Annotated in this window: 56 protein-coding genes, 1 tRNA gene and 1 pseudogene (2 of these 58 only partly in view); 23 read left to right on the top strand and 35 right to left on the bottom strand. The window is 62.7% G+C overall.

The window, feature by feature from the left end; translation table 11 throughout:
• A protein-coding gene (locus ACCO56_RS06440; protein WP_433638801.1) for an ABC transporter ATP-binding protein crosses the window boundary here: on the bottom strand, positions 1-376 show its 5' end (the start). It extends 692 nt beyond the left edge of the window; the window shows 376 of its 1,068 coding nt (coding positions 1-376); its start codon is at positions 374-376; the stop codon falls past the left edge of the window.
• A gap of 197 nt (positions 377-573) precedes the next feature.
• Here ACCO56_RS06440 and ACCO56_RS06435 point away from each other — a divergent pair, with 197 nt between their 5' ends.
• The 8 genes from ACCO56_RS06435 (at position 574) to ACCO56_RS06400 (ending at position 7,647) form a co-directional block, all read left to right on the top strand.
• Complete coding sequence (locus tag ACCO56_RS06435) at positions 574-1,539, top strand: LysR substrate-binding domain-containing protein (RefSeq protein ID WP_433638799.1); 966 nt, start codon at positions 574-576, stop codon at positions 1,537-1,539.
• Positions 1,540-2,097: 558 nt separating this feature from the next.
• Positions 2,098-2,952: a choline ABC transporter permease subunit gene (choW, locus tag ACCO56_RS06430; RefSeq protein WP_433638796.1), complete on the top strand. Its 855-nt coding sequence runs from the start codon at positions 2,098-2,100 to the stop codon at positions 2,950-2,952.
• Positions 2,949-4,130, top strand: coding sequence for a choline ABC transporter ATP-binding protein (choV, locus tag ACCO56_RS06425; protein WP_433638794.1), 1,182 nt, complete (start codon positions 2,949-2,951; stop codon positions 4,128-4,130). Before choW ends, choV begins: the two co-directional genes overlap by 4 nt.
• Before the next feature lie 69 nt (positions 4,131-4,199).
• Positions 4,200-4,505, top strand: a complete 306-nt coding sequence (gene clpS, locus ACCO56_RS06420; RefSeq protein WP_433638791.1) for an ATP-dependent Clp protease adapter ClpS — start codon at positions 4,200-4,202, stop codon at positions 4,503-4,505.
• An 89-nt stretch (positions 4,506-4,594) separates the two neighbouring features.
• Entirely contained in the window at positions 4,595-5,356 is a 762-nt protein-coding gene (locus ACCO56_RS06415) for a 3-hydroxyacyl-CoA dehydrogenase (RefSeq protein ID WP_433638789.1), read from the top strand.
• 94 nt (positions 5,357-5,450) lie between these two features.
• The gene (locus ACCO56_RS06410; protein WP_433638786.1) at positions 5,451-6,221 is read left to right on the top strand and encodes a HugZ family protein; all 771 of its coding nucleotides are present in this window, start codon (positions 5,451-5,453) and stop codon (positions 6,219-6,221) included.
• 193 nt (positions 6,222-6,414) lie between these two features.
• A complete protein-coding gene (locus tag ACCO56_RS06405; RefSeq protein WP_433638783.1) occupies positions 6,415-6,750 on the top strand; it encodes an ArsR/SmtB family transcription factor in 336 nt (111 codons plus the stop codon).
• Between the two features lie 45 nt (positions 6,751-6,795).
• Positions 6,796-7,647, top strand: coding sequence for a TrmH family RNA methyltransferase (locus ACCO56_RS06400; RefSeq protein ID WP_433638780.1), 852 nt, complete (start codon positions 6,796-6,798; stop codon positions 7,645-7,647).
• A gap of 131 nt (positions 7,648-7,778) precedes the next feature.
• Here ACCO56_RS06400 and ACCO56_RS06395 read toward each other — a convergent pair whose 3' ends face one another.
• Entirely contained in the window at positions 7,779-8,945 is a 1,167-nt protein-coding gene (locus ACCO56_RS06395) for a hypothetical protein (RefSeq protein WP_433638778.1), read from the bottom strand.
• 75 nt (positions 8,946-9,020) lie between these two features.
• The gene (locus ACCO56_RS06390) at positions 9,021-9,602 is read right to left on the bottom strand and encodes a DUF1134 domain-containing protein (RefSeq protein WP_433638776.1); all 582 of its coding nucleotides are present in this window, start codon (positions 9,600-9,602) and stop codon (positions 9,021-9,023) included.
• Between the two features lie 326 nt (positions 9,603-9,928).
• Between ACCO56_RS06390 and chpT the strand changes: the two genes are divergently transcribed.
• Positions 9,929-10,558, top strand: a complete 630-nt coding sequence (gene chpT / locus ACCO56_RS06385) for a histidine phosphotransferase ChpT (protein WP_433638775.1) — start codon at positions 9,929-9,931, stop codon at positions 10,556-10,558.
• A gap of 189 nt (positions 10,559-10,747) precedes the next feature.
• Positions 10,748-11,116 (top strand): response regulator, encoded by a 369-nt coding sequence (locus ACCO56_RS06380; protein ID WP_433638772.1) that lies wholly within the window; start codon positions 10,748-10,750, stop codon positions 11,114-11,116.
• Positions 11,117-11,350: 234 nt separating this feature from the next.
• Here the strand turns inward: ACCO56_RS06380 and ctrA are convergent, their stop codons facing one another.
• Entirely contained in the window at positions 11,351-12,046 is a 696-nt protein-coding gene (gene ctrA / locus ACCO56_RS06375; protein WP_433638770.1) for a response regulator transcription factor CtrA, read from the bottom strand.
• A gap of 445 nt (positions 12,047-12,491) precedes the next feature.
• Here ctrA and ACCO56_RS06370 point away from each other — a divergent pair, with 445 nt between their 5' ends.
• Positions 12,492-12,866, top strand: coding sequence for a flagellar export protein FliJ (locus ACCO56_RS06370; RefSeq protein WP_433638769.1), 375 nt, complete (start codon positions 12,492-12,494; stop codon positions 12,864-12,866).
• Positions 12,867-13,062: 196 nt separating this feature from the next.
• Entirely contained in the window at positions 13,063-13,989 is a 927-nt protein-coding gene (locus ACCO56_RS06365) for an NADP-dependent oxidoreductase (RefSeq protein WP_433638768.1), read from the top strand.
• Between the two features lie 69 nt (positions 13,990-14,058).
• On the opposite strand, the gene ACCO56_RS06360 is transcribed toward ACCO56_RS06365, so the two are convergent.
• A complete protein-coding gene (locus ACCO56_RS06360) occupies positions 14,059-14,334 on the bottom strand; it encodes a DUF1153 domain-containing protein (RefSeq protein WP_019173843.1) in 276 nt (91 codons plus the stop codon).
• A gap of 248 nt (positions 14,335-14,582) precedes the next feature.
• Between ACCO56_RS06360 and mnmA the strand changes: the two genes are divergently transcribed.
• On the top strand, positions 14,583-15,773 hold the full coding sequence (gene mnmA / locus ACCO56_RS06355) for a tRNA 2-thiouridine(34) synthase MnmA (RefSeq protein ID WP_433638765.1): 1,191 nt from the start codon (positions 14,583-14,585) through the stop codon (positions 15,771-15,773).
• Between the two features lie 163 nt (positions 15,774-15,936).
• On the opposite strand, the gene ACCO56_RS06350 is transcribed toward mnmA, so the two are convergent.
• The gene (locus ACCO56_RS06350; RefSeq protein WP_433638763.1) at positions 15,937-16,890 is read right to left on the bottom strand and encodes a Gfo/Idh/MocA family protein; all 954 of its coding nucleotides are present in this window, start codon (positions 16,888-16,890) and stop codon (positions 15,937-15,939) included.
• 231 nt (positions 16,891-17,121) lie between these two features.
• Here ACCO56_RS06350 and ACCO56_RS06345 point away from each other — a divergent pair.
• Positions 17,122-17,198: transfer RNA gene (locus ACCO56_RS06345), tRNA-Met, on the top strand.
• Positions 17,199-18,052: 854 nt separating this feature from the next.
• Complete coding sequence (locus ACCO56_RS06340) at positions 18,053-18,562, top strand: hypothetical protein (RefSeq protein ID WP_433638762.1); 510 nt, start codon at positions 18,053-18,055, stop codon at positions 18,560-18,562.
• A gap of 1,420 nt (positions 18,563-19,982) precedes the next feature.
• Here ACCO56_RS06340 and argE read toward each other — a convergent pair.
• The 4 genes from argE to ACCO56_RS06320 all read right to left on the bottom strand — a co-directional run bounded on the left by argE (position 19,983) and on the right by ACCO56_RS06320 (position 23,993).
• On the bottom strand, positions 19,983-21,146 hold the full coding sequence (argE, locus tag ACCO56_RS06335; protein ID WP_433638760.1) for an acetylornithine deacetylase: 1,164 nt from the start codon (positions 21,144-21,146) through the stop codon (positions 19,983-19,985).
• A gap of 277 nt (positions 21,147-21,423) precedes the next feature.
• Entirely contained in the window at positions 21,424-22,071 is a 648-nt protein-coding gene (locus ACCO56_RS06330) for a Vgb family protein (RefSeq protein ID WP_433638759.1), read from the bottom strand.
• A 31-nt stretch (positions 22,072-22,102) separates the two neighbouring features.
• Entirely contained in the window at positions 22,103-23,323 is a 1,221-nt protein-coding gene (locus ACCO56_RS06325) for a helix-turn-helix domain-containing protein (protein ID WP_433638758.1), read from the bottom strand.
• A 169-nt stretch (positions 23,324-23,492) separates the two neighbouring features.
• Positions 23,493-23,993 carry a methyltransferase family protein gene (locus ACCO56_RS06320; protein WP_433638755.1) on the bottom strand — a complete coding sequence of 167 codons (501 nt, stop codon included), beginning with the start codon at positions 23,991-23,993 and terminating at the stop codon, positions 23,493-23,495.
• A 273-nt stretch (positions 23,994-24,266) separates the two neighbouring features.
• On the opposite strand from ACCO56_RS06320, the gene ACCO56_RS06315 reads away from it, so the two are divergent.
• Positions 24,267-24,719: a MarR family winged helix-turn-helix transcriptional regulator gene (locus ACCO56_RS06315; protein WP_433638753.1), complete on the top strand. Its 453-nt coding sequence runs from the start codon at positions 24,267-24,269 to the stop codon at positions 24,717-24,719.
• Between the two features lie 284 nt (positions 24,720-25,003).
• Here the strand turns inward: ACCO56_RS06315 and ACCO56_RS06310 are convergent, their stop codons facing one another.
• Positions 25,004-25,198, bottom strand: a complete 195-nt coding sequence (locus tag ACCO56_RS06310) for a Flp family type IVb pilin (RefSeq protein ID WP_433638751.1) — start codon at positions 25,196-25,198, stop codon at positions 25,004-25,006.
• Positions 25,199-25,439: 241 nt separating this feature from the next.
• On the bottom strand, positions 25,440-26,423 hold the full coding sequence (locus ACCO56_RS06305) for a zinc-dependent alcohol dehydrogenase family protein (RefSeq protein WP_433639780.1): 984 nt from the start codon (positions 26,421-26,423) through the stop codon (positions 25,440-25,442).
• Between the two features lie 134 nt (positions 26,424-26,557).
• Here ACCO56_RS06305 and ACCO56_RS06300 point away from each other — a divergent pair.
• Positions 26,558-27,994, top strand: a pseudogene (locus tag ACCO56_RS06300) (coniferyl aldehyde dehydrogenase); the annotation flags it as partial.
• A gap of 15 nt (positions 27,995-28,009) precedes the next feature.
• Here the strand turns inward: ACCO56_RS06300 and ACCO56_RS06295 are convergent.
• The gene (locus ACCO56_RS06295) at positions 28,010-28,486 is read right to left on the bottom strand and encodes a hypothetical protein (RefSeq protein WP_433638749.1); all 477 of its coding nucleotides are present in this window, start codon (positions 28,484-28,486) and stop codon (positions 28,010-28,012) included.
• Between the two features lie 309 nt (positions 28,487-28,795).
• Here ACCO56_RS06295 and ACCO56_RS06290 point away from each other — a divergent pair, with 309 nt between their 5' ends.
• Positions 28,796-30,022, top strand: coding sequence for an amidohydrolase family protein (locus tag ACCO56_RS06290; RefSeq protein ID WP_433638747.1), 1,227 nt, complete (start codon positions 28,796-28,798; stop codon positions 30,020-30,022).
• Here the strand turns inward: ACCO56_RS06290 and ACCO56_RS06285 are convergent.
• Positions 30,003-30,761: a GntR family transcriptional regulator gene (locus ACCO56_RS06285; RefSeq protein WP_433638745.1), complete on the bottom strand. Its 759-nt coding sequence runs from the start codon at positions 30,759-30,761 to the stop codon at positions 30,003-30,005. The two genes, ACCO56_RS06290 and ACCO56_RS06285, sit on opposite strands and share 20 nt — an antisense overlap.
• A 169-nt stretch (positions 30,762-30,930) precedes the next feature.
• Here ACCO56_RS06285 and ACCO56_RS06280 point away from each other — a divergent pair, with 169 nt between their 5' ends.
• The 4 genes from ACCO56_RS06280 to kynU all read left to right on the top strand — a co-directional run bounded on the left by ACCO56_RS06280 (position 30,931) and on the right by kynU (position 35,024).
• A complete protein-coding gene (locus ACCO56_RS06280; RefSeq protein WP_433638743.1) occupies positions 30,931-31,917 on the top strand; it encodes an ABC transporter substrate-binding protein in 987 nt (328 codons plus the stop codon).
• 133 nt (positions 31,918-32,050) lie between these two features.
• Positions 32,051-32,830 (top strand): ABC transporter ATP-binding protein, encoded by a 780-nt coding sequence (locus tag ACCO56_RS06275; RefSeq protein ID WP_433638740.1) that lies wholly within the window; start codon positions 32,051-32,053, stop codon positions 32,828-32,830.
• 13 nt (positions 32,831-32,843) lie between these two features.
• Complete coding sequence (locus ACCO56_RS06270; RefSeq protein ID WP_433638738.1) at positions 32,844-33,767, top strand: ABC transporter permease; 924 nt, start codon at positions 32,844-32,846, stop codon at positions 33,765-33,767.
• A gap of 9 nt (positions 33,768-33,776) precedes the next feature.
• Complete coding sequence (gene kynU, locus ACCO56_RS06265) at positions 33,777-35,024, top strand: kynureninase (RefSeq protein ID WP_433638736.1); 1,248 nt, start codon at positions 33,777-33,779, stop codon at positions 35,022-35,024.
• A gap of 541 nt (positions 35,025-35,565) precedes the next feature.
• Here kynU and ACCO56_RS06260 read toward each other — a convergent pair.
• The 7 genes from ACCO56_RS06260 to ACCO56_RS06230 all read right to left on the bottom strand — a co-directional run bounded on the left by ACCO56_RS06260 (position 35,566) and on the right by ACCO56_RS06230 (position 42,655).
• Positions 35,566-36,252, bottom strand: coding sequence for an ABC transporter ATP-binding protein (locus ACCO56_RS06260; RefSeq protein ID WP_433638734.1), 687 nt, complete (start codon positions 36,250-36,252; stop codon positions 35,566-35,568).
• A complete protein-coding gene (locus tag ACCO56_RS06255) occupies positions 36,249-36,998 on the bottom strand; it encodes an ABC transporter ATP-binding protein (RefSeq protein WP_433638732.1) in 750 nt (249 codons plus the stop codon). Before ACCO56_RS06255 ends, ACCO56_RS06260 begins: the two co-directional genes overlap by 4 nt.
• Positions 36,991-37,965, bottom strand: a complete 975-nt coding sequence (locus ACCO56_RS06250) for a branched-chain amino acid ABC transporter permease (RefSeq protein ID WP_433638729.1) — start codon at positions 37,963-37,965, stop codon at positions 36,991-36,993. Before ACCO56_RS06250 ends, ACCO56_RS06255 begins: the two co-directional genes overlap by 8 nt.
• Positions 37,962-38,882 carry a branched-chain amino acid ABC transporter permease gene (locus tag ACCO56_RS06245; protein WP_433638726.1) on the bottom strand — a complete coding sequence of 307 codons (921 nt, stop codon included), beginning with the start codon at positions 38,880-38,882 and terminating at the stop codon, positions 37,962-37,964. Before ACCO56_RS06245 ends, ACCO56_RS06250 begins: the two co-directional genes overlap by 4 nt.
• 103 nt (positions 38,883-38,985) lie before the next feature.
• Positions 38,986-40,125, bottom strand: a complete 1,140-nt coding sequence (locus ACCO56_RS06240) for an ABC transporter substrate-binding protein (RefSeq protein ID WP_433638723.1) — start codon at positions 40,123-40,125, stop codon at positions 38,986-38,988.
• 71 nt (positions 40,126-40,196) lie between these two features.
• On the bottom strand, positions 40,197-41,033 hold the full coding sequence (gene kynA / locus ACCO56_RS06235; protein WP_433638721.1) for a tryptophan 2,3-dioxygenase: 837 nt from the start codon (positions 41,031-41,033) through the stop codon (positions 40,197-40,199).
• The gene (locus ACCO56_RS06230; protein ID WP_433638719.1) at positions 41,030-42,655 is read right to left on the bottom strand and encodes an AMP-binding protein; all 1,626 of its coding nucleotides are present in this window, start codon (positions 42,653-42,655) and stop codon (positions 41,030-41,032) included. The genes kynA and ACCO56_RS06230 overlap by 4 nt, the downstream gene beginning before the upstream one ends.
• Before the next feature lie 279 nt (positions 42,656-42,934).
• Between ACCO56_RS06230 and ACCO56_RS06225 the strand changes: the two genes are divergently transcribed.
• Entirely contained in the window at positions 42,935-43,768 is an 834-nt protein-coding gene (locus tag ACCO56_RS06225; RefSeq protein ID WP_433638718.1) for an alpha/beta hydrolase, read from the top strand.
• A 184-nt stretch (positions 43,769-43,952) separates the two neighbouring features.
• On the opposite strand, the gene ACCO56_RS06220 is transcribed toward ACCO56_RS06225, so the two are convergent.
• On the bottom strand, positions 43,953-44,894 hold the full coding sequence (locus ACCO56_RS06220; protein ID WP_433638716.1) for a threonine ammonia-lyase: 942 nt from the start codon (positions 44,892-44,894) through the stop codon (positions 43,953-43,955).
• Positions 44,891-45,937, bottom strand: coding sequence for a succinylglutamate desuccinylase/aspartoacylase family protein (locus ACCO56_RS06215; RefSeq protein WP_433638713.1), 1,047 nt, complete (start codon positions 45,935-45,937; stop codon positions 44,891-44,893). The genes ACCO56_RS06220 and ACCO56_RS06215 overlap by 4 nt, the downstream gene beginning before the upstream one ends.
• Positions 45,938-46,022: 85 nt before the next feature.
• Positions 46,023-46,379 carry a RidA family protein gene (locus tag ACCO56_RS06210; protein ID WP_433638710.1) on the bottom strand — a complete coding sequence of 119 codons (357 nt, stop codon included), beginning with the start codon at positions 46,377-46,379 and terminating at the stop codon, positions 46,023-46,025.
• 52 nt (positions 46,380-46,431) lie between these two features.
• Positions 46,432-47,925 (bottom strand): xylulokinase, encoded by a 1,494-nt coding sequence (locus ACCO56_RS06205; RefSeq protein ID WP_433638709.1) that lies wholly within the window; start codon positions 47,923-47,925, stop codon positions 46,432-46,434.
• A 5-nt stretch (positions 47,926-47,930) separates the two neighbouring features.
• Positions 47,931-48,857, bottom strand: a complete 927-nt coding sequence (locus tag ACCO56_RS06200; RefSeq protein ID WP_433638707.1) for a phosphotriesterase family protein — start codon at positions 48,855-48,857, stop codon at positions 47,931-47,933.
• Positions 48,858-48,859: 2 nt separating this feature from the next.
• A complete protein-coding gene (locus ACCO56_RS06195) occupies positions 48,860-49,615 on the bottom strand; it encodes a creatininase family protein (protein WP_433638706.1) in 756 nt (251 codons plus the stop codon).
• On the bottom strand, positions 49,612-50,340 hold the full coding sequence (locus ACCO56_RS06190) for an SDR family NAD(P)-dependent oxidoreductase (protein WP_433638705.1): 729 nt from the start codon (positions 50,338-50,340) through the stop codon (positions 49,612-49,614). Before ACCO56_RS06190 ends, ACCO56_RS06195 begins: the two co-directional genes overlap by 4 nt.
• Positions 50,337-51,167, bottom strand: a complete 831-nt coding sequence (locus tag ACCO56_RS06185) for a carbohydrate ABC transporter permease (RefSeq protein WP_433638704.1) — start codon at positions 51,165-51,167, stop codon at positions 50,337-50,339. The genes ACCO56_RS06190 and ACCO56_RS06185 overlap by 4 nt, the downstream gene beginning before the upstream one ends.
• On the bottom strand, positions 51,167-52,018 hold the full coding sequence (locus ACCO56_RS06180; RefSeq protein ID WP_433638702.1) for a carbohydrate ABC transporter permease: 852 nt from the start codon (positions 52,016-52,018) through the stop codon (positions 51,167-51,169). Before ACCO56_RS06180 ends, ACCO56_RS06185 begins: the two co-directional genes overlap by 1 nt.
• A 60-nt stretch (positions 52,019-52,078) precedes the next feature.
• Entirely contained in the window at positions 52,079-53,452 is a 1,374-nt protein-coding gene (locus ACCO56_RS06175) for an extracellular solute-binding protein (protein WP_433638701.1), read from the bottom strand.
• A gap of 51 nt (positions 53,453-53,503) precedes the next feature.
• Entirely contained in the window at positions 53,504-54,595 is a 1,092-nt protein-coding gene (locus ACCO56_RS06170) for an ABC transporter ATP-binding protein (protein WP_433638700.1), read from the bottom strand.
• A 105-nt stretch (positions 54,596-54,700) separates the two neighbouring features.
• Positions 54,701-55,726: a LacI family DNA-binding transcriptional regulator gene (locus ACCO56_RS06165; RefSeq protein WP_433638698.1), complete on the bottom strand. Its 1,026-nt coding sequence runs from the start codon at positions 55,724-55,726 to the stop codon at positions 54,701-54,703.
• 78 nt (positions 55,727-55,804) lie between these two features.
• Positions 55,805-56,242 carry a RidA family protein gene (locus ACCO56_RS06160; RefSeq protein ID WP_433638697.1) on the bottom strand — a complete coding sequence of 146 codons (438 nt, stop codon included), beginning with the start codon at positions 56,240-56,242 and terminating at the stop codon, positions 55,805-55,807.
• Positions 56,229-56,242: the 3' portion of an acyl-CoA dehydrogenase family protein gene (locus tag ACCO56_RS06155; RefSeq protein WP_433638696.1), read on the bottom strand. 1,210 nt of this gene lie beyond the right edge of the window; 14 of the gene's 1,224 nt are visible here — the last part of the coding sequence; the start codon falls outside the window, past its right edge; it ends in the stop codon at positions 56,229-56,231. Before ACCO56_RS06155 ends, ACCO56_RS06160 begins: the two co-directional genes overlap by 14 nt.

Raw genomic sequence — 56,242 nt, 5'->3', positions numbered from 1 at the left:
GCCTGTCGAAATCGGCTAAGCCGAGCATAGCGAGCGCTTGCGATACTTCACGCCGGATCTTGTCCTGCGCGACTTTGCGGGCCTTCAGCCCGTAGGCGACGTTTTCCCCGACCGACAGATGCGGAAAGAGCGCGAGATTCTGAAACACCATGCCGATTGGTCGATCATAGGGCGCCGCCTCGTTCATGCGCTTTCCGCCGATGAGAATCTCGCCGGAAGTGGGCCGTTCAAAACCCGCGATCATGCGCAGGAGGGTTGTCTTGCCGCAGCCGCTGGGTCCCAGGAGCGTCAGGAACTCTCCCTCCTCTATGCTCAAGGAGACGTGGTTGACTGCAACGAATGACCCGAAACGCTTCATCACGGAAGTTGCTGTCAAAATGGCTTCGGAAGTTATGTTCTTTCTCTGCAACATCGCATCCCCTGGGTGGCTGGGAGGCACACCGTTTTTGGCTATTTTTGAGGTGTACCTACCTTCCGGGTATACCGAACCACACGGCAACAACGTGGTCAAATATCAAGTTCTTCCAAAAACATAACTGGATGTTATGTTCTGTGGGAAAGAGAGGAGGTCCCATGGCGCTCACGCACCGGCAGTTGGAAGCATTCCATGTGTTTATGGAGACGGGCACGGTGACGGGGGCCGCCGACAGGCTGCGGATTTCTCAGCCGGCGGTGAGCAAGATCCTGGCCGCGCTGGAATACGATCTGAAGCTCAAGCTGTTCAAGCGTGTCCGTAAGCGGCTGGTGCCGACCAACGAGGCGCATATGCTTTATGTGGAGGTCCATCGCCTGATGACGTCGATGGGCGACATCGAGGAGTTCGCCAGGGATCTGGCTCAGCTGCGCAGCGGCGAGTTAAGGGTTGCCGCCGCGGCTTCGATCGGCCACACGCTGCTCGCCGACACCATCGCCGCCTTCGCCCGCAAGCACGACAAAGCCCGGATCAATTTCAATGTCAGCACGTCGATCAGCCAGCTTGTCGTCAGCCAGCAGGTCGATCTGGGCTTTACCCTGCTACAACTTCAACATCCCGCGCTGGTGACCGAACCGTTGTTTCACGCGCGCGCCGTCTGCATCGTTCCCGTGGATCACCGCCTCGCTGGACAGTCGACGATCTCCGTTGGCGACCTGGAGGGCGAACAGCTCATCTCCTTTATGCGCGAGAGCCGAATGCGCCACCTGATTGACGCCAAGTTCGAGCAGCACCGCGTGTCCCGCCTCTCCCAGTACGAGGTCTTTACCTCGGTCGAGGCCTGCGGGCTTGTAGCGCGTGGGCTTGGCGTGTCGGTTGTCGAACCGCTTGGCGTCATCTATCGGAACGACCCCTCGATCGCGATTCGCCGTTTTGAGCCATCCGTGGAATTCACCTTTTTTGCGATGCGGCCCAGGCATCGCGAGACGACCCCGTTGGCCGCGGCCTTCATGGCCGAGCTCGACGGTCAGATCGAGAGGCTCTGCCGGCACGGCGACGAGCGGTTGGAGATAAGGCTGCCGGGAAAGCCGCTGTCCGGCGGAGTGGAAGAGGCGCTGGCTATCTGAGCGGGCAATGCCGGTGCGGCCGGCCTTTGCCGGTTCATCCGCGTGTTGCCGCGACATGGCGAAGGACCTCCCTGGCGAGTTGCGGGACCGCGCTGGGCAGATCCCATGCCCCTCCTCGGCAGCACCACCAGCCGTGCTGCCTGGAGTTGGCGGTGCTCCGCGCCCGATGTGCGACGCGAAGCCGATCTGGAGTGGAGGGCGGTCGCTGGCTCCACGACCATCGACGACAACTTTGGCCGTCAGGTCAAGGATCTGCGGGATAACGATATTGGACTGTGCTGCTCGCGCAGAGCATCGGCCGATTGACGAACTATCTCGGGAACCTGCTTCTGACTCGGTAGAACTGATTCATTTGACTGGGAAGGCGGTCTTCCCGGAAGGCGGACGCATTGACGGAATCGATGCCGCCGCTCTAGCTTTTTAACCCGCATGGGATTTCTTGCGGGGGCTGCCTTTTCGCATCGGACCCGAATTGGATTTGGTTTCGGTCCGGCGCCAGACTGGTCTTGAGTTCCGCCCGGCCCTCACGCGGGTGGGCAAGTGGCATCAGAGGGGAAGATGGATCCGATTTCGAAGCTTCTTGTCGCTTACAAGATTCCGATCGGCGCCTGGGGAAAGGCGTTCTTCACCTTCCTCACCGACAATTTCAACGCCCTCTTCCGCGGCTTCTCCAGCGGCCTGAACACGCTTCTCGACGGACTGGTCGATACTCTGCTCGTCCTGCCGCCGGTACTCGTCGTCGCACTGATTGCGCTGCTGGCCTGGTATCTCCAGCGTTCCAAGGCTCTGGCCCTCGGCGTCGTGATCGGCCTCCTCTTCATCATCAACCAGGGGCTCTGGAAACAGACGGTCCAGACGCTTGTGCTGGTGGTCGCCGCTTCCGCCGCCTCGATGCTGATCGGCGTGCCGCTCGGCATCTGGGCGGCCCACAAGCCCAGGGTTTACCGGGTCATGCTGCCCGTGCTCGACCTCATGCAGACGCTGCCGACCTTTGTCTACCTGATCCCGGTGCTGACCCTTTTCGGCCTCGGCAATGCGCCGGGTCTGATCGTGACCATCATCTTCGTCATCCCGACCGCCGTGCGGCTCACGCATCTCGGCATCACCTCGATCCCCAGATCCATCATCGAAGCAGGGGAAGCTTTCGGCGCGACGCGGCGCCAGATGCTCTGGAAGGTCGAGCTGCCGGCCGCCCTGCCCACCATCATGGCGGGCCTCACCCAATGCATCATGCTGTCGCTGTCGATGGTGGTGTTCGCCGCCCTGATCGGCGCCGGCGGGCTGGGCACCGAGATCAACCGCGCGCTTGGTTCGCGACGCATCGATCTCGGGCTGGAGGCCGGTCTCGCCATCGTGGTGCTGGCCATCGTGCTCGATCGCATGACGCGCATCGGCGTGGGAGGTAAGAAATGACCATCGCCGTCGATTTCAGGAATGTCGACATCATTTTCGGTCCGGAGGCGGCCGACGCCCTCGCCATGGTGGACAAGGGGGCAAGCCGGGCCGAAATCCTGGAAAAGACCGGCAACGTCCTGGGTTGCGCCGGTGCCAACCTCACCGTCCGGGAAGGTGAGATCTCGGTTCTGATGGGGCTGTCGGGTTCGGGCAAGTCGACGCTGCTGCGCGCCGTCAACAGGCTCAACGTCGTCAGCCGCGGACAGGTGATGGTCAGGGATGGCGACGACATGATCGATGTCGTGTCCTGCGACGAGGCGACGCTCAGACGGCTGCGCCAGCATCAGGTCGCGATGGTGTTTCAGCAGTTCGGGCTTCTGCCCTGGCGGACCGTGGAAGAGAATGTAGGCTTCGGTCTCGAACTTGCAGGCATGCGAGAAACCGAGCGTCGCGAGCGCGTGCAGAGTCAGCTCAAGCTGGTCGGCCTCGACCAGTGGGCACGCAAATACGCGCATGAACTCTCGGGCGGCATGCAGCAGCGCGTCGGGCTCGCCCGGGCTTTCGCAACCGAGGCGCCCATACTGCTCATGGACGAGCCCTTCTCGGCGCTAGACCCGCTGATCCGTACAAAGCTCCAGGACGAGTTGCTCCAACTCCAGGCGACCCTCAAGAAGACGATCATCTTCGTCTCTCACGATCTCGAGGAAGCGCTCAAGATCGGCAGCCACATCACCATCATGGAAGGCGGCAGGATCGTTCAGACCGGCTCGGCGGAAGACATCGTGCTGCGCCCGGCCAGCGATTACGTCCGCGACTTCATCGCCAATGTGAACCCGCTCTCCGTGCTCACCGCCTGGAACGTGATGCGGGACCGGAGAGACCTGGAAGGGGCCGGCCGCGGCTGGGTGTGGCTCGACCGGCGCAAGACCACGCGCTTCAAGCTGGACAAGGCCGGGCTGGTGGTAGCGGCCGAGCGCGACGGCCGGCCGGCGGCGTGGACGTCCTGCGACGACGTCGAGAAATTACCGGAGGATGCTCCGCCCGTCTTTTGGGCACAGCTCGGTACATCGCTCAAGACGGTGATGCTTGCCATACATCGTTCGCAGACGGCGCCGGTGGCGGTCTTCGACGACCAGTCTCGTTTCGTCGGTGCGATCGGCGTCAGGGACGTGCTGAGCGCCGTGCTGAGGCGATGATCGCGCCGAGACGGTGGACCCTGAAGCCTCCATATGCGAAACTGGGGCATCAAGCCTTTGCCTATCGCCATGCCTCAGACAGTCCTGAAACCACGCACCAGGACCCGCCCGAAGATCGAGCGTCCGAAGCTGCACAAGGTCATCCTGGTCAATGACGACTTCACGCCGCGCGAATTCGTGGTGCGCATACTGAAGGCCGAGTTCCGCATGAACCAGGAGCAGGCTTACAACGTGATGATCACGGCCCACCGCCGCGGGGTCTGCGTGGTGGCCGTCTATACGAAGGACGTGGCCGAAACCAAGGCGACACGTGCTACCGATGCCGGGCGCGCGGCCGGATATCCGCTGCTGTTCACGACCGAGCCAGAGGAGTGAACCGCTTCACTTTCCGCTTGGCACTCGCAGCCACACCCGCTTACCATAGCGGGGATTGTTCTAGACTATAACATTTTGGAGGAGACCTCATGAACCCATCAGGCGTTGTCGCGATTGTAACCGGCGGCGGCTCCGGGCTCGGCGAAGCCACGGCACGCGCCCTTGCTGCCAAGGGCGCGAAGCTCGCCATCTTCGATATCGGAATCGAAAGGGCCGAGAGCGTCGCGAACGAGATCGGCGGCATCGCCGTCAAATGCGACGTCTCCAGCGCCGAGAGCGGCGAAGCCGCGCATGCCGAGGTGGCCGAACGGCTCGGCCCGGCGCGCATTCTCGTCAATTGCGCCGGCATCGGCATCGCCATGAAAACCGTTGGCAAGGACGGGGCTCATCCGCTCGACCTCTACCGCAAGGTGATCGAGGTGAACCTCGTCGGCACGTTCAACATGATCCGGCTGTTCGCCGTGCGGGCCCAGGAAGTCGACCCGCTCGAAGGAGGAGAGCGGGGCGTCATCGTCAATACCGCGTCGGTGGCGGCCTTCGACGGCCAGATCGGCCAGGCCGCCTATTCCTCGTCCAAGGGCGGCGTGGTGGGCATGACGCTTCCCGTCGCGCGCGATCTTTCCCGCTCCGGCATCCGCGTCTGCACCATCGCGCCCGGCATCTTCCGCACGCCGATGATGGCCGGCCTTCCGCAGGAGGCGCAGGATTCGCTCGGGCAGCAGGTTCCCTTTCCGCCACGGCTCGGTGATCCCAGGGAATATGCCGCCCTGGCGTGCCACATCGTCGAGAACCAGATGCTGAACGGGGAGACGATCCGCCTCGACGGCGCCATACGCATGGCCCCTAAGTAAGGCGATTGTCGGAGGACGCTTCGCAGGGACGCTTGCAAGGATGAGGATCGTCGAAGATAAGTAGATTTGAATAGTCAGGAATACGGAGCCCGGTATGGAAGAGAAAAAACACGTCATCCGGGAAACCGACGCCCAGGCGATCCGCCTTGCCCGCACCCTGATCCGGGCCGCACGTTACGGCGCGATCGCCGTACTCGACCCCGGGGATGGCGCTCCGATGGCCAGCCGTGTCGCCGTGGCGACGGACCTGGACGGCGCGCCGATCATCCTGGTTTCAGCCCTGTCGGCCCACACCGGGGCGCTCGTTGCCGATCCGCGTTGTTCCTTGCTGGTCGGCGAACCCGGCAAGGGAGACCCGCTGGCCCACCCCCGCATCTCCGTTTCATGCCGGGCCGTTCGTCTGGAGCGTGGAACTCAGGACCATGCGCGGGCGGAAAGGCGCTATCTCAATCGCCATCCCAAGGGAAAGCTTTATGCCGGCTTCCCCGACTTCTCCTTCTTTCGTCTCGAACCCCAGGGCGCGAGCCTCAATGGCGGCTTCGGCAAGGCCTATCTGCTCGGCCGCGCCGATCTCCTGGTGGAGAGCGCAGCGACGGATGAACTCGCGGCGCGCGAGCAGGGTGCGATCGACCATATGAACGAGGATCATGCCGACGCCATCGCGGTTTACGCGAGGCAATTCGCCAAGGCCTCCGGCGACGGCTGGGTTATCACGGGCCTGGATGCCGATGGCATCGACATCGCCAATGGCGATGACATCAGGCGCATCTTTTTCCCGCAACCGCTAGCCGGCGCCGGCGAATTGCGGCAGGCGTTGGTCGATCTCGCAAAGGCCGGGCGCGCGCTCGAAGGAAGCCCGGATTAGATCAGTTTCGACAGCTCGACAAACCTGCAGCGGAAGCGCCGAAGCACGCGCTGGTTGAAGCGCTTGTGGTTCGAAGAGGATGTATTAAGTTAGCAGTCGTGTGGCGATTCACGGTCCGGATTCGGATCGAGCTCGACCGTAAGGCGTTGTTGCCCCCGCAGCGCCTCGGCGGAAAATTACGAATGTGGGAAAGATGACCTCAAGGAAGTTCATCGAAAATTCAGGGGCGGCCGCTGCACTTCTCGCCTTGCTCGGCAACGACAAACGCCTCGTCATCATCAGCCACATTCTCGACAACGAGATGTCGGTCGGGGAGATCGCCGAAAAGGTCTCGCTCAGCCAATCCGCGCTTTCGCAGCACCTTGCGAAATTGCGGAGCCTGGATCTCGTCGAGACGCGCAGGGAAAGGCAGATGATCTTCTATTCCTGCCGCTCGGAAGCGGTCCGTGCCCTGCTCGGAACACTTGACGAAATTTTCGGTGCCGGCCCGCAAATCGAACGTCCGCTGCTACGCCGAAGCGGAACGTGACCGAAAGACTTGCTTTCGCAGCAATCGCACGGCAATCCGCGGTGCATGAGACCGGAAAAACATGTCAAAACCCATCCTGAACCGGGCAGGCTCCCCACGGCGGAGCTGATCACCGATCCTGACGATCCGCGCGTATCAGCCTTCCGGAACATCCGCGAGCGCGATCTGGTTGGTCGCGAGGGGCGTTTCATCGCCGAAGGCAAGGTCGTTCTCGACGTGCTCCTTTCGGCAGGACGCTTCCCGGTCGAGTCCATCCTTGTCCTGGAGAACCGCCTCCCCGGACTTGCCGGGACATTGAGCCAGGTCCCGGCGGGAGTACCTGTCTACGTCGCCTCCGCCGGGGTCATGGACGCGATCGCCGGTTTTCATATCCATAGGGGGATCCTGGCGCTCGGACGGCGTCGGCCCTCGGAAACGGCCGCGGCGGTGCTGGCCGGCTCCCCCTCGGATGCCGCCTTGGTGGTCGTGCTCGTCGGCATTGCCAATCATGACAATGTCGGCGCGATCTTCAGAAACGCCGCGGCCTTCGGGGCCGACGCGGTGCTTCTGGATTCGACCAGTTGCGATCCCCTCTACCGGAAGGCCACGCGCGTTTCGGTTGGCGCTACCCTCAAGGTACCCTTCGCTGGCGGACAAACCACCGAGGACCTGCTCGAGGCCCTGGATCGCCATGACTTCATCCCGATCGCCCTGTCACCTCGCGGAACCGAGGACATTCGAACGATGGAGCGTCCACGGCGGGCGGCCCTCTTCCTCGGCACGGAGGGCGACGGGCTGCCGCACGCCCTGATGGAAAAGATGCGAACGGCACGCATCGCCATGGCCCCCGGCTTCGACAGCCTCAACGTCGCGACGGCGGCGGCAATCGCCTTGCACGAATTGCGGGAGAAGAGATAGCCGGTCCGGCCTTGCAGGCCGGCAAACCTGCAACGTGTCGCGTGAAAAAAGGATTCACGCGACACGTTGCAGGTTCTTGGTTTGCGCATGCTTTTTTCCCGAAACCGCTGCACACTTTCGGGAGACATGCTTTATGTTGGCGTTTTCTGGAGCGCCTTCACGCGGTCAGCGAGGCTTGTGATCTTGCCGGCGGCATCCGCTCCGGCCGGCGCCGGCGCAGCGAGCGCCTTGCCGGCAGGCGAGTCCGGCCCCTCGATCGCCACGGTCATGGCCACCATCTCTGCCGCCAGACCTCCGATCCCCTGGCGGAGCTCGGCGCTCTCCTTGGCCGTGAGGTCGCCCCGAAGCTTTCGGTTCTCGCGCGTCAAGCTCGTTAGTCGCGCCGCGAGCCTGTCGCGCTCCTCCTTGAGCTTGGCGACCGTCTGTTCGATTTCGGCGTTTGAATGGTCCATGGATGCCTCCTTTGCGGCAACCGTCGGTGCCTGTGTCGCCGGACTGGCCTGCACGGGCGCTTGCGACGACGCCTTGGTCGTCGCCTTCACCCGCTCCTTCAGCCGGGTGATCTCCCTGTCGCGGCGTCCGAGCTTTTCATCGCGGTCTGCAAGCTCCGACATCAGTTCTTGATGCTTCCTTTCCAGCTCTTCGATCTTCTTCTTCCCGGCGGCCACCGTCTCCCGGGCAAGACGCATTTCGACGGCGGCATCCGTGAGCCGCCGTTCATCCTCGTTGCGTCGGTCCCGGATTTCCGCCATCTCGCCAGTCAGCTTGTCGACCTCGGCCTCGCGGGCGACCAACTCGATCTGACGATTGCTCGAGACGAGTAACGCTTCGTTATGCATGCGGCCGAGCTTCTCGATCTCTTCTGCCCGCTCGCCGAGGAGTTTGTCCGCCGCAGCAAGCCGGTCTTTGAACCGCTTGATTTCCTCTTCACGCCGGAGCAACTCGGTGCTCAACCCACCGCTTGCATCCGAGACCTGTGCCAGCGCCTTGTCACGCTCGGCGATTTCGGAAGCCAGGCGTTTCATCTCCAGCCGGTCGCGCTCGATCTCGATGGTCTGCGCGGTCGTTTTTTCGCGCAGCGATTTCATTCTCATTTCGAGGCGCCGTGTCGCCATGGCGAACTGCGCCCGCATACCATCCTTGTCGGCCTGAATTTCTGCCTGGGACAAAGGCGTGGAAGCCTCCATGCGCCGGCGCGTGAGCACAAGGGCCCGCCGCCAGATGGCAGGCGCGACCATTACCGCCAGGAACCCGGCGCACAAAAAACCCAAGGCGAAGAAGAGTATGGACTGGATCACGCGTCGCCACCTTTTGGACTCTCTTTGCCACAGGGCAACCTGCCGAATCCAGTGCCGCGCGGCACCGTCATCCGGTCAGAACGGATTCCAGGTCGGACTTTCCGTCAGCTTGAGGTAACCGACCTTGACACCCAGGCGGGCGCCCACACCCGTACGCACGGGCACCAGCAGGACATTGCCGTTCTTCAGCACCTCGAAGCCGAGGCCGGCTACGGCATAGGCCGAACCGGCGACACCGCCGAAGCGCCGGTAGACACTGGAGATATCGTCCAGATTATAGACGAGGATCATGGTGCGCGAGCCGGCGCCGCCGAAATCCCAGCCGAGCGACGGTCCCTGCCAGAACACCTTATGGTCCCCTGCATTCTTGGTGTAGAGCGTACCTTCGCCATAGGTGACCCCGCCAAAGAAAGCGCCTGAACCCTCCTCGCCGAGCACATAACCGTTGGGCAGCCCGTATGAAGCGAAGATCTTCTCGATCAGCGTTCCCAGGCCGCCGGAGGTCGCACCGAAGAAGCGGTGGCCGGAATCGACGATTTCCTGGGCTGTGTATTCTTCCGCACGCGAAACGCTGGCAGCGAAGATGAGAATCGCCAGGGAAAAGAACGACGCCGCGATCAGCCGAACGAATTGTCGGCCTTCAAGTCTGCAAAACATGCTTCCTGTCTCCGTTCGGGAGCACATCTGCCGACGCCCGGCCCCTACCGTTCTTGGCGACGATTCGGCGACCATTACCTGGCAAGCTATGCCGTAATCCTTTTTCAACCATTAAGCTCTCATATCAAGATGGCAGATCGATGATCGTCAGCCAGCCGCCGCGCCCACATTTCCGCGCTTTCCTGGTTCTCGCGACGGCAGCCCGCGCTCCGGTTTCTTGCTGATGGAGGGACCGCTGTGTAAACCGATTCCCGATGAAGCAGGCGTGATTCGCACATGCCTCGGGTCATCTTCAACGGCAGGCAAGCACGATCCAGGAATCTTTCATGGCCGACCTCCACACGCTCTCCGCACCCGACCTCGCCGCCCTTTTGTGCAGCAGGGTCTGCCACGACATAATTTCTCCGGTCGGTGCCATCAACAACGGACTCGAGCTCCTGGATGAAGGAGGCGCCGACGAGGATGCCATGAACCTCATCCGCGCCAGTGCACGCAACGCGTCGGCCCGACTGCAATTCGCCCGCATTGCCTTCGGCGCAGCGGGATCGGCCGGCATGCTGATCGACACGGGCGACGCCGAGGCGGTGACCGCGGCCTATATCCGCAACGAGAAGCCGGAGCTTGTCTGGAATGGGCAACGAGCGCTTTTGCCCAAGAACAAAGTGAAACTCCTGCTCAACCTCGTCCTGATCGCCATTGGCACCATTCCCCGCGGCGGCAAGATCACCGTGTCGCTTGACGATGTCGAGACCGAGCCGAAATTCACGCTCGCTTCTTCCGGCCCGATGGTGCGCGTGCCGCCGAAGTTCCTGGAGCTGCATTCCGGTCAGAGGCCGGAAGAGCCGATCGACGCACATTCTGTTCAGCCCTACTACACGCTGCTCCTGGCGCGCGAGGCTGGCATGACCATCTCGATTCGCGCCACTCCCGAGGAAATCCTGCTTTCGGCCGCTTGAGTGGCGGCCAGCCCTCTTTTCCAGGGATGAGCGGAGGGGGTCGTTACAGATTTAATTATCGGTTTTCCCGGTTCTTTACGCGGGTCCGTTAGCATCGTTCCCAGCTTACAGGCTAATCCTGGACGCGGACACTTGCCGAGGCACGTGACGCTCCAATGGCTTTATTTCGTGGCGTGGGGAAACTGGAAAATGAAGCGGTGCATGTTCGTCGACGACTCGAACGTCGTTCGGAAGGTCGCCAAGCGTATCCTCAACAGCCCCGATATGTTGGTGATCGAGGCCGACAGCGGTCAGGGTGCGCTCGACATGTGCGGCGCAGACATGCCTGACATCATCGTCGTCGACGGAGTCCTTCCCGACATGAGCGCGGAGGAATTCATCCGGCGCGTGCGCCGGATGCCGAGCGCCGTCAAGCCGCAGATCGCCGTGAGCCTGGTGGAGGTCGACATCGGTGCGATCATGCGCGCCAAGCGTGCCGGCGCGCAAGGTTATCTCCTGAAACCGTTCAATCGCCCGCAGCTTCTCGAACGCTTCCGCCAGCTCGACGCGGCTGCTTGATACCGGCGGCAATGAGGATTGACCTTTGCGCAAGCCCCTCATCTACTTGCCGGCATCTCTCCGCGCATTTCGCGGGAGAGATGTCTCGCAGGACAGTGAGGAGCAACCCGCTGCCGGTCAAAGATCAACGTCCACGGTATGAGGCACTCGAGACTACTTCGACCTGGACGGGCTAGCTCCGGCAAACAAAAACCCGGCGCGAGGCCGGGTTCGATGGCTGAGCGGCAGGCGCGGTCAGGCGCTGGCGCGGATTTCTTCCGGCTCGCGCAGAACGTAGCCGCGTCCCCACACGGTCTCGATGTAGTTCTGCCCGCCGGACGAAGCGTCGAGCTTCTTCCTGAGCTTGCAGATGAAGACGTCGATGATCTTCAGCTCCGGCTCGTCCATGCCGCCATAGAGATGGTTGAGGAACATTTCCTTGGTGAGCGTGGTGCCCTTGCGAAGCGAGAGCAACTCCAGCATCTGGTATTCCTTGCCGGTCAGATGCACGCGCTGTCCGGCGACCTCGACCGTCTTGGCATCCAGGTTGACGAGCAGATCGCCGGTGACGATGATCGACTGGGCATGCCCTTTCGAACGGCGGACGATGGCGTGGATACGCGCCACCAGTTCGTCCTTGTGGAAAGGCTTCGTCATGTAGTCGTCGGCTCCGAAGCCGAGGCCACGCACCTTGTCCTCAATGCCGGCCATGCCGGAGAGGATCAGGATCGGCGTCTTGACCTTCGACAGGCGCAGCGTGCGCAACACCTCGTAACCAGACATGTCGGGCAGGTTGAGGTCCAGGAGAATGATATCGTAGTCGTAGAGCTTGCCGAGGTCGACACCCTCTTCGCCGAGATCGGTCGTATAGACGTTGAAGCTCTCCGATTTCAGCATCAGCTCGATGCTCTGTGCGGTCGCACTGTCGTCTTCAATCAGCAGAACACGCATTCCATTCCCCTTTCTGCCGCCGCGCCGGTCCTGAACTTCCGGCGCCGAAGCAGTGATTGCCTGAATCGGAGGCTGCCATCAAATGGTTAACAAAATCTGATTCCGCTTGGCAAGCGTTATCTGATTTTTCAGCTTCTCGACACACCTTCTTGAATCTAAACATTAAACGCAGGAGCCAAATCCTTATGCGGAACTTTAACAAACCGCCGCAAGAGACTCCCGCGACTCGGCTTGTTCAGGTCGACCGCAACGCCGGAATTTTTACCGTGCCTTAAGTCCTGACGCGTATGATTAACAATGCCCGTAAACGAATGGTTACCATCGGCCAAAATCTTAGGGATTTGTTTCCTTTCGGCAGACAGGCTGGTGGACGGGCAACGGAGCCGCCTTTCCGGGCGGTGGCGGTTCCGATGCGACGCCGGTTGGTATTGTGGAGTAGCTAGTCATGAAGTCACGTGAGAATCTCGTCCGGTTAAAGCAGTTCCAGGTGAACGAGAAGCGCAGACAACTCACGCAGCTCGACACCATGATCGCCGAATTCGACCGGATGGCGAACGAGCTCGACGTCCAGATCGTCGCCGAGGAAAAGAAGGCTGGTATCACCGACACCAGCCATTTCGCCTATCCCACCTTCGCGAAGGCGGCGCGTCTGCGTCGCGACAACCTCAAGAATTCGCAATACGACCTGATGCAGCAGAAGAAGGCTGCCGAGTCCTTGCTGGCCGAGGCCGAAGCGGAGCTCTCCAAAGCCGAAATGCTGGAATCTCGCGATTCCCGGGCACGGGACGCGGAAGGCGGCCGTAGCGCCATGATCGGCTGACGGTCGCGCCCTGCCGGCGTATCCTATTTCGACACTATCCGCTGTTTCCAAAGGCCTCGGAGCGAGATCGTCTCGCGCTGGGCCCTGCATCTCTCTCTTCTCGAACAAAAGCCCCTGGAAAAGCGCGCGCCGCAATCCAGATGATATGGCGCGGCGTCGCGAGCGGGCGTCGCTCTTCGCGAGGGGGAGGCTGCGGATGCGCACCGTCACGCAAAGGGCATTCGGAGGGCCCGAGGTTCTCACACTGTCAGAGGGGCCCGATCCTGTGCTGGGCCCGGGCGACATCCTCGTTGGGGTCAAGGCGGCGGGCATAAACCCAGTCGATGCGGCCGTCCGTGCCGGCCTCTACCCGCTCCTGGGCGACCCACCCTTCGTCCTGGGCTGGGATATCTCCGGCGTGATCGAGGCAGTCGGATCGGGCGTTACAGGCGTGGCTGCCGGCGACGCCGTGTTTGGCATGCCACGCTTTCCCAAGCAGGCGGCCGCCTATGCCGAGAAGGTCGCGGCTCCGGCAAGCGAGCTCGCGCCCAAGCCGCGGGGGCTGAACCACATCCATGCCGCAGCCTTGCCGCTTGCCGGCCTTACTGCTTGGCAGGCGTTGGTCGATGCCGGTGCGCTGAAAGCAGGCCAGAGAGTGCTCGTCCACGGCGCGGCCGGTGGCGTGGGCCATCTTGCCGTCCAGATCGCCAAGGCGCGGGGCGCTTTCGTGATCGCGACCGCGAGCGAGAACAAGACGGATTTCGTCCGCAACCTCGGAGCAGACGAAGTAATCGACTACCGCAAGGAGGACTTTACACGGCACGCGCTCGAGATCGACATAGCGCTCGAGACGGTGGGCGGCGATCACGCGTCCGAGACTGTCAAGACGTTGCGATGGGGAGGCGTGCTGGTGTCGCTTCTGGCCGTGAACGACGCGGCCACGACCGCTGCCCGGGAGCGCCGCATCAGGGTCGAACGCATGTCGGTGCGTCCTGACAGGGCCGCGCTTCTCGAACTCGCGCGGCTTGTCGAAGCGGGCAAGCTCAAGGTCCATGTGGAGCGGACCTTCGATCTGGCCGAAGCCGCGGCGGCGCACGTCTTTCTCGCCACCAGGCCCAAGGGCAAGATCGTTCTGACGACCTGAATGCGAATACGGAACGAGGGCGTATGGTGCTGCGCCCTCGGCTCGCCGGGAGCCCGAATGGTCCCTATCTCAGTGACGGTATTGCTGGATCCTGGTGGTACGCAGACCTGCAAGACCGTATTCATCGATCGATGCCTGCCAGGAGAGGAATTCCTCGGTGGTGAGCTTGTAGCGCTGACATGCCTCATCGAGGCTCAACAGCCCACCGCGCACGGCAGCGACGACTTCGGCCTTGCGCCGGATGACCCAGCGCCTCGTGTTCGAGGGCGGCAGGTCGGCAATCGTGAGCGGACTGCCGTCGGGCCCGATCACATACTTGACTCGCGGTCTAACCAGATCGGTCATCGTACTCTCTACACTACTCAAAGACCTAATCCTCCCCAGACTAGCCGCACAGCTTTAAAAAAGGCCTAAACGAGGAAGATGGGCTGTAGAGCCTGACTTAACCAAGGATTCACCACGATCGGGCGGATTCGTACCGGGTTCGAGGACGGCCGAGGCGCCGTCCGTCCGAGGTGGCGGCGGCGCTTTGCTTGACCTATATTGCGAGGGTTGGCATGAAGCGCCGCTATCAAGCATCGGAACCTGAGCCCATGAACAGCCTGGATCTCCCGGCCCGTCCTGAAGACACCCGCGTCGTCGTGGCGATGTCGGGTGGCGTCGATTCCTCGGTTGTAGCCGGCATCCTGAAGCACGAGGGTTACTCCGTGATCGGAGTGACGTTGCAGCTCTACGACCACGGAGCGGCGACCCATCGCACCGGCTCCTGCTGCGCGGGCCAGGACATCGCCGACGCGCGCCGCGTCGCCGAGACGCTCGGCATTCCCCACTACGTGCTCGATTACGAGGAGCGCTTCCGCAAGGCAGTGATCGATCCCTTTGCGCAAAGCTACGTCTCCGGCGAGACGCCCATCCCCTGCGTTTCCTGCAACCAGACGGTCAAGTTCGCGGATCTGCTGGAGACAGCGCGCGACCTCGGCGCCGATGCGCTGGCCACGGGACATTACATTCGCTCGCGCGCCAACGGCGCGCATCGGGCGCTCTATAGGCCCGTCGATGCCGATCGCGACCAGAGTTATTTCCTTTTCGCCACCACCCAGGAGCAGATTGATTATCTGCGCTTCCCCTTGGGCGGCATGTCGAAGCCCGAGGTCCGCAAGATCGCCGAAGAGATGGGCCTGACCGTCGCGGCCAAGGCCGACAGCCAGGACATCTGCTTCGTCCCGCAGGGCAAGTATTCAGACATCATCGCCAAGCTGAAGCCGGAGGCCGCTTCCCCCGGCGATATTGTCCACATAGACGGGCGCGTGCTCGGGCGCCACGAGGGCATCCTGCGCTATACGATCGGCCAGCGCCGCGGCATCGGCATCGCTTCGGGCGAGCCGCTTTATGTCGTTCACCTCGATGCCGACCGCGCACGTGTCATCGTCGGCCCAAGGGAAGCGCTGGAGACGCATAAGATTTACCTGCGCGCCATCAACTGGCTGGGCGACACCGCGCTCACGCAGATTCCCGAAGAGGGCCTGGAACTCTACGCCAAGGTGCGTTCCACGCGCCCGCCGCGGCCGGCGATGCTTCACCATCGCGACGGCAAGGTCTGGGTCGAACTCGCCCAGGGCGAATCCGGCATCGCACCGGGTCAGGCATGTGTGCTCTACTCGGACGACGGCAACGAGGCCCGCGTTTTCGGCGGCGGCTTCATCGAGCGTTCCGAGCGGGGTGCCGAAGCGGAGGCGATGCTGTCGCGGCTCGCCTCCGCGCCGGCCCGCATTCCTGCTGAATGAGGGCAGACAACCAGGGCGCCGTGCCTCCGCACCGACGCATGGCTGTGGCTTTATGCCTTTAAACGGCGCGGCACCGCCCGCAAATGCTTCAAGCAGGTGAAGCGTGCATCCCTGCCCCGCGCCCGCAAGTCGCCGGGATGGGCAGACATTGAATTTCTTTGCCTCAACCGTGCGAAACAGTGCCGGCAGTAAGGATCTGCAAAACGCGGATAGCTTCCTCGCCGTCGGTCCGCGGTTCGGCCCGAGTGGCGATGCAATCCATGAAATGCTGCAACTCACGCGTCAGCGGCATGCCCTGTTCGACCGGCACGTATGACGGTTCGTTCTGGGTGAAGGCCCATTGTCCGCTGTCCTGCCAGATTGCGTGGCGGTAGACGGCGAGCTTGCGTTCCCAGGGTTCGACGTCGTCGAACACGGCCATGGCCTTGGTGCCGACGACGGTCAGCCGGCGCTCGCGGTAGGGATTGAGCCGCGATGCGAAGAGATGGCTCCGCAGGCCGCTTGGAAAGTGCATATGGAGGAGCGCGAAGTCACTCAGGTGATCGAGCAGTGCCGCCCCCTCCCCGCGAACTTCGTCCGGGGCCTCGCCCGTTATCGCCAGAATCATAGACAGATCATGCGGCGCAAGGTCCCAGAGCGCATCATTTTCGGTGTGGAACTTGCCGAGGCCGAGCCGGTGGGAGTGGACATAGCGGATTTCGCCGAGCTCGCCCTGGTCGATCAGCTCCTTGAGCTTCTCGAACGCCGGATGGAAACGCAGGACATGGCCCACCATAAAAACACGATCATGCGCCTTGGCCGCGGCCACCGCGCGCTCGGCATCGGGAACGGTCAGCGCGATCGGTTTCTCGACCAGCACGTCCTTGCCGTTCTCGACGGCGGCAATCGCCAGCTCGGCATGGAACTGAGGCGGCAGCGCCATGACGACAGCATCGATGTCTTCGCGCCGGAAGAGCTCATCCGGTGGGATCGCCAGGCATTCCTGTTCGGTGGCGAAACCTTCCGCGCGCGCGAGGTTCGCGTCGGAGACCGCGTAGAGGGTGCCGAGCGCCTTGAGGGTGCGGATATGGTTACTGCCCCAATACCCGCAACCAAGGACAGCGATGCGCGGTTTCATGTAATCCGTGACTCTAGAAATCGTGGCGGAGACATAACGGCGGGGCCGCCCGAACTCAACCCCTGCGGGGTCCGGCGGCAAGGAGCGGATCGTCGCGGTTATGTGCAAATACGGCACCGGAAAAGCCAAGCTGCGTGCTTGACAGGCTCGGCATCGCAACCTTATATCCGCGCGTCCTCGGCGCCCCGCCCGATCCGCTTATCTCAAGCGCGACCCGGAAGGCACCATCGGGGCGGAGTAGCTCAGTCGGTTAGAGCAGAGGAATCATAATCCTTGTGTCGGGGGTTCGAATCCCTCCTCCGCTACCAAATTTACCAAGCAATTCAGCATCTTAGGAACAGTCATCCTGCGGACTTGCGGCTTATCCATGTGGCATCGTGTTGCGCGATGCTCCCCTTGTTTTCTGCGGGTTCTCGCTCGACCACGGCTAGTCCGCGCGACATAGAATGCAACATGACGGGGCGGCAGGAGGAGCATCGCTGTGCTCACCTGTGATCGATCACATGTCACTGCGGAAATCGGCAGTGTGTCTCGGGTGAGTTGGCTACTCGGCCGGCCCTTTGAGCCTCACGCCAGGCCCGCCACCATTCTCGGGAATGAACTGGTGCAGGGGGATCGGATGTCCGAGCTTGTGACAAAGAAGGACCTGGAGCTGGTATTAAAAATTCAGACGACCCGGCTCACGAAAAATCTGACAGTGATATGGGGCATTGCACTTCTCTTTTTCGTGATGGCTGTGCTCATCATCGAATAATCAGCGACCGCCGACGCGGATCAAATATCCTGCCGCGCGCGCAAGGCTCGCTCCTGTAGCATGTCCGACGATCCCTTAGCGCCTCGACCGGCCGGTTCGCCTACAGGCGTTTTTGAACACTGGCGCGACTACCAGAGCTGCAACGCTGGGGCGGTTGGGGCTTCCCGCGGGGCAAGACCACTGTCTGGCCCGATGACGGCAAGGTGACGTTTTATCTCTCCGGCCATGGAGCGCCCATCACGATACCCATCGACGCCGAAGAGATCGTCCACGTCGAGAACCCTAAGGGTAACCGGGAACGCGGCCGATCCGATTGACACAGCTCTGTCTGCGAGATCACAACTGAGCGACCTAGCAGAAATCGCTCGCGACGAGCCGACCGATTTCTGGTAAATTGAGGTACCGCAAATGAAGGCCGCTTTTTGCTGGATCAGCAACGGCCTATTCATCGGCGAGGATCCGATCATGAATAAGATCATGTCTTGCTTGGGCGGCACGAACGTGGTTGTCGCCTTCGCCGTTATCGGCATCGTTCCAGCAATCGGTGCGCCGATTAATCTGCCAATGAAGCAGATCGCCCACCCGTCGGAAATCACCTACGTAGACTGGCATGGCGGCGGCTGGCATGGCGGCGGCTGGCATGGCGGCGGCTGGTACCCGGGTGGCTACCATGGCGGCCGGCACCCCGGTTATGGCGGCTATTACGGTGATGACTTCTTGGTTGCCGGAGGGGCGCTATTGCTTGGGGCTCTAGTCGGCAGCGCCATTGTCAACAGCGCCTATCAGGGTGATCGCTACTATCAGGAAGATAGGTACCCACACAGGTACAGGCGCCCCTACTACAGCCACAGATACTCATACACGCCATACATTTCCCATCACGGTGACCCGTACCTTGGATGGCAACGCGGCTTTTAGGCCGCCCCTAGCGCATCCCCCCGCCGGGGCGTGAGGCCAGTACGGCATGGCCATCCCTGCCCTAGCCGTCCTCATCCCACGAGAGCAGATGCGCCCGCGGGTCGACCGTGAGGCTTGGGAACACCTTACAGCGTCGTCCTCTTTAGGCCGCCGTTTCTTCTTGCGCGGTCGCTGTTCTTACTCTTAGGCACCTCGTTAAAATCGTTTAGGTCATCAGAGGATTGCGGGTCGAGACGATGCGCTATCGCGAGATCATAGATGACCCTCAGGATGTTTCGATCCTGCACATCAGGGTCGCTCAAGGCAACAGAGAAGCCTTGACAATATTGGCACTCGTCGCCTTCGGAACTTTGGCGACAATATGTTGAAATAGAGCCTCCCTCACCAAACCCTGTTCTGCACCATCGACGAGAGCGTCGTAGATTTTCTGAAGCTTACCGCCCAAGGCAATACCCTGTAGCAAAGCGACACTGCCACTGTGTAATACGTCACGATTCCCTTCTCAGAGTGGGGAATTTCGGGTGTGGACGCAAGCTCGTACGGTTGCGACTATTGTCTTGGATTGACCTAAAGCAATTTTGAACAGCATATAGACAACTTGATGGGTGAATCGCTCTTTAATGAGGAGCAATATGGCCAACCATAGATACGTTTCAATTGCAACTATTCTGGTAACCTTAGCAATCACGAACCTTCCGGCGCATGCGGCCGAGAGTGCATTAGCTGGCTTCCCCTTCATAGTGCATTGCGAGAACGCTGGCGTTCATCGGGCCTATTACCTGGCAAGGGTCGACGCCAGTGGCGTCGCTGTCTACATCTCGCCCGATAATCTAGCGGGAACAATCACACTTCACGGGACGGCCGAGCCGGTGGGCGGGGAGTGGGCGGGGAGTTGTGCAGGCAAGACACTCCAGCAGTTGAGGGAAGCTGGCCAAGCCTTTGATCTGCGCTAATCTGTGAAACCATGGTCGAATTTGGAAACCAGGCTGCATCCTATGACCAAAACAAGACTGGTAATTGTGGCTCTTGTGTCTGTTCTTCTAAGTGCATGTCAAAGCTCAAGCTATGACACCTCCGTCCCAACAGCCAGTTTGGGTGTGGGCCCAATGTTTCCTGACGGCGGCACTTCCTACACGGCTTGGCAGCGAGGTTTCTAGACCGTCATGGCCCCCGAACTTTCACCGAGGAACGGCTCCGCTTTCCGGCGCGACGGGTGGGGACATAAAGAAGCGGGGCCGACCGAAACAGGAGGCCCCTTTGAAGGCTCATATGCGTCGGCAGCCAGCTCTCTCTCGAGTCCCCACTTTGCCGGCGATCGGAACAGCTGGCTGACCGTCCTGACGACGGCGATAGGATGTCTTGCGGCCGCACGAATGTCGACAAAACCAAGTTTGGTCCACATTCAGAAATAGCGTGGTGGCTATCGCGCGAGTTCGGCGATCAGCCTCCGGATAAACCGCTCTCCCGCATCGAGTTGCTCCAGCTCGATATATTCATCGACCTGATGGGCCTGGGCGATGTCGCCCGGACCGACCACGACCGTGGACCAACCGGCATTCTGGAAGATGCCGCCTTCCGTCCCATAGGCAACGACCCCGGTGTCGTTTGCGCCCGTCAACGCAAGCGCAAGGGCCTCCGCTTCGCCGTTCGGTTCCGGCGCAAGGCCCGGAACGGCCGAGAGATCCACGATCACGATGCCAGAATTCGGCGCGATGGCTTTCATTCCCGGCTCAATCACGGTGCGCGCGTAGTGCTCGAACCTGTTCCGGAAATCCTCCGGTCTCTCCTGCGGAATCGCACGGATATCGGTGATGAAATTGCAGGATTCGGCAACGATGTTTCCCGCGACGCCGCCTGCGATCATACCGCAGTGAAGGGTCGTGTAGGGCGGCTCGAAACAGCCGGGAGCTGGGCGGCTACTATTCTCCGCCATCGTGTCTTCCAGCCAGGTCACCAGCCGTGCCGCGACCATCACGGCGCTCACGCCGGTGTCGATCCGGCTGGAATGAACGGCATGTCCACGTACACGCGTCTCGAATGCGACGAGCCCCTTGTGCCCGTTGACCACGCGCATGCGGGTCGGCTCTCCGACGAAGACGGCTCGGGGTTCGGCGATCGTTTCGGCCATTCTTTCGACCAACGCGTGAGCGCCTATGCAACCGACCTCTTCGTCATAAGACAGGGCGATGTGGATCGGCGCCTTGAGGTCCGCGGCAAGCATGTCCGGCACCGCCGCCAGCGCAAGCGCGTCGAAACCCTTCATGTCGCAGGCCCCTCGGCCGTAGAGTCGGCCGTTGCGCTCGGTTAGCGCCCAGGGGCTGTTCGTCCAGCCCGGCTCGAGCGCCGGCACGACATCGGTGTGCCCGGATAGCACCACCCCGCCCGGCACCATCGGGCCAATCGTCGCGAAGAGGTTTGCCTTTGTACCGTCCTCGTTGAAAACCAACGTCGAGGGCACGCCACAGCCGGCGAGATATACTTTGACGAAATCGATCAGCGCAAGATTGCTGTCCGACGACACGGTCGGAAAGGAGACCAGACGTTCCAGCATCTCCTTGGATGTCATTCGATGGGGCGATGGCATCGGTGTCCCTTCACGGCCTCAACGATCGACGACGATGACGCCTCGCGGGATCGCCTGGCAGGGCAATACCTCGTCCTCGCCAGAAGCGGTTCGTCGCCGGCCGGATGATCGGCGCACCCGGTCACGACGCGCTGCACGCAGGACTGGCATTCCCCCGTTACGGCAGGAATACTGAACATCGATGCTGTTTGCCAGTCCCAAGTCCGGCAGTGACCCTCGGATCCCGCGTGTCCTCGGGCAATGCCAGGCAACTGGTATCGGCGGCGCTCGCCGCCGGTCACCGCGGGGGCCGCCGGTCCGGCCGGCGGACGGCCATCACCTTCCCGCTTCTCCCGCTCCCGCAGAAGAATCGACCGCCGCCGTCGGACTCCAGCCCCGAGACGCCCACGCCCGGCGGCATCTCGATCCTCTCCAGAACCTTTCCCGTTCGAGGATCGATCCGCCTCAATTCGCTCTCGTCGCCTTCCCAGGTGCCGTGCCAGAGCTCGCCTTCGACCCAGGTTACCCCCGTGACGAAGCGGTTGGTCTCGATCGTGCGCAGAATCGCCCCCGTCTCGGGGTCGATCTGATGGATCTTCCGGTCCCGGTACTGCCCCACCCAGAGCGTTCCTTCGGCCCAGGCAAGCCCGGAATCACCACCGCCGCCAGGCGCCGGGATCGTGGCAAGCACACGGCCGGTCTCCGGATCGATCTTCTTGATGCGATCCTCGGCAAGCTGGAACAGGTGCTGCCCATCGAAGGCCGTCCCCGCATGCGCAACGACATCGATCGAGCGCAACGCCTGTCCGCTCGCCGGATCCATGGCGTTCAGCCTGTCGCCGGAAGCGAACCAGACGCGCCGTCCGTCGAACGTAACCCCATGCACGTCCTCGACGCCCGGAAATGGCCCGTACTCATGGAGGATTTCGGCAGCTGATCGGATCATGTTTTTCCATCCCAGTTCGTTCGGCTCCATCCTAGTCGCTCGGCAATGGGGCTGGGAGTAACAAGGTCGTCGTGAAACCCGGCACGGGTGGGGTCATCCAACGACGCGCTCGTCCGTGGCCGAACGCCTGCACCTTGCCCGTCGCCGCAAGCGTCTCCAGCGCCCGCTGCACGGTGCGCTGGCTGGCGCCGAGCGCAAGGGCCAGCGCCGAACTCGACCATGTTTCCCCGTCGGCAAGGAGGGCGAGCACAGTCCCGTGCCGCTCTTCCACAGGCCTCGCCAGCACCGCGACATGCCGGACGCGGCGCGGCGTCAGCGCAAACCCGCGCTTGGTCGCACTGATGCCGGCCAGAGTCCGCAGCTCCGCCCGAAGCCGGCCCACCTCGACGCGCAACCGCGCACGATGCGATTCGTCGGCGAGCTTCGCCCCGAATGCCCGGGCAACGAGCATTTCCCTTGGCACGTCCGCAGGCCAAGCCTCGCCCAACGCGCGTGCCAGTGCGAACAGGACCGGACGTCTTGCAAGCGAAACCACGGCGCCGGGGCCGCGCACGACATGGCGGCAGGCATCCACGACGAGCGCTTCGGACGCCTGCAAGGCTTCGACCTCCTCGAGCAGCAGGGGGCGTTCCCCGTCGGCCGCAACAAGGCGTGCGACCGGCGTGCTGAGCATGAGAGACGCGCTTTCCACTTCCGCCGTCAGCGCAACGATGCCAGCACGGTGCGCGGCGCGCTCGGCCCGAGCCAGCGCGGCTCGTGCCGCTTTCGTCCGCAGGCGACGCATGGCGATTCCCGCAACCACGAGTTCATATGCTGCCCTCAACGATGGCGGAAAAGATACGGGATCGAGCTCGCCGAGCTCGCGCTCGGCCTCGTCGAGGCGGCCGATCAGGAGAAGACGCCGGATCTGGAGATAGCGCGCATGCGCGGCGTTCACCCCTTCGCCATGCACCTCGAGTGTCGCCCGCGCCGCGTCGAGCGCCTTCTCGGGCCAGCCCAGTTCGCGCGACACCAGCGCGATCTCTGCCTCGGCGACGATGCATCTCGCGCGGGCCACGGCCTCTTTCGGACCGAAGGCGCGCGCCGCGCTTCGCAAAAGCGCCCTCGCTCGAACGAGATCGCCGAGTTGCGCCATCGCTATGCCGCGAAGCGCCAGCGCAGCCGCGTCGTCGCGGAGCGCGACCCGGTTCAGAGCGCCAAGGGCGTCACCCGCCGCCAGCGCACGCGCCGCAGCCGTGATCAGCGAATCCATCTAGGGCACGATTCCGATCGGCTCGCATACACACTTGTCACTCCCGCCTTTGCCGCCCGGCACTAACCTATCCCACAATGGCCAAGGGGCAAATCGCAACGTGAACTGGCGCGACAGCGGGAGCTCCTTCGTGCGGTCGGCGCCACGCTCCGACATTGTCGCAGGATCACTACAACCAGCGGCGGACGCGGGCCTTGTAGGCCCGATAGGCGTCACCAAACCGGCGTTCCAGATACGCCTCCTCGCGCGCGACGACGCCATAGCGGATCGTGATTGCCAGAGGGAGCGTAAGGATCAGGATCCAAGCGCTTTGCGCGGCCGTGCCGATGCCGACATAGACGGCAAACAGGCCGAGATAGATGGGATTGCGGGTCCGGCCGTGAATGCCGGACGTGACCAGCGCACGGGTCGGCTCGTTGGTGGGGACCGGTGTTCCTGCCCTTGAAAAGTTGCGAATACCCGCCACGGCGAGCGCCAAACCGACGAGGATCAAGAAGGCGGCTATTGTCCAGCGAAAGGTATCGCTCCCGGGGACGACGAACCGCAAGGGCAGCAGGCGGTCCAAGACGCCGCCGAGCAGAAGAGCGCCGAGAAAGAGAAGAGGCGGTCGCGCTATGACGCCCGCCGTTCCGGCGCCGTCGGTGTGTTGTCCGTCTGTGTCGCTGGCCATGGCCACTACTCTCGTTCCTTGGAGGTTACTCGGCAAGGATCGCCTCTAAAACGACAACTAAGGTGTCATTCTGGCAGTTGACAACTAAGGTGTCAACTGAAGAAACTGGCCCAGCGAGAGCTGACGTGCACCCATTTGGGTGCATTGAGGCCCTCTATCTCTTTGACCGCATTGTGCGACGCTGGGCATAACAATGATTGACCGTCACTGCTCACCCGCGACCGGTGCGGTCAATTGGGAGCAGCGCGACGCGGGACAGGGGTGGAAGAAAGCGTGAACAGCAAGAGCGAGGCGATTGCCGAGCTGATGCTCGAAGTGGCCCAGTGCTTCTTCAGGATACGAGCCGTCGGCCAGAAGACCGAGCATATCACGAATTGGGGCGGCGGTGCGTTCGGCTTCATGCGAAGCCTCGCTTTGCTTGGTCCGCTCACCGTCCCGCAGATCGCCCAGATGCGGCCGACCAGCCGGCAGCGCATGCAGCGGCTGGCGGACGAACTCGCGGCCGAGGGCCTCGTGAAATTCATCGACAACCCCAGGCACCGACGCTCGAAGCTCGTGCAACTCACGTCCGAAGGCGAAGCGCGCTATCGTGAGCTCGATGCCCGGCTCCTGGCGATCGCATCGACCGTGGGCGCGGCTCTCGGCGAAGCGGATATTCGCAAGACCACCGGGATCGTGCGAACGCTGAGCGATGACTTGAAGGGGCGATTGGAGCGGCTGCCGTAGGTCGCGTCATCCGTGCCGGCCTCCTTCCCAGCCGGCATTTGAATCACATTTGGCGGAATCGGCCGATTTAATCAAAAACAGAAATACTCTAGCTGACGCGGACCTTGGTCGAGGCTGTGATTTAGCGAGCGCGCACTGCCGGTCCAATAAGTAGATCTTGCGTATGACAGATATTGCCCCCGCCGCCCTCACCGGCTGCGGTACCGAACTGGGCAGCAGCCCGAAACAAGAAAAAGGGCCGCCGAATGGCAGCCCCAGAGCATGGTCGACCTAAGCTATTCCTATCACTCGGGGGTGACAGGAGTCGGCTTGGCTTCCTTCAGCTTGTCACCAATATCCACGAATTTCTGTGAAGTTTCTTTGCCAACGTACTGCGCGCCGCCGATGACGGCGATGGCAATCAAGGCGGCAATCAGGCCGTATTCGATCGCGGTTGCGCCGCTTTCGTCATTCTTGAACTTCTTAAGCAGGTCAAACATCGGAGTTCCTCTCGCCCGTTGTGATTACGCGTGGAACCTAGCCGCGATCCGTTACCGGACCGGTTAAGATAGATGGTGAACAACCTGTTATATTTCAGATGCTTAATGGTGGATTACGAATACTAGGACAATTCGCTGAATCATTTGAACCGAACAGCGCATTGGCCGTCGAAAGGGACGCCGGGGTTCCACCTGCCGGAAATCTCCCGGGACAGGCCCGCCGACAGAGCGTTGCATCCTTTCACGGGATCAACACCGCCGCGCCGCTGAGACGCCCCTCGCGAAGGTCGGTCAGCACCTCGTTTGCACGCTCCAGCGGATAGGTCGTCGTATGCGTCCTGACGCCCGCTTTCGCGGCGACCGGGAAGAACTCCGTCGCGTCGCGACGCGTCAGGTTCGCGACGGAGACGAGCTGCCTCTCTTCCCAGAGGAGTGCATAGGGCATGGCGGGGATGTCGCTCATATGGATGCCGCCGCAGACCACGCGCCCACCCTTGCGCACGGCGAGCAGGGCCCGGGGGACCAGCGCTCCCACCGGCGCGAAGATGATGGCGGCATCGAGCGGCTCGGGCGGCCTCTCGTCCGACCCGCCGGCCCAGACTGACCCGAGGCTTTTTGCAAAACGCTGCGCCTCCAGGTCGTCAGTCCGAGTGAAGGCAAAGACCTCACGCCCTTGCCAAACACAGACCTGGGCGATGATGTGGGCGGCGGCGCCGAAGCCGTAAAGGCCGATGCGCCGCCCCTCCCCGGCTTTGACCAGGGAGCGCCACCCGATCAGCCCAGCGCAAAGAAGGGGAGCAAGCGCCACCGGGTCAGCCTCGGCGTCGAGTTCGAACGCGTATTCGGCGTCGGCGACGACATGGGTCGCGAAACCGCCGTCCCGCGTGTAGCCGGTGAACAACGGTCGATCGCAGAGATTCTCGGCGCCGGAACGACAAAAACGACAAGTCCCGCAAATATGGCCAAGCCAGGGCACGCCGACGCGCCGGCCAAGCCTCGCCCGGTCGACACCCTCTCCAACACAATCGACGATGCCGACGATCTCATCGCCCGGGACAAGCGGCAGCCTGGGGTGCGGAAGATCTCCGTCCACGACGTGAAGGTCGGTACGGCAGACGGCGCAGGCTTCCACCGTGAGACGGATTTCGCCTGGCCCCGGGAGCGGATCGCCGCGTTCTGTCGGGACAAGCGCCATTCCGACCCTCTCGAGCACCATCGCTTTCATGGCATGCTCCACGGTCGAGACCGGCGGGACGCGGCCGGCCGCCAATTCATATGGTCTCCTTCGGACACGCGGCAATAGCGATCGCGTGGGCTTGAGATCGACGACGAAGTGATGGAGCATGTCCTGGCGACGGCAAGGACAAGAGCGAAATGCTTCATGTCGAACGGGACGGCTTGAGGGAACGCTTCGAGGCGCAACGGCGCGCCTTCGCGGCAGAACCGTTTCCCTCCTTCGCGGTGCGCAAAGCGCGTCTTGAAAGACTCCTGGCCCTGACGGAACGGCATGAAGCCACAATTTGCGCGGCGATCGACACGGATTTCGGCGGGCGTTCCATTCACGAGACGCGCGTGGCCGAGTTGCTCGTGGTCCGCGCCGGGATCAGGCATGCTTTGTCCCACCTCAAGGCGTGGATGCGCGAACGGCGCGTCCCGACAAGCTTGCACTTCCGGCCGGGCAAGAACCGGTTGCTTCCGCAGCCGCTCGGCGTGGTCGGCATCGTCTCGCCCTGGAACTACCCCTTCCAGCTTGCGATTGCACCGCTCACCGCCGCGCTCGCCGCCGGCAATCGGGCGCTCCTCAAGCCGTCGGAGCTCACGCCCGGCTATTCGGATCTTCTGGCGCGGCTCGTCGGCGAGCATTTCACGCCGGACGAAGTCCACGTCGTCACCGGCGACGCCGGCGTCGGAAAAGCTTTCGTCGCCCTGCCCTTCGACCATCTCTTTTTCACCGGCTCGACAGCGGTGGGCCGAGAGGTCGCCCAGGCGGCTGCGGCGAACCTGACGCCGGTCACCCTCGAGCTCGGCGGCAAGTCGCCCGCTATCCTCGATCCTTCATGCGACCTCGACGCAGCCGCCTCCAGCATTGCTTACGGCAAGCTGCTCAATGCCGGCCAGACCTGCATAGCGCCGGACTACCTGCTGGTGCCCGCCGGTCAGAGCCGGCCCATTGCGGACAGGCTGGCCAAGGCCATGGCAGGGCTCTATCCGACCCTGCGCGGAAATCCCGACTACACGGCCATCGTGACCGACCGACACTATGAACGTCTGCGGACGATGGTTGCCGAAGCGCAGGAAGCGGGTGCGGAAATCGTCGAGATCAATCCAGCAGGCGAGACACTTGAAACTGGCGATCGCAAGTTTCCGCCGACCTTGGTGATCGGCGCCACGCCAGACTGCCGCCTGCTGCGCGAAGAGATCTTCGGGCCGATCCTGCCGATCCTCGAATATGACGGGGTCGCCGAAGCCATCGACCATGTGAACCGGGGCGATCGCCCGCTGGCGCTCTACTGGTTCGGTCGTGATCGCGGCAATTGCCGAAGGATCCTGCGCGAAACATCGGCTGGAGGCGTGACCATCAACGATTGCCTCCTGCACATTGCCCAGGAAGAGCAGCCCTTCGGCGGCGTCGGCGCCAGCGGCATGGGCGCCTATCACGGCCAATGGGGCTTCCGCACCTTCAGCAAGGAGAAGCCGGTCTTCATCCAATCACGGCTGAATGGAAGCGCGCTTCTACGCCCGCCCTACGGCAAAAGCTTCGAGTTCCTGCTTCAGATCCTCAAGCGCGTCACCTGAAAAGGCGGTTCGTCGTCAAAGATTGGCGTCGGCGCGTCGGGTAACCCTGAGGATCGGGGAATAGATCCCGTCATCGCCATCGTCGAACTGGTCCTCCTGCCAGACAAGGTGCGATCGCAAGGAGGTAGCGCGCTGGTCGCCATTCACGGCGTGGGCCGGTCTTGTCTCGTCGGCGATCCCGGCCGTCATCGGCCTTGCATCGGAGGCCGGCGACGCCGCGACGTCGCCGGCGAAGGTGCTTGCGTTCGGAAGGTAGCCGTGACTGCCTTGCGTCTCCGCGCTCCATTCCTCCCCATCGGATTCGTCCTGCGAAACGATATTCTGCGCAGGGTCGAGGCGCGACCGCGCGACGATCGTCTGTGTCGCGGCCTCGGCGATTTTCCGCCGCATGCCCTCGAGTGCGTCGACACCAGGTGCTTCGGTGCGGATGAGCCCCTGGTTGAGCAAAGCGCGCAAGCTCGCCGCTCCAGAACCGGAAGAAACCTCAGCCATGTTCTGCCTCCTAAGCAGGTTTCGGAAAATGTCCCACGGTTTTCCGACGAAAACCTGCGGCCAAAGAGAAGCTAAGCAGGTGAAGCGTGGGCGAAGCCACATGAGCCTGCCTAGAGGGTTCGGCATCAGGCGGGTAGCCAGAATCTCGGAGCCGCTTAGCAGCTCAAGCTTATGCGAGCATGGAATGAAGGCGCGGCCCGCCGAAACATGGCAGGCAAAAGCCGAGGATTGTAGAGCGAGCGCGTGTAGTCCTCGATTCCGAGCAAGCCTTGCCAGCCAAGCGCCTCAGGCCGATAAGGTAACCTCGGAATGGAGATCCTTCTCATGACCGATGTCGCCGACACACTCTTCACCAATGCGAGGCTCTCCGACGGCATGACCGCGGCGTTCGCCGTGCTCGACGGCACAATCACGGCCATCGGCTCGGAAGCAGCGGGCATGCGGGCGCGTGATGAGGTCGATCTAGGCGGCATGCTGGTCGTTCCTGCCTTCGTCGAAGGACACATCCACCTCGACACGAGCTTCTACGGCGATGCGTGGAAGCCGCATAAGCCCTGCACAAGCGGCTTCGACGTGCACGAGCGCGTGGAGTTCCAGCGCCAGAACATGGCTGAGGCCGCGCCCATGGAGGTGCGCGCCCGCAGCCAGCTCGAGCTCTGCCTCTCCAACGGCTCCACCCAGATGCGCAGCCACGTCATGGTAGACGGAAGCGTGGGGCTGAAGTCGCTGGAGACCATCCTGGCCGTCCGGGAGGAATATCTTGATGTCATCGACATCCAGCTCGTCGCCTTTCCGCAAAGCGGCATCCTCACCTGTCCGGGCACGCCGGATCTGCTGGACGCAGCCTTCGACCTCGGCTGCGACGCCATTGGCGGGCTCGACCCCGCATCGTTCGATCGCGATGTCAACGGACATCTCGACGTCGTGTTCGGCATCGCCGAAAAGCGCGGCGTGCCGGTCGATATCCACCTGCATGACGGCGGCACGCTCGGCGTCTTCCAGATCGAGGAGATCGCAAAACGCACGCGGGCTTTGGGCATGGAGGGGAAGGTCGCGGTCAGCCACGCCTATGCATTGGGCGACGTTTCCGCCGATACGCTCGGGAAAACCGCCGAGAAGCTTGCGGCTGCCGGCGTTTCCATCATGACCAACGCTCCCGGCAACCATGCTTTCCCGCCCGTGCTCGAACTGCGTCGGGCCGGCGTCACCGTCTTCAGCGGCAGCGACAACATCCGCGATTCCTGGTGGCCCTATGGCGACGGCGATATGCTGGGCCGTGCCATGATGATCGGCTACCGTTCCGGCTTCTACACGGATGACGAGCTTCGCGTGGCCTTCGAAGTGGTTACCGAGGCCGGCGCGAAGGCGTTGGGTCTTGAAGGCTACGGCCTGTGCGTGGGTGCGAAAGCCGACTTCGTGACGCTGGGGGCCGAGCACATCCCGGAAGCCGTGGTCGCTGTCCCGGGGAAACGCGATGTCTACAAGGCCGGCAGGCGGGTGGTCAGCAACGGCGCCTTTATCGGGAAGAGCCGTTAGAGCGAGCAGCCGGGGCGACCGACGTCTCGGTATTCAAATAGACATGCAGCGTGTAGCCGGCATGTTCCATCATGAGCATCCTGGCCCGTTCGACATCCCGGTCGAGCGCAGCCTCCATGAGAAGCGTATGGTGCTCGATGCCCATCGCCTCCCGCAACGCCGCTACCGCTGCTTCATAGCCGTCCTTGAGGCCTGCGGCTGCTCGCAGCGTCGGCGCGAGGCCGAGGACGCGGTTGTGACGGCCGAGCTGGTCGTAGACTGTGGTCAGGAAGTGATGCAGCCAGTTCGACGTGGAGGCCGACAGCAAGGCCGCGTGAAACGCCCTGTGCTTCTCGTCCCATTCGTCCACGGCCGCTTCCGAGGGGTCGTCGACCGCGATCCTGCAACGTGACAGCCGGTAGTGAGCGGTGACGATCGCCTCTTCCCAGGCGCTGTCGCCCCTCGCGATCGATTCCTCGAGCAACGGCAGTTCGACAACCGTCCTGGCGCGCTTCAAATCCTCCAGCTCGGCACGCGACACCGGCGCCACGGCAAAGCCGCGATTGCTGACCGCCGTCACCAGCTTTTCCGCCTCTAGACGGGACAGCGCTTCGCGCAGCGGCGTCCACCCCACCTCATAGGCTTCGCTCAACACCCCGAGCTTGAGGGCAGCGCCCGGCCGCAAACGGGTCGCGAGAATGTCACGCCGCAGCAGCCGGTAGGCTGCTTCCGTCTTGGTCGAATGAACCTCGTCCTGCATTGCGCGTCCGATAGCGGGCTGGCCGCTGCCCGATGCGGCGGCTGCCTCCACAATATATATGATCCGCCAGAAGGGAAGTGATTATATATATTGTTTGACAGGGATTGGGTCCCCGCTATGATCGGGCTTTCATGGCTCGGATCCAGCCGGGCCCTTCTGGGAGGCAAAGATGAACAAGTGGAAGTCGGGTTTGCTGTCGGGCATCATGCTGGCCGGCGCCCTCATGAGCGGTCTCGGCGCGGCGGTTGCCGATCCAATCCGCATCGGCATCGCCAATTTCGGCGAGCATCCGCAGCTCAACGCGTCGATCGACGGCTTCAAGAAGGCCCTCGCGGAGGCCGGCTATGTCGAGGGCAAGGACGTCGTCTATACGGAAAGCCACACCAATTTCGACGCCTCGCTGGTTCCGCAGATGATCTCGAAGCTGCAGGCCGAGCAGCCGAAGCTGATCTACACAGTGACCACGCCGGTCTCGCAGATCGCCAAGAAGGCGCTTGCCGGCTCCGGTATTCCGGTCGTCTTTTCCGCCGTCACCGACCCGGTTGCCGCCAAGCTGGTTCCGTCCTGGGACGCCGGCGACGAAGGCATGACCGGAGCGACCGATCTGCAGGATGTCGCCGCCGTCATGACCTTCACCAAGAAGCTTCTGCCCGAGGCGAAGCGTTACGGCCTGCCTTACAACCCCGGTGAGGCGAACGACGTAGCGCTGCTCGAGAAGTTCAAGGAAGCCGCGCCCGCCGCCGGCTTCGAAGTGGTTTCGGTGGGCGTCGACAATGTCAACGAGATCCAGCAGCGCATCGCCTCCTTCGCGGGCAAGGCCGACGTCATCTACACTCCGGCCTCCAACCTGCTCCAGCCGGCCGTTGCGGCTGTCTCGGCCGCTGCACGCCAGGCCGGCATCCCGATCGTCAATTCCGATGATGGCGCAGTGCGCAACGGCGTCGTGCCGGCAAGTTTCGCCGTCAACTACGACAAGGTCGGCGAGAATGCAGGCAAGATCGCCGCACAGATCCTTAAGGGCGCCGATCCCAAGTCGATCCCGCCGACACGTCCGGCCTATGAAGACCACGCGCCGCTGATCTCTAAGAGCGCGATGAAGGCGTTCGGCGTAGAGATCCCGGAGGCGCTCGCCGACTGCAACTGCTTCGTGGACTGACGAAGCGGCGATCGGCAAGAAAAAACGAAAACAAGAAAAATGGCGGCGCGGCATGCGCCGTCATCTTGAGCATCGACCCCGAAAGTGACCCGGTTTCGGGGATAGATCCGATGCGGAAAACAGGGAGGCGGGAATGCTGGAAATCCGATCGGCGCGGAAGGTCTTCTACCGAGGCCAGCCTGACGAAAAGGTTGCGCTCGACGGGCTCGACCTGTCCCTGGCCACCGGCGAATTCGGCGTCGTGATCGGCTCGAACGGCGCGGGCAAGAGCAGCATGCTGAACGCCATATCGGGAGCGCTGCCTCTCGATTCCGGCAAGATCCTGATCAATGGCGACGACGTCACCAACGTGCCGGTCTACAGGCGCGCAACGAGGCTGTCTCGGGTTTTCCAGGACCCGATGCGCGGCACCGCAGCCAGCATGACCGTCGCCGAGAACATGCTGCTGGCCGAGCTCCGCGCCAGCAAGAGAAGCCTTCGCAAGGGCCTGACCGCGCCAAGGCTCGCCGCCTACAAAGAGCGGCTTTCCGTGCTTGGCCTCGGTCTGGAGAACCGATTGGACACACGGGTCGACCTGCTTTCCGGAGGACAGCGCCAATCGCTGTCGCTGATCATGGCTGTCGGCGGTTCGCCCGAACTGCTGCTCCTCGACGAGCATACAGCCGCACTCGATCCGCGCACCGCCGACCTTGTCATGCAAGCGACGGTCCGCGCTGTGGAAGCACTGAAACTCACCACGCTGATGGTTACGCACAACATGCAGCACGCGGTCGATTTCGGCAGTCGGATTTTCATGCTCAGCGCCGGACGCGTGCGTCTCGATATTTCCGGCGAGGAAAAGGCTAGCGTCACGGTGCCGGATCTCATCGAACATTTTTCGGTCAAGACAGACCGCATGCTCCTGGCGAGCTAGGGCTCGGATGATCATGGATTTCATTCAGACAATCGCGTCGAGCTTCGTCTCGCTCATCCCCGTCACCTTGGCTCAGAGCCTCATCCTCAGCTTCGTGGTGCTCGGCATCATGATCCCGTTCCGCATGTTGAGCTTCCCCGACCTGACCAGCGAAGGAGCCTTCCCGCTGGGCGGCTGCGTGTGCGGCGTTCTCCTGGCCGGCGGCGCCTCGCCGGTCACGGCGATCGCCGTCGCGTTGATCGCCGGCTTCGCGGCGGGCTGCTGCACGGCCTTCATCAATCTGCGATTCCGCATTCATACGCTGCTCGCCGGCATCCTGATGATGACGATGCTCTACAGCATCAATCTGCGGATCATGGGTCGCTCGAACCTGTCGGTCTTCGGCTCGCCCACGGTATTCGACTGGGCTCCCTTCACTCAGCCCGGCTTCCCCGCGAGCAAGATCGTCGTCGCGGGCATCATCGCTCTCGTCGTCCTCGTCCTCCTCGACCTGTTCTTCAAGACGGAGAAAGGCACGGCAATCCGTGCCGTTGGCTCCAATCCCGACATGGCCGAGGCGCAAGGCATCAATGTCTGGGCCGCGACCATCGGGGGCGTCGGCCTCGCCAGCGCCTTTTCGGCAACCGGCGGTGCCCTCATGGTGCAGTCGCAGGGCTTTGCCGACGTGAATATGGGCATCGGCATCCTCATCAATGGCCTGGCCGCCTTGATGATCGGAGAGGCCATCGTCGGCAAGCAGACGGTATTCCGGCAATTGCTGGCACCTTTCGTCGGCGCCATCGTCTACTATCAGCTCGTCTCGCTCTGCCTCGCCGCCGGCATGCCGCCTCCGGACCTGAAGCTCGCCACGGGGCTGTTCGTTCTGGCCATGCTCGCTCTGCCGAGCCTCAAGCGGAGCCGCGGCCCCGCGCCCGCCCGCGAAACCATCCGCGAATAGAGGCAGCCGATGACCAAGCTTCTCGAACTCGCCGCCATCGAGGCGATGGACGCGGCCGACCCGCTGCGTCCCATGCGCGACCGCTTCGTCCTGCCCGAGGGCGTCGTCTATCTCGACGGGAATTCGTTGGGCGCGGCTGCGCCGGCCGCTTTCGCCGAGCTCAAGAAAGCCGCCACCGAGGAATGGGCGGGGGACCTGATCAGGAGCTGGAACAAGGCGGGCTGGTTCGAGCTGCCGACCAAGCTCGGCGATCGCGTCGGCAGGTTGATCGGCGCCGCTGCCGGCCAGACGGTGGTCTGCGACACGACCTCGATCAACATCTACAAGGCTCTTCACGCGGCCGTGGCATTGAGACCCGGCCGTTCGGCGATCGTCGCGGAAGGAGGCTCCTTCCCGACCGATCTCTATGTCGCCGAGGGTGTGGTCTCCACACTGCCCGGCGCTTCGCTTCGCCTCGAGGGCGTTGATGCACCAGCAATCGAGGACCTGATCGACGACCAGGTCGCCGTAGTGCTCGTCAACCACGTCAACTACAAGACCGGCGAGCTCAGGGATATGGTGGCGCTGACGCGCCGCATTCACGAAGCCGGCGCTCTTGTCGTCTGGGACCTCTGCCACAGCGTCGGCGCGCTGCCAGTCGATCTCGATGGCGCGGGTGCGGATTTCGCGGTAGGCTGCACTTACAAATATCTCAATGGCGGCCCGGGCTCGCCAGCCTTCGTCTACGCCGCCACCCGCCATCACGGCGCTATCAAGCAGCCGCTCAGCGGATGGTGGAGCCACGCCCGGCCCTTCGCTTTCGAGCAGCACTACGATGCCGGCTCGGGCATAAGGCGGTTCCTGTGCGGCACGCAGCCTGTGCTTTCCCTGCGCGCGCTCGAAGGCGCCCTCGCTCTCTGGGACGAGATCGACATGGCGGCGCTGCGCAAAAAAAGCATCGCACTCGCCGACTTGTTCATCCAATTGGTCGAGGCGAAATGCAGCCGCTACGGCGTGGCGCTGGAGAGCCCGCGCGATGGCGGGAAGCGCGGCAGCCAGGTCTCCTTCGCGCATGAGCATGGCTACGCCATCATGCAGGCCCTGATCGACCGCGGCGTCATCGGCGACTTCCGCGCCCCATCCACTATGCGTTTCGGTTTCACACCGCTCTATACGAGCTACCGCGATGTCTGGCAGGCGGCAACCGTCCTGGAGGAGATCCTGCGTACGGAGATGTGGAAGGAAGAACGCTTTTCGGTGCGGGCGGCGGTGACATAAAGGCTTCCGTCGGACCGGTTTCTGAACCTCTCCCTCTCGGCTTCGCCGAGCCAGCGCTCCCCCCGCTATCACGCTACCGGATCTACCCATCTCGGGCGGTACGATAGATTCAGACGATGGCTGCCGTCACTGCCGTTCGGCCACTTCGTTCTGCACCGTTGGGTGGGTTGCCCCAACCTCACGGAATGGATCCTCGGGTCACGGCGCCATCGCTTCGCTCGGCGCCGGCTCGAGGATGACGAAGCTTCGATGTCGATGCCAATCGCCAACGTTGGCGATTTGGGGCAGGTCTTCAACGCAGTCGTCATCCTCGGACGGGAGCCCGCGCCAGCGGGCGAGCTGATCCGAGGATCCATTCCGTTCCCTGTGGAGCAGGCCACCCAACAGTGCAGGACGAAGGGGCCGAATCGGTACCAGGACTATCCCGCTTTTCGAGCTTTCCATGCCTAGAGCTTGGCGAAACCGAGACGGAAAGGGGCAGTCAGCCGCCCGGCGTTCCGACCTGACAGGAGGCACCCTGGATTTGTTAGGGTCAGTGGTATCACACGCCGAGATAACGATCTTGCAACTCGGACGTCAGCGCCTGCGGCGCCCCATCGAAGACCGTCACGCCCTTCTCCAGAACGAAGCAGCGGTCCGCGACGGGAAGGAGTTCGGCCAGCGTCTTGTCGACAACGAGGATCGACTGGCCCGCAGCCTTCAAGGTGCGGAGCGCGGACCAGATATCCCGGCGGATCACCGGCGCCAGCCCTTCCGTGGCTTCGTCGAGGATGAGAAGGCGCGGATTGGTCATCAAGGCACGCCCGATCGCCAGCATCTGTTGTTCGCCACCGGACAGTGTGTTGGCGAATTGATCGCGCCGCTCGGCGAGCCGGGGAAATAGCTCGTCGACGCGTGCTTCCGTCCATTGTCCCCTGCGCGCCGCCGCGACCAGGTTCTCGCGCACCGTGAGATTGGGGAAGCAGCGCCGGCCTTCCGGGACGAGACCGATGCCCAGACGAGCAATACGGTGCGGCCGCATGCCCGCGATCCGCGCGCCGGCAAAGTCGATCCGACCGCCGCGCGGCCGGGTGAGGCCGAGGATCGAGCGGATCGTGGTGGTCTTGCCCATGCCGTTCCGGCCCATCAAGGCGACGACCTCGCCTTCGGCGACGGCAAGGCTGACGCCGAACAGCGCCTGAGAGGCGCCGTAAAAGGTCTCCAGCCTTTCCACCTCGAGCAGGCTCAAGCTTCCTCTCCCAGATAGGCGCGTCGCACCTCGGCATCGCGGCGGATCTCTTCGACAGTGCCCGACGCTATCACCCTGCCATAGACCAGGACCGAGATGCGATCGGCCAGCGCGAAGACTGCATCCATGTCGTGCTCGACCAGCAGGATCGGCGCCTCCCTCCGCAATTGATCGAGGAAGCCGGTCAGACGCTTCGAGCCCTCCGGTCCCATGCCCGCCATGGGCTCGTCGAGCAGGAAAGCCTTCGGGCCCAGGGCGAGCGCGACCGCGATCTCCAGCTGGCGCTTCTCGCCATGAGACAATTCCGCAGCGGGAATGCGAGCTCGCTCGGCAAGGCCGACGCGTTCGAGCATCGCCATGGCGGGCTCGGTAAGCGAACGATCGCGCTTGACCGGCCGGAAAAAGCGGAAGCTCGAACCCTGGCGCGACTGAACCGCCAACATGACGTTGCGCAACGCCGAGAATTCCAGGGCCAATGACGAGATCTGAAAGCTGCGCGCCAACCCCAGGCGGGCGCGATTGGCGACGCCCAGCGCGCCGATGTCGCGTCCGAGGAAGGAGATCGTGCCGCTGTCCGGCCTGAGCGTGCCGGCAATCTGATGGATCAGCGTCGTCTTACCGGCCCCATTCGGCCCGATCAGCGCGTGGATCTCGCCGGGACGGAGATCGAGGGTCACGCCATCGGTCGCCCTCAACGCGCCGAAGCTTTTCCTGATGTCGCGAAGCGAGAGGACGGGCTCAGCCATGGCGCGCCTTTCCAGCCAGCAGCCCGATGATGCCGCCGCGCGCGAAAAGCACGACGCCGAGCAAAATCAGGCCGAGGAAGAACTGCCAGCGTTCGGTAAGTCCGCCCAGCACGAATTCGAACAGCACGAAGAGCATGGCGCCGGCAACGGGGCCGAAGAGCCGCGCCGTGCCGCCCAATATGATCAGCACGATGAGTTCACCCGACATCTGCCAAGACAGCATCGACGGGCTGACGAAGCGGTTGAGATTGGCGAACAGCACGCCGGCGACGCCGGTGATGGCAGCGGAGATGACATAGGCGGCGAGCCGGATCCTGTAGGGCGCCACGCCCACGGTGGCGAGCCGCGTCTCGTTCTGCCGCGCCGCCTGGAGCGCGGAGCCGAAGCGCGAGCCGCGGATGACGGCGAAAAGCACCAGCGCTGCCGTCAGCGTGCCGAACGCGATGAGGAAGAAGCTCATGGGATCGGCGGTGTTCAGGCCGGGGAAGCTGTTGCGCAGGGCTAGCGAAAGGCCGTCCTCGCCACCATAGGCGGGCCAGGAGATGGCGAAATAATAGACCATCTGAGCGAAGGCGAGCGTGATCATGATGAAATAGACGCCCGAAGTGCGCAGGCTGATCGCGCCTGTGACCAAGGCCACAAGCGCGCAGGCCAGGATCGCGACGATCCACGCCACGGGCATCTGTTCACTCGCAGGGATGCCGAAGAACAGCGGCTCCATATTGAGTGCATGCGTGCCCATGATGCCCGCCGTGTAACCGCCGATGCCGAAGAAGGCGGCATGACCGAACGACACCAGACCGCCGAGGCCCAGCGCGAGGTTGAGACCGACGGCGGCTAGCGCCAGGATCGCCATGCGTGTCGCGAGGGTTATGTAGAACTGCTCCCCCAAAGCCTGCGCCACCAGCGGAAACGCCAGAAGCAGGATGGCCAATGCGAGATTGACCGTGGTCTCGCGCGCTTTCATGCGGTCATCGCGAACAGGCCTTTCGGCCGCACCGCCAGGATGACGGCCATGACAAGATAGATCAGCATCGACGCAAGAGCTGCTCCGACAGTTGCGCCGTCGGAGGCGCCGAGGAACAGGGCAAAGAACTTCGGCAGCAGGAAACGGCCGAGCGTATCGATCAGCCCGACGAGCAGAGCGCCGACGAGCGCGCCTTTGATCGAACCGATGCCACCGATCACGATGACGACGAAAGCGAGGATGAGAACCGGCTCGCCCATGCCGACCTGAACGGACTGCAGCGCGCCGACCAGGGCGCCGGCAAGGCCGGCAAGCGCCGCCCCCAAAGCGAAGACCACGGTGTAGAGCGTGCGGATGTCGATGCCCAGGGCGGCGATCATCTCGCGATCGGACTCGCCTGCGCGGATGCGCATGCCGAGCCTGGTGCGCGCAATCAGCAAGTAAAGGCCGGCGGCCACGGCGATGCCCACGCCGATGATGGCGAGCCGGTAGAGCGGGTAGAGCAGACCGCCCGGCAGCTCCACGGCGCCGGCAAGCAGTGGCGGGATGTCGAGATAGAGAGGGAAGGAGCCGAACAGCCAGCGTGCCCCTTCGGAAAAAATCAATATGAGGGCGAAGGTCGCCAGCACCTGGTCGAGATGATCGCGATCGTAGAGGCGCCTTATGACGAGGAGTTCGACCAGCGCGCCCGCAGCGGCTGCCGCCGCGAGACTTGCTGCGAGACCCAGCCAGAACGAGCCTGTCGCGGCAGCCACGGTGGCGCAGGCGAAAGCCCCGATCATGTAGAGGGAGCCATGGGCGAGATTGATCAGTCCCATGACGCCGAAGATCAGCGTCAGCCCCGCCGCCATCAGGAACAGCATGACGCCGAACTGCAGGCCGTTGAGGATCTGCTCTATGAGAAGTGCTGGGGACAAGAATGGGTTCCGGTGAAAGCGTTGCGGGTTGAAAACCCCTCATCCGACCTCGCTTAGAGAGGTCGGATGAGGGGTGCCGCGAGACCGCCTGAGGGGCACACGCTCACATTTTGCAATCCTTGGCGTAGGCGTCCTGGTGGTCGGTGAAGCCGGTGGCGATGATCTTGTTGGTGATGGCGTCGCCGTCCTTCACGACCTCGCGAACATAGATGTCCTGGATAGGGTGATTGTTATTGCCGAACTTGAAGTCGCCGCGCGTCGACTCGAAGTTCGCTTCCTTGAGCGCTGCGCGGAAGGCGTCCGCGTCCTTGACGCTGGCCTTGCCGGCCGCCGCGAGGATCAGGTTCGCCGTGTCGAAGCCCTGGCTGGCGTAAAGCGACGGGATGCGGCCGTATTTCGCCTTGAAGCTTTCGACGAATTTCTTGTTGGTCTCGTTGTCGAGATCGGGCGACCATTGCGCCGTGTTCTTGACGCCGACGGCTGCGTCGCCGATCGCGCCGAGCACATCCTGGTCGAAGGAGAAGCCGGGGCCGGTGACCGGGATCTTCACGCCGGACTGGGCATATTGCTTCATGAAGGCGATGCCCATACCGCCCGGCAGGAAGATGTAGACCGAATCCGCGCCGGAATCCCGGATCTGCGCGATCTCGGCGGCGTAATCGGTTTGGCCGACCTTGGTGTAGAGCTCGCCGGCAAGCTCGCCCTTATAGAAGCGCTTGTAACCGGTCAGTGCGTCCGTGCCGGCCGGATAGTTCGGGGCCAGAATGAACGATTTCTTGTAGCCGGCCTCGTTGGCGTATGCCCCCATCGCCTCGTGCAGATTGTCGTTCTGCCAGGCGACGTTGAAGTAGTTCTCGTTGCATTTGGCGCCGGCGAGCGCCGACGGCCCGGCATTCGGCGACAGGTAGAACTTGCCCTGCGCCACCGCATTCGGCACCACGGCCATGGCAAGGTTGGACCAGATGATGCCCGTAAGGATGTCGACCTTGTCGCTCTGGATCATCTTATCGGCGATCTGAACGGCCATTTCGGGCTTCTGCGCGTCGTCCTCGGTGACGACCTCGATCTCCTTGTTGCCCGCCTGTTCGAGCGCCAGCATGAAGCCGTCGCGCACGTCGATGCCGAGGCCGGCGCCGCCGCCCGAAAGCGTGGTGATCATGCCGATCTTGATGGGTTCGGCGAACGCCACCCCCGATACGCCGACGGACAGGGCCAAAAGGCCCGCAGCGAGAATTCTCTTCATCGTATTACTCCTCCCAGAGTTCCAAGCCTGTTGTTCGCGAGCCGGTTCGCCAGTTTCTTCCATGGACCCGGCTAAAGCTCGGTTCGAACCTTCCAGAGTTCGGGGAAAAGCACAACCTCCAGCATCCTGCGCAGATAGGATACTCCTGCGGTGCCTCCCGTCCCCTTCTTAAGTCCGATGATCCGCTCTACCGTTGTAACGTGATTGAAGCGCCAGCGGCGAAAATAGTCTTCGAAATCGACAAGCTTTTCCGCGAGCTCGTAGAGCATCCAGTGGCGCTCCGGCTCGGCATAGACCACCTTCCAGGCGGCGAGCACGGCTTCGTTCTCCTCGCGGCTCTGCCGCCAGTCCGTGCGGCGGGCATCGGCGCCGATATCAAAGCCCTGTCGTCCAAGCAGCAGCAACGCTTCGTCGTAGAGGCTCGGCCGGGCAAGGATCGCCTCCAGCTTGGATGACGCCTCGGGCCGGTCGGCATGGGGCTTCAGCATCGCCAGATTGCGATTTCCCGCGAGGAATTCGATTGCCCGATACTGCCACGACTGGAAACCCGAGGATTGTCCGAGTGCAGCGCGAAAACGCGTATATTCGCTGGGTGTCATGGTGCGCAGCACATCCCAGGCGCTGTTCAATTGCTCGAAAATGCGCGCTATGCGGGTGAGCATCTTGAAGGCCGGCTCGAGCCGATCATCCCGGATCGCGGCGCAAGCCGAGCTCGCTTCATGGATGGCGAGCTTCATCCACAGTTCCGATGTCTGGTGCTGGATGATGAAGAGCAACTCGTCGGGCGAATCCGAAAGCATCTCCTGGGCGCCCAGCACCTGGTCGAGATGCAGGTAGTCGCTGTAGGACATGGGCGCGGCGACCGCGGTGCGGATGCCCTCCTCCCGCTCGTCCGGCGCCGCCGTCACGCTTGATGCTCCGAACGCAACCGGAAACGCTGGATCTTGCCGGTCTGCGTCTTCGGCAGTGCATCGGTGAACACGATCGAGCGCGGGTATTTGTAGGGTGCGATCGCAGCCTTCACATGGTCCTGCAGCCGCTTGATGGTCATCGCGTCCGCCGCTACGCCCTCGACCAGAACGACATGAGCCTCGACGATCTGCCCGCGCTGATCGTCGGGTCGGCCGATGACGGCGCATTCGCGGACCTCGAGGTGGGAGAGCAAAGCCGCCTCCACCTCCGGGCCGGCAATATTGTAGCCGGAGGAGATGATCATGTCGTCCGACCGGGCGGCGAAGTGGAAATACCCCTTCTCATCCTGCACGAAGGAATCTCCCGTCAGGTTCCAGCCATCGCGCACGTAGTTGCGTTGCCTCTTGTCGGCGAGGTAACGGCAACCCGTCGGCCCGCGCACGGCAAGCCGGCCGACCTCGCCGCGCGGCAGCTCGCGCATCTCGTCGTCGACGATCTTCGCCTCGTAGCCGCCGACCGGTCTGCCGGTGGAAGCTGGTGCGGAATCGCCGAGACGATTGGTGATGAAGATATGCAGCATCTCCGTCGCGCCGATCCCGTCGAGGATCGGTTTGCCGGTCTTGCGCCGCCAATCCTCATAGACAGGCGCCGGCAGCGTTTCGCCGGCCGAGACTGCAAGCCGCAGCGATGACAGGTCGGCGCCATTATCCATGGCGGCGAGCATCGCCCGATAGGCGGTAGGCGCCGTGAAACAGATCGTTGCCTTGTAGGTCTCGATGATCTCGATCATGTTGGGCGGCGTGGCACTTTCGAGCAGCGTCGCCGCGGCGCCGAAACGCAAGGGGAAGATGGCGAGCCCACCGAGACCGAAGGTGAAGGCAAGCGGCGGCGAACCGACGAAGACGTCGTCGGGGGTCACGCCGAGCACCTCCTTCGCATAACCATCGGCGATGATCAGAAGATCGCGGTGGAAATGCATCGTGGCCTTCGGCTCGCCGGTCGTGCCGGAGGTGAAGCCGAGCAACGCCACGTCGTCGCGGCCCGTGCGCACCGCGTCGAATTTCACGGATTTGTTGAGCGCGATGCGATCGAGCTCGGCGTCGTGATTGGCGGTGCCGTCAAAGCCTACAACCGTCTTGAGGAAACGGCTCTCCTTCGCGCAGGCTACGAGGTCGTCCTTGATGCGCGTGTCGCAGAGCGCGAGCGAGATCTCGGCCTTGTCGACGATCTGGGCGAGCTCGCCCGAACGCAGCATTGGCATGGTGTTGACCACCACCGCGCCCGCCTTGGTGGCGGCGAGCCAGCAGGCGACCATCGCGGGGTTGTTCGCGGAACGGATGAGCACGCGGTTGCCCGGCTTGACGCCATAATCCTCGACCAGTGCATGAGCCAGTCGGTTGGTCCAGTCGGAGAGCTCCTTGTAAGTGCGGCGGCGGCCGTTGCCGATCAATGCGGTGTGGTCGCCAAACCCCTTCTCCACTATGGCATCGGTGAGCTCGACGGCGGCATTGACATGCTCGGGATAGTCGAAGCCCTCCAGCAGGAAGTCAGGCCATTCCTCCCGCGGAGGCAAGTTGTCCCGCGCAAATGTGTCGAAATGCGAAGTGGGTCCGAGCATCGGGTAGCGTCCTAGGATCGTTGCTCCGTTCGCAGGGCTCCCGCGAACGGCTGCATTTTCCAGCGGGTTTGGGACGCAGCGATGTGCTCCGGTTCTTCCAAAAGACCGGCGCCGGCGATCGTCACGGCGAGACCTCCCATTCTCGACTGCACATCAGTTTGCATCGCATTTGCGAGCGGCGATTTCAAGGAAATTATTTCAAGCATAAAGTTTCTCTCGGCAACCAGATTGACTTTCTTCCCGCTACCCGGCACGCAAACAGGTGGAGGAGAATGACCGATGATCCATCATCAGATCGTGGACTGGGACGACGCCTACACGAACGGGGCCAACATAGCCGGCGGCGATCGCTGGCCCGCGGCCTGGACCGAACCCGCGAAGGTCTTCCGCGAGAAACTATCCTCGGCCGGGCGGGCGAAGCTCGACCTGCCCTATGGCCAAGCGGAGCGTAATCGCTTTGACCTTTTCCTGCCCGAGGGCGCGACCAGGGGCCTGGTGGTCTTCGTCCACGGTGGCTTCTGGATGGCGACCGACAAGAGTTATTGGTCCCATCTTGCCGCCGGCCCTGTTGCTAATGGTTACGCGGTCGCCCTGCCTTCCTACACGCTCTGCCCGGAAATCCGCATTACCGGTATCGTCGATGAGATCGCCACCGCGATCGCCGCCGCCGCCAAACTGATCGAGGGCCCTTTGATGCTCACCGGGCATTCCGCCGGCGGTCATCTGGCCTGCCGTATGGTATGTGCTTCCACCCCGCTCGCAGCCGATGTCAGGCAGCGCATACGCCATGTCCTTTCGATCTCAGGCCTCCATGATCTGCGCCCGCTGATGCGGACCGCCATGAACGAGCGGCTGCGCATCGACGAGGCGGAGGCTTCCGCCGAAAGCCCGGCACTGTTGCGTCCAGTAGTGGATGGTTTGCGTCTTACCTGCTGGGCGGGCGCAAGCGAACGTGCCGAATTCCTGCGCCAGAATGCGCTGCTCGCCAATATCTGGACTGGACTCGGTGCCAGAACCGCCACGGTGATCGAGCCCGACCGCCACCATTACAACGTGATCGAGGGGCTCGCTGACGCCGGGCATCCGCTGACGAAGATGCTGGTTTCGAAGTAAAGGAGGCCCCCCTCACCCGGCCTCCGCTTCGCTCGGCCGACCTCTCCCCAAGGGGAGAGGAGATCGGCAACGTTTGCGCCCTATCGAGAGCTCCGGCTTGACGCCGACGCGAAAAATCCCCTCCCCCTCGGGGAGAGGTCGGCCGAGCGAAGCGAAGGCCGGGTGAGGGGTAAAGCGCCGGGCCTTACCCTACAATCGCATCCGGCCCGGCCCCGCATACGATGGCGCATACGCGATCGCCCGGACGGACCGCGACACGGCCTTCCCTGAGTGCGGCGATGGCTGCCGCGCCGCTCAGGTCGGCGGCGAGACCCATCTCGAACCACAGCCAACGCGCAGCTTTGCGCATCTCCTCGTCATCCACGAGAACGATGTCATCGACGCGCTCGCGCACGATCTCGAAGATGGCGTCGTCGGTCTTGGCGCAGGCCATGGTCGCGACCGAAGTGGTGATCTTGTCGAGCCCGATATTCTCGCCAGCTTCGAGCGCACGCAGCAGCACGGGACACCCTTCCGCTTCGATACCGACTACTTTCACCTTCGGCGAAAGCGCCTTCATCGCTGTCGCGACGCCGCTCACCAACCCGCCACCGCCCATCGCGACAAGCACGACGTCGACGTCTCTCACCTGATCCAGTATCTCGAGTGCGACCGTTCCCTGCCCGGCCACCACATGCGGATCGGCGAAGGGATGGAAATAGGCAGCGCCCGTCTTGGCGACGAAATCCAGCGCGGCCACATTGGATTGATCCCAGGCCGAGCCCACGATCCGCGTTTCCGCGCCCCAGGCCTTGAGTTTTTCGATCTTGGACGGGGAAGCATTCGACGGCAGGAAGATCGTCGCGGGGACGCCTGCCATCCAGGCAGCCCTCGCGGTGGCAATGCCATGATTTCCACCGGAGGCAGTCACCACCCCTTTGGCCAGATCCGCCTCGTCCATTGCCAGGAGCCGGTTGGTCGCGCCGCGGGCCTTGAACGAGCCGGTGACTTGCAGCAGTTCGAGCTTCAGCGTTACCTCGAGCTCGCCCAGCGGCGACTTGAGCTGTGTCGCTTCGATGGCTGGCGTACGCCTGATGTGGCTGCCGATCCGCTGGGCGGCTGTTTGGATGTCCTCGATATCGATCACGCAAGATCTCCTTCGTATGGTCCGGCCACGGTCGCGCAGCAATTGCCGGTGACCACCCGGCCGGGCTGGCGGCGACCGTAGACGATTCCATCGGCTGCGTAACGCAGCACTTCCGGCGCGCGCGAGGAGTCGGTCAGATTGTGGATATGGCCTGCCTCCTGGCCCGCCTTCACTTCGGTACCGAGCTCATGGAGCGGCTCGAAGACACCCTCGCAGCTCGCCAGTACGTAACCGTCCGGGCCGGGAATCCTGAGGATCTTACGCATCGACGGGGGAGAGGCCGCTTCGCCCGACGGCAGCACGCCGAAATGAGCAAGCAGATTGCGAACCCCGCGCCGGCAGATCGCCGGCGCATCGAGCGACACCGTTCCGGCGCCTGCCATCTCCGTGCCGACGGTGGTGAGGCCTGCCCGCACCGCGGTCGCGGTCGCGGTACGGGGATCGCCGAGATTGTCGATGACGACTGACAGCGGCGCTGCGAAAGCGAGCACGGCCGCGATGTTTCTCCGGCGATGCTCCTCGTTCGGCGCCGGCTCGACGATGGCGCTGGGCAGGATGTTGAGCGAAGAGCCGCCGGAATGGAGATCGACGAAAGCATCGCCCAGCGGGAAGATCACGTCGCTGACATAGGCCGAGATCTGCTGGGTGATGCTACCCAAGGGATCGCCGGGAAAAGTGCGATTGAGATTGAGCCCGTCGACGGGCGAAGTGCGTCTGCCTGCGGCGACGGCGGGAAGATTGACGGCGGGCAGGAAGATGAGGCGTCCTTCGATCGTTGCGGGGTCGAGCGTGCGGATCAGCTCGCCCAGCGTTATCGGGCCCTCATATTCGTCGCCGTGATTGCCGGCCTGCAGAATGACCGTCGGGCCCGTGCCGTTGGCGATGACCGCCAGCGGAATACGGACGGCGCCCCATGCATCCTCATGCGGCGAGTGGGGGATATCGACGAAGCCGATCTGCTTGCCAGGCTTGTCGAAATCGATGGTGGTACGCGCGGTGGAAATACGGGCCATGGGCTTGGGAGAGTTTGAATACCGCGCCATGCTGGCATTCCTTCCCCCTTCGGTCAAAGGGTGACCGCGTCGGTCGCCGCGCCCATGCAGGATCCGGCGACCGGAGAATGCTATTTCAAGCTGTCGGAGGAACCGCGGCGGTAACGACGATCTCCACTCGATATTTCTCGCGAGCCAACGGCACCTGGCCGGTAGCGCGAGCAGGCGGATTGTCCTTGTCCACCCAGGCATCCCAGGCCCGGTTCATCGCCTCGTAGTCGGAAATGTCGGCGAGCCACACAGCCGCCGAGAGAAGCCGCGACTTGTCGGTTCCGGCAAGCGCAAGAACCCGGTCGATCTCAGCAAGGGCTTCGCGTGTCTGGCTCTCGGCATCCGTCCCCGTGCGCCCCACCGCGCCCGACAGATAGGCGACGCCGTTATAGACAACGGCATCGCTGAGGCGATGGGTTTTTTCCAGGCGAACAATCGTCATGAGACACCCCTTTCGTTGGGTTTCGAGAGCCGTGTCAGGCTCGGGCTTGATTTCAATGATTTCGGGGATCGCGGACGCGATTTACTTCGCCCTCGGCCCCGACGAGATACCGGCGATAGGCGCGTTCATAGGCATCCAGATTGAGCGCATCGGGATCGAAGCGCCGACCGCCTTTCGCCAGGTCCGCCGTGAGGGAACGAAGGCTCACACCAGTGACGGCGGTCTGCGCCATCAGAGCGGCGCCAAGGCTCGACGTGTCGAGATGTTCCAGCCGCACCACGGGCCGTTGCAGGACGTCGGCCAAAATCTGGCACCATCGGTCGACACGCGCCCCGCCCTCGGCGATTCTTACTTCCTTTATGCTCCCGCCATATTCGGTGAAGAGCTCGACACATTGGCGGACGTTGAAGGCGACACCTTCCATCACTGCCTGTGTCATGTCTCCGATGGAGGTCGATGACGAGAGGCCGGTGAATGCTCCACGCGCGGAGGGCATGGCGTAAGGTGTAGCAGCCCCCTCCAGGAAAGGGATGAAACTCAGGCCGTTCGCGCCAGGCGGAACCTGGTTCGCGCACGCAACCATCGCGTCGAATGTCAGCGGCGAGTCTGCCGAACGGACAAGACGATGGAGCCAGGAAAGGCTGAGCCCGCCGCTCATCACGAGCCCCAGCCACAACGCCTGGTCGGGGTCGGCATGGGTGACCCGCCACATGCCCGGACGGATCCGAAAAGCCTCTTCAGCGTCTCGCGCCAAGACGACGTGGCCTGCAGTGCCAAGCGTGACCCCAAGCACTCCTGCCTCGGCGACGCCGCAACCGACGGCAAGTGCCGCCACATCGCCGGCTCCGGGTACAACCGGCACCCCGCTGGGGAGTCCGGTCATGGCGGAGGCTCGTGGGGTCACATAGCCCGCAACGGCCGTCGAGCGTCCGATGGGCGGCAGGAGCTTGGGATCAAATCCGGCAGCCGCGCAGAGCTCTTCGATCCAATCGAGCGTGTAGACATCCATCATGCCGGTCGCCGATGCGTCCGACGGATCGGTCTGACGAACATCGGTGAGCCGCCAAAGTATGTAGTCCTTGACCAGCAGCGCCGAACGGGCTCGGCCAAGCCTTTCCGGATCGTTGACTGCCAGCCATGCGAGTTTCGCCAGAACGGTGATGGCGTTCAACTCCGTGGCTGCGCGCTCTCGCATGAGATCGCCAAATCCGTTCACGAGTTTCTCTGCTTCCGCAGTCGCCCTGGTGTCGAGCCAGATGATCGCATCGCCCAGGAGCTGGCCGGCATCGTCGAGCAACACGACACCGTTGAGCTGACCGGAGAGGCCCACGCCGACAAGATCAGCCTCTGCTACCGTGGCACGGACCTCACGCAGCGCCTGGCACACCGCCGTCCACCAGTCATCGGGCGATTGTTCAACCCAGCCCGGCAGAGGGGTATGGGTCGGATAAGGCCTGCTGACCTCCGCAAGCAGGCTTCCGTCCAGCCCGACAGCCACGACCTTTACCGCCGAGGTTCCGAGATCGATCCCAATCGTGGCCTTCATAGCCGTCATTGCTCGCCGGCAAAGAAACGGCGCGGATTGTCGATGAGCATCATGTCGAGTTCGGCTTTCGTGAAGCCGCTCGCGAGCGCGCGCTCCTGGAATTCCGTCAGCACGAAATCGAGCCCGGGACCGCCTCCATAGGACTTCCAGTAGCTTGGTCGTCCCAGGTCGTTGCCGATCAAGATGCGATGCCCGGCGCCTGCGTCCAACATTTCGCGCAACAGCGCCAGTCGGGCGGATTCCGGACCATATTTGGTCTTGCCGAAGCAATCGTAGCCGACATACACGCCGAGTTTCGTGACCCGCAGATGGTCGCCTGCATCCAGGTTACGGTCCATGTGACTGAGCGCGATGCGGTGCGGATCGACCCCGAGCTCGATCAGCAGGCTCGCCTGCTCGTACCCCATCGTACCCGCAGTGGTATGCGTGATGACGGGGCGCCCCGTTTCGCGATAGGCGGCAGCCGCCACCCGCACGAGCTTCTGTCCGCTTTCGTTGAAATTGTTGTATTCGGTACCGCACTTGATGATGCCGGCTTTCACATCCGTGCCGTCGATTCCCTTGGTCAGATCGCGCACGGTGTCCCGGATCATATCTGCCTCGGATACGGCGTGGACCCAGCGGCCCATATAGGAGGGCCTGTTGTAGCCGGCCGTCACGATGACGTTCACCTCCGGCACATTGTCGGCAACTGCCTTGATCTTATTGATATTGCGGCCGAAATCGACTGCCGTCAGTTCGCACAGGGTACGCCCGCCGGCTTTGGCGAAGCGTTGCAGTTCCTCGCTGGATTTTTCGACCGAGTTCAGCGCAAAATCGGGATCGCTCTTGTGGAGCCAGCTCGGCGGCTCGACATAGAGGTGTTCGTGATAATCGGTCACGCCAAGCTGGTCGGGAGAGATCGGCCCCCGCGTCGTCATGATTTCAGCCATGGCTATTCTCCTGTTGGCAGATTGTGGCGTTCGAGAAAGCTGGTCCAGAGGGCTGCGGAGCGATCGGCGGCAAGATCGAGCCAGCGCCTGCCCTTCTCGGCGGTCGCCTTGGTCGGATCGCCGAAGACGCCCGAACGCATCAGATGTCCCATCGCAAGCTCCGACTGGCCGTAGTCGGCCGGCGCCGGCGGATAATCGGCGGCGGCCAATTCCATGCGGACGAGATGCGGTGCGATGGCCAGCATGAGCGAGGTCTCGATTTCCTCTGCATGCACATCCCCGTGCCAGCTGTCGCTATCGGCTTCGGCTATCATCTCCTTCAGGCCGGCATACATGCCGTAAAGTACCTTCACATCGATCTTGCCATGGATCGACTCACGCAGAGCATGCTTGATGACCTGCGGATTGGCGCCATGGCCGGACATGACGTAGACGGCCTTGACGCCCCATCTCGAGAGGCTTTCGACCGTCTCCGTTATGACCCGCACATAGGTGTCGAAGCTCAATGTCAGGCTTGCCGGGACGTCGCGCCAAACCCAGGCATAGCCGAGCGGGATTCCTGGAAGGACAAGCCCGCGGCTGCGTTTGGCCGTGGCCAGCGCCACCGCCTCGGCGATCATCGTATCGGTGTTGATCGGCAGATGCGGCCCGTGCTGCTCCGTCGAACCGACGGGAAGGATGACATACGGGCAGCGCGCGACGAAGTCCTTGATTTCCGGCAGCGTCGCAAGGCCGGCCTCGAGGTATAAATCGGTCATGATGCGGCTCCGATGAGGCTCTCCCGATAAGCACTGTCGTCGTCCCATTTCTGCTGATCGAGCGACATGCCGGTCAATTTTCCCGGGCCAAGGCTCGCGAGGAACATCGCGGTCTCGTTGAGCAGCTCGGGGCGCGCCAGGCTCCCTCGTTCCGCTTCCGGCAAATGGGCGAAAAAGCCGGTATCTATCTTCACCGAAGGGAAGAGCGTGTTGACGTTGATGCCCTCGGCCGCGGCCTCCAGCGCAAGCACTCGGGCGTACATCTCGACGGCGGATTTCGAAGCGCAGTACGGGGCGTCATTGGCCTTCGCCTGATCGAGGAACGCAAGCGACGAGGTCACAAAAACGATGTTGCCTCGCTCCCGCGCACGCATATGGCGGGCGGCCAGGCGCCCGGTCAGAAAGGCTCCATCGACATTGACCCGCATGATGCGTTGCCAGGTTCTATAGTCGAGATCGATCGCCAACCGGTGATCGAGATCCGTGAGCGCGGCGTTGGCGATCACCGCATCGAGCGGTGCCCGTCGCGTGGCGGCGTCGAATGCGGCGCTCAACGCAAGCTCGTCGGTGATATCGGCCTGGTAGTGACGATAGGCAGGACCGTCGACACGGGCAACTTCGAGGTCGATGCCGCTGACCAGCCAGCCGCCTTTTGCGAAGTGGTGTGCCAACGCGGATCCTATGCCGCCCGTCGCTCCGGTTATGAGAACGTGAAAAGAGCTCACTTGACCGCCCCCGAAGCCAGCCCGGAAACGATATGCCGCTGGGCGAAGCCGACAAACAGCAAGGCGGGGATCATCGAGCACACCGAAACGGCGGCGATGAGCGGCCAGTCGAACGACATGGTCCCGGCAAGAGAGGCCACAGCGACGGGCACAGTCTGCGCATTCCTCGACGTCAGGATGAAGGCGAGCAGAAACTCGTTCCAGGAAAAGATGAAAACGAGGATCGCCACCGACGCCAACATCGGACGGGCGATAGGAATGATGACAAGCCACAGGATCTGCAGCGCATTGGCGCCGTCGAGTAAGGCCGCCTGATCGAGATCTTCGGGAATGGTGCGGAAATAAGTCACCAGCATCCAGATCGCCATCGGCAAGGTCAGCGTCAGATGCGCAAGCGCGACGGCAAACGGGGTATCGAGCAGGCCGATCGATTTGAACAGCACATAGAGCGGCAGGATGACAGCGAAGAGCGGGGCCATCCTTATGGACAAAAGCCAGAACGACAGATTCTCCTGGACGGGACCGCGCATCCGAGTGAGCGCAAAGGCGGCCGGCGTCCCCAGAACAAGCGTCAGCACCACGTTTGTCAGCGCAATTGTCAGGCTGTTCTGGAACGATCCGAGAAAGCCTTGCGACATGATCTTGGCGTAGGCGGAAAAATCCGGCTCGAACAGGATTTGCGGCGGCACCGCAAGGGCAGCCTCGCGGGTCTTGAAGGAACCGAGCGCCAGCCATGCGATCGGCATGAGCACGAACACGAGTGCCGCAATGATGAAGAGCACCCGTCCGATTTTCCTTAAGGCGGTTTGGCCGGCTTCGTTCGACATCAGTTCGTCCTCATGAACCGTCTGAAAACGACGCTTGCACAGATTGTCGTCACGACCAGCATGACGACACCCAGGGCTGCGGCGCCGCCAAGATCGAAACCCTGGAAAGCCGTTTTCCATCCCAGAAGAGAGAGGGTTTGCGTCGCGCGGCCAGGGCCGCCCTTGGTCATGACGTAGATGAGTTCGAAGGTGTTCAGCGCATCGATGACCCGAAACAGCAGCGCCACCGCCACGGCCCCCTTCATCAGGGGGAGCGTGACTAGGCGGAACTCCTGCAGGCGCGTCGCGCCGTCGAGCCGGACCGCTTCGTAATAGTCGCGCGGGATGCTTTGAAGCGCCGCGAGGAAGATCAGGAACATGAAGGGCGTGCGGCTCCACACGTCGGCGACGACGATCGAGAAGAGCGCGCCGACGGGATCGGCAAGCAGATTGATCTTCATTCCCATCATCGGCAGCAGGAACGCCCCAATGAAACCGATCTCGCCGTTTAGGAGGAAGCGCCAGGTAAAGCCCGCGACGACGGGCGGGATGACCAGCGGCATCACGATCACCGCGCGCACGAGGCCGGAGGAGCCGGGGCTAGCCAGGGCCAGCGCAAAACCAAAGGCAAGCGCCAGCATCAGCACGGTCGAAAGAACCAGATAGAGCGCCGTAATCCAAACGGCCGCGCCAAATTCACTGCTGCCGAACAGGTTCGAGAAGTTGGCGAGACCGTTGAAATAAACTCCGGGTTGCGTGACGACCCAATGCGAGACGCTCATCCATAGGAGATAGCCGCTCGGGAAGAAGACGACGGTCCCGAGCGCCAGCACGGTCGGGACGACAAACCAGAACCGCCAGTCTTTCAGCATCGCATGCAAGCCCTTGAACAATCCCGGGCGGCAGGCAACCGCCCGGGAAAGCGTAATGATTTATTGGTAGTAGCCGGCCCGGTTCATGCGATCGGTCGCCCAGCCCTGCAGTTCGTTCAGGCTGTCGTCGACGCTCGCTGTCCCCGCGATCGATGCCGAGGCTGCGGTCCCGACCTTGTCCATGAACTCGGTGAGTTCCGGGATATACGGAAAATAGTGCGGATCGGCTGACGTGAAGGATGCCTCGATCTGGTCGAGCATGGCGGCAGGCCATTTGTCCTGGAGCGTCGGGCTGTGCATGATCGACGGATAGGTCGTGTACGGCCAGCCGATGGTCTCGTTGAAGGCGCGCATCGTGTTCTCGCTGGTCAGGAAGGCAAGCGCCTTGTAGGCCGCGTCCTTGTTCTTCGAGAAGGCACTGACGCCGACGGAGAATGTCCAGAAGCTCTGCACGGCCTTGCCCGACGGCCCGGTCGGCGCCGGCGCGAATGTGCTGAACTCCTTCACCTCGGGCACTTTGGACGAAGGAATGCCAGCGAAAGCGTTGATGGCCGATGGGAACAGCACGACCGCCTTGCCCTGTGCGTAGAGATTCATCATGTCCACCCAGGTGTGGGTGGCGATCCCGGGAGGCCCGTATTCCTGCGACCAGCGCACGAAGGTCTCGAAGCCCTTTCGGAAGTCGCCGGTAAAGATGGGCTGTGCTTTCTTGGCCTTGATCTCCTCCGGTGTTCCCGCGCCGCCTTCGAACCAGGCCGGATAGCCGGCATAGGCGTAGACGAATCCGCTGAGATCGAGCGATGGCTCCTCGCCGGGCGCACCACGCATGGTCAGTGGATAGACGTCCGTGACGCCATCCTTGGCGAGACCTTCCTTGATGGTCTTGAGAGCGGACTCCATTTCTTCGGTTGTTTTCGGGAACTCCTTGATTCCGTATTTGTCGAAGATGTCCTTGCGATACACGGCGCCGGAGCCGAACGAGTAGTAGGGAAGCCCCCAAAGCTCGCCATTCACGGTGTTGGCTTCCAGGAACGGGGCGTAAACCTTGGAAGGATCGAACAGCTCAGTCTCGGTCTTCACCCGTTCCGTGAGCGGCTCGAGATAGCCGGCCGCCGCATAGGTCTGGACGGCGCCGTCGCTGCCGAGCATCACCAGATCGTAGTTGCCGGTGCCATTGACGAGATCGAGCAGCACCTTCTGCCGTGCCACGTCCTCATCGGCATATTCCATGTTGATGACGATGTCGTATTTCTTTTCGAAGTCGAGGAGTGCCTGCGTCTTTTCCGTGCCCGAGGGCCCGAAAAGATCGGCCCATGCAAAACCTGCTCCGAAGCCGATCACGTTGATCTGTGTTTGGGCGACGGCCGGGAGACAGCTTGCCGACATGAGGCCGGCGACCAATGCAAGGCCTTTCAATCGCGTCTCGAAATACATCTTAGTTTCCTCCACCATTGGTCCAGGCTCATGAGCCTGCGACCGTTCCACTCATGATCGATTTAGTCTGGCGTCGCCCTCGGCGGCGATCGAATTCCCGTCCTCGGCAAAGAGATGCGCGCGCTTGGGATCGAACGTCATTCTCACCACATCGCCGACGGCGGCCGGACTTTCTTTTTCTGTCTTGACGACAAGGGCGGCCGAGCCGTTTTCGACATAGACAAGAGTTTCGCTGCCCAGCCGCTCAATGGTCACCACACGGCCCGAAATCGGACCATCGGCGGCAAGCTGGAGATGTTCCGGCCTCAATCCGAGGGTCTTCGCCGCGCCCGAAAGGCTTCGGGCGAGGCTGATCGTCTCGCCCGTTTCGAGGTCTAGCTCGACCGTCCCGTCCCGCCGTCTGGTTTCCGCCACGTCGAGGAAGTTCATCTTCGGAGCTCCGAGGAAGCCCGCGACGAACTTGTTCGCCGGCCGGTGATAAAGCTCCATCGGGGCACCAGCCTGCGCGATGCGCCCTTGGTCCAGGATCACGATACGGTCGGCCATCGTCATAGCCTCGACCTGATCATGAGTCACATAGATCATCGTATTGTCGAGCGTGTGGTGCAGCCTGGCGATGCCGACCCTGGTTTCAGCGCGCAACGCCGCGTCGAGATTGGAAAGCGGCTCGTCGAACAGGAATATCTCCGGGCGCCGGACGAGAGCCCGCCCGATCGCGACGCGCTGCCTTTGCCCTCCGGACAGCTCGGCCGGTTTGCGATCCAGCAGAGCATCAAGCTGCAGCATGCCCGCCACTTCGGCCGCCTTCTTGCGCCGCTCGGCCTTGGGCACTCCAGCAAGACGCAAGCTCATCGTCATGTTCTCGGCGACGCTCATATGCGGATAAAGCGCGTAGGACTGGAAGACCATTGCCACGCCGCGCTTCGCCGGCGGTACGTTCGTCACGCGTTTCGCGCCGAAATGAATCTCGCCCGCGCCGACAGTTTCCAGCCCAGCCAGAACCCGAAGCAAAGTCGATTTTCCGCAGCCGGACGGACCGACGAAGACCACGAACTCGCCATGGGCGATTTCGAGATCTATCCCCTTCAGCACCTCGACGCTGCCATAGGATTTCCTGATGCCTTCCAGGCGAATTGCTACCATCGAGACTGTCGTTTCCGAGTGTTTCGAAACGGGACGCGCCGAAAAATATTGGAGCGCTCCAATACCGTATGAATCAACGTTCCTCGCCGGCTTGTCAAGGCCATCCTACAGGCTTCGAGAAGTTCCGGTGCTGCGTCGCGCCACAAGCTTTGGCGGCACGAGCGCCTTGTTTGTCGGCGCTTCTGGCTGACGGAGCCGGCGTATCATCGCGGACACCCCCGCCTCGGCGAGATCGCGCGCCGATTGGTGGATGCTCGTCAGCGACAAGGTCTCGGTTCCGGCAAGCGTGACATCGTCATAACCGACGACATGAAGATCGTCGGGAATGGAAATTCCATGCCTGGCGGCCTCGTTGATCACGCCGATCGCGGCGAGATCACTCGAGGCGAACACGGCCTCGGGGACCGCCGTCCCGGAGCCGAACAGTTCCCGGCCGGCTGCCGCCCCGGCATCGATCGTATAAGCGCCGGAAACAATCCGGATGGAGCCAGTCAGCCCGTGTCGTTCCATGGCTTCACGATAGCCTTGGCACATCCGCTCGGCGCCGGGCGAAGCCCCGCCATCGACATGGGCAATGCACCTGTGGCCGAGCGACACCAGATGGTCCACGGCCATATTCGCTCCGAGTATATGATCGGTGGTGACGCTGTCGACGTCCACCACTTTGAGCAGACGGCCAATATAGACCGAGGGAATTTCGGCCGCGACTCTTGCGATTGCGGCCTTTTCGTATGGTGCGCCGACAAGCATGACGCCCGAAACGCGATGCGCCATCAGCGCCCTGATCGCCGCCTCGGCATTCTCGTCGCTTTCGGCATCGAGCGACACGAGAGCCGTGAGGCCTTGCTCGGCCGAGAGCACGCTGGCCCATTTGGCGATCTCGGCTTGTAGTGGATTGGTGACCTGGCCGACCACGATGCCGATGTAGCCGGCTTGAGCACTGGCCAGGCTGCGCGCCGCGAGGTTGGGCTGATAGTTGAGCTCCGCGGCGGCCTTGGCGATCCGCTCGCGTGACTCCGCCCGGACATAACCTTCGCCGCGGATCGCCAGCGACACCAGGCTGCGCGAAACCCCCGCCCGCTTTGCGACATCAGCAAGTGTGGGCCGCCGATCCTTGGTCCTTTGCGTCATGGAAGCAGCTGCTCATACGAATGAAATATATCTTCAATAGCTGATGCTGCCCCTTTGTCGTCAAGTCTTGATGGCTATTCAGTCCGGTACCACGGCGGTCGCCTGAATCTCGACCAAGGCCTCGTTCTCGATGAGGCCCGACACCTCCACCACCGCCATCGCCGGAAAGTGCCGACCCATGGTGGCCTTGTAGGCCGCGCCGATCTCCTTGAGCGAGGCCGAATATCGCTTTCTGTCGAGCACGTACCAGGTCATGGTCGTTACATGCTCGGGACCGGCGCCAGCCTCTCGCAGGATGGCGACGATGTTCTCCAGCGTCTGGCGCACTTGCCCGGCAAGGTCATGCGTCTCGAACCGGCACTCGGCGTTCCAACCGATCTGGCCGCCGACGAAGACCGTCCGGCCGCGCGCTTCCATGCCATTGGCGTAACCGAGCGGCTTTGCCCAGCCGGCCGGCTGGAGGGTACGATGAGGCGTTTCTGGCTGTACGTTGAGTGATTGCTTAGTCGCGGTCAT

Source organism: Mesorhizobium sp. 1B3 (genome assembly GCF_050958605.1).
GTDB lineage: Bacteria > Pseudomonadota > Alphaproteobacteria > Rhizobiales > Rhizobiaceae.
This window is presented reverse-complemented; position numbering and strand designations above follow the sequence as displayed.

Bases quoted from the DNA above. Each gene is read 5' to 3' on its own strand.
- ACCO56_RS06435 (WP_433638799.1), top strand. From the start codon at position 574: ATGGCGCTCACGCACCGGCAGTTGGAAGCATTCCATGTGTTTATGGAG.
- choW (WP_433638796.1), top strand. From the start codon at position 2,098: ATGGATCCGATTTCGAAGCTTCTTGTCGCTTACAAGATTCCGATCGGC.
- choV (WP_433638794.1), top strand. From the start codon at position 2,949: ATGACCATCGCCGTCGATTTCAGGAATGTCGACATCATTTTCGGTCCG.
- clpS (WP_433638791.1), top strand. From the start codon at position 4,200: ATGCCTCAGACAGTCCTGAAACCACGCACCAGGACCCGCCCGAAGATC.
- ACCO56_RS06415 (WP_433638789.1), top strand. From the start codon at position 4,595: ATGAACCCATCAGGCGTTGTCGCGATTGTAACCGGCGGCGGCTCCGGG.
- ACCO56_RS06410 (WP_433638786.1), top strand. From the start codon at position 5,451: ATGGAAGAGAAAAAACACGTCATCCGGGAAACCGACGCCCAGGCGATC.
- ACCO56_RS06405 (WP_433638783.1), top strand. From the start codon at position 6,415: ATGACCTCAAGGAAGTTCATCGAAAATTCAGGGGCGGCCGCTGCACTT.
- ACCO56_RS06400 (WP_433638780.1), top strand. From the start codon at position 6,796: ATGAGACCGGAAAAACATGTCAAAACCCATCCTGAACCGGGCAGGCTC.
- ACCO56_RS06390 (WP_433638776.1), bottom strand. From the start codon at position 9,602: ATGTTTTGCAGACTTGAAGGCCGACAATTCGTTCGGCTGATCGCGGCG.
- chpT (WP_433638775.1), top strand. From the start codon at position 9,929: ATGGCCGACCTCCACACGCTCTCCGCACCCGACCTCGCCGCCCTTTTG.
- ACCO56_RS06380 (WP_433638772.1), top strand. From the start codon at position 10,748: ATGAAGCGGTGCATGTTCGTCGACGACTCGAACGTCGTTCGGAAGGTC.
- ctrA (WP_433638770.1), bottom strand. From the start codon at position 12,046: ATGCGTGTTCTGCTGATTGAAGACGACAGTGCGACCGCACAGAGCATC.
- ACCO56_RS06370 (WP_433638769.1), top strand. From the start codon at position 12,492: ATGAAGTCACGTGAGAATCTCGTCCGGTTAAAGCAGTTCCAGGTGAAC.
- ACCO56_RS06365 (WP_433638768.1), top strand. From the start codon at position 13,063: ATGCGCACCGTCACGCAAAGGGCATTCGGAGGGCCCGAGGTTCTCACA.
- ACCO56_RS06360 (WP_019173843.1), bottom strand. From the start codon at position 14,334: ATGACCGATCTGGTTAGACCGCGAGTCAAGTATGTGATCGGGCCCGAC.
- mnmA (WP_433638765.1), top strand. From the start codon at position 14,583: ATGAACAGCCTGGATCTCCCGGCCCGTCCTGAAGACACCCGCGTCGTC.
- ACCO56_RS06350 (WP_433638763.1), bottom strand. From the start codon at position 16,890: ATGAAACCGCGCATCGCTGTCCTTGGTTGCGGGTATTGGGGCAGTAAC.
- ACCO56_RS06340 (WP_433638762.1), top strand. From the start codon at position 18,053: ATGAAGGCCGCTTTTTGCTGGATCAGCAACGGCCTATTCATCGGCGAG.
- argE (WP_433638760.1), bottom strand. From the start codon at position 21,146: ATGCCATCGCCCCATCGAATGACATCCAAGGAGATGCTGGAACGTCTG.
- ACCO56_RS06330 (WP_433638759.1), bottom strand. From the start codon at position 22,071: ATGATCCGATCAGCTGCCGAAATCCTCCATGAGTACGGGCCATTTCCG.
- ACCO56_RS06325 (WP_433638758.1), bottom strand. From the start codon at position 23,323: ATGGATTCGCTGATCACGGCTGCGGCGCGTGCGCTGGCGGCGGGTGAC.
- ACCO56_RS06320 (WP_433638755.1), bottom strand. From the start codon at position 23,993: ATGGCCAGCGACACAGACGGACAACACACCGACGGCGCCGGAACGGCG.
- ACCO56_RS06310 (WP_433638751.1), bottom strand. From the start codon at position 25,198: ATGTTTGACCTGCTTAAGAAGTTCAAGAATGACGAAAGCGGCGCAACC.
- ACCO56_RS06305 (WP_433639780.1), bottom strand. From the start codon at position 26,423: ATGAAAGCGATGGTGCTCGAGAGGGTCGGAATGGCGCTTGTCCCGACA.
- ACCO56_RS06295 (WP_433638749.1), bottom strand. From the start codon at position 28,486: ATGGCTGAGGTTTCTTCCGGTTCTGGAGCGGCGAGCTTGCGCGCTTTG.
- ACCO56_RS06290 (WP_433638747.1), top strand. From the start codon at position 28,796: ATGGAGATCCTTCTCATGACCGATGTCGCCGACACACTCTTCACCAAT.
- ACCO56_RS06285 (WP_433638745.1), bottom strand. From the start codon at position 30,761: ATGCAGGACGAGGTTCATTCGACCAAGACGGAAGCAGCCTACCGGCTG.
- ACCO56_RS06280 (WP_433638743.1), top strand. From the start codon at position 30,931: ATGAACAAGTGGAAGTCGGGTTTGCTGTCGGGCATCATGCTGGCCGGC.
- ACCO56_RS06275 (WP_433638740.1), top strand. From the start codon at position 32,051: ATGCTGGAAATCCGATCGGCGCGGAAGGTCTTCTACCGAGGCCAGCCT.
- ACCO56_RS06270 (WP_433638738.1), top strand. From the start codon at position 32,844: ATGGATTTCATTCAGACAATCGCGTCGAGCTTCGTCTCGCTCATCCCC.
- kynU (WP_433638736.1), top strand. From the start codon at position 33,777: ATGACCAAGCTTCTCGAACTCGCCGCCATCGAGGCGATGGACGCGGCC.
- ACCO56_RS06255 (WP_433638732.1), bottom strand. From the start codon at position 36,998: ATGGCTGAGCCCGTCCTCTCGCTTCGCGACATCAGGAAAAGCTTCGGC.
- ACCO56_RS06250 (WP_433638729.1), bottom strand. From the start codon at position 37,965: ATGAAAGCGCGCGAGACCACGGTCAATCTCGCATTGGCCATCCTGCTT.
- ACCO56_RS06240 (WP_433638723.1), bottom strand. From the start codon at position 40,125: ATGAAGAGAATTCTCGCTGCGGGCCTTTTGGCCCTGTCCGTCGGCGTA.
- ACCO56_RS06230 (WP_433638719.1), bottom strand. From the start codon at position 42,655: ATGCTCGGACCCACTTCGCATTTCGACACATTTGCGCGGGACAACTTG.
- ACCO56_RS06225 (WP_433638718.1), top strand. From the start codon at position 42,935: ATGATCCATCATCAGATCGTGGACTGGGACGACGCCTACACGAACGGG.
- ACCO56_RS06215 (WP_433638713.1), bottom strand. From the start codon at position 45,937: ATGGCGCGGTATTCAAACTCTCCCAAGCCCATGGCCCGTATTTCCACC.
- ACCO56_RS06210 (WP_433638710.1), bottom strand. From the start codon at position 46,379: ATGACGATTGTTCGCCTGGAAAAAACCCATCGCCTCAGCGATGCCGTT.
- ACCO56_RS06205 (WP_433638709.1), bottom strand. From the start codon at position 47,925: ATGAAGGCCACGATTGGGATCGATCTCGGAACCTCGGCGGTAAAGGTC.
- ACCO56_RS06200 (WP_433638707.1), bottom strand. From the start codon at position 48,857: ATGGCTGAAATCATGACGACGCGGGGGCCGATCTCTCCCGACCAGCTT.
- ACCO56_RS06195 (WP_433638706.1), bottom strand. From the start codon at position 49,615: ATGACCGATTTATACCTCGAGGCCGGCCTTGCGACGCTGCCGGAAATC.
- ACCO56_RS06185 (WP_433638704.1), bottom strand. From the start codon at position 51,167: ATGTCGAACGAAGCCGGCCAAACCGCCTTAAGGAAAATCGGACGGGTG.
- ACCO56_RS06180 (WP_433638702.1), bottom strand. From the start codon at position 52,018: ATGCTGAAAGACTGGCGGTTCTGGTTTGTCGTCCCGACCGTGCTGGCG.
- ACCO56_RS06175 (WP_433638701.1), bottom strand. From the start codon at position 53,452: ATGTATTTCGAGACGCGATTGAAAGGCCTTGCATTGGTCGCCGGCCTC.
- ACCO56_RS06170 (WP_433638700.1), bottom strand. From the start codon at position 54,595: ATGGTAGCAATTCGCCTGGAAGGCATCAGGAAATCCTATGGCAGCGTC.
- ACCO56_RS06165 (WP_433638698.1), bottom strand. From the start codon at position 55,726: ATGACGCAAAGGACCAAGGATCGGCGGCCCACACTTGCTGATGTCGCA.
- ACCO56_RS06160 (WP_433638697.1), bottom strand. From the start codon at position 56,242: ATGACCGCGACTAAGCAATCACTCAACGTACAGCCAGAAACGCCTCAT.